The organism is Oscillospiraceae bacterium, assembly GCA_035353335.1.
Classification (GTDB): domain Bacteria; phylum Bacillota; class Clostridia; order Oscillospirales; family JAKOTC01; genus DAOPZJ01.
Genome location: DAOPZJ010000022.1, coordinates 1 through 40664, shown reverse-complemented (window position 1 = coordinate 40664; position 40664 = coordinate 1). Strand labels below are relative to the sequence as shown.

42 protein-coding genes and 1 pseudogene are annotated in these 40664 nt (G+C 51.5%); 32 read left to right on the top strand and 11 right to left on the bottom strand.

Annotation, left to right across the window (positions count from 1 at the left end; genetic code table 11):
* The 3 genes from PKH29_06385 to PKH29_06375 form a co-directional block, all read left to right on the top strand.
* On the top strand, nt 1-2120 hold a 2120-nt coding region (locus PKH29_06385; protein HNX14465.1), incomplete at its 5' end, for an RHS repeat-associated core domain-containing protein.
* Nucleotides 2117-2809, top strand: coding sequence for a hypothetical protein (locus PKH29_06380; GenBank protein HNX14464.1), 693 nt, complete (start codon nt 2117-2119; stop codon nt 2807-2809). The genes PKH29_06385 and PKH29_06380, both read left to right, overlap by 4 nt.
* 71 nt (nt 2810-2880) lie before the next feature.
* Entirely contained in the window at nt 2881-3072 is a 192-nt protein-coding gene (locus PKH29_06375) for a hypothetical protein (GenBank protein HNX14463.1), read from the top strand.
* Nucleotides 3073-3481: 409 nt separating this feature from the next.
* Here the strand turns inward: PKH29_06375 and PKH29_06370 are convergent, their stop codons facing one another.
* The 4 genes from PKH29_06370 to PKH29_06355 form a co-directional block, all read right to left on the bottom strand.
* Nucleotides 3482-3667: a hypothetical protein gene (locus PKH29_06370; GenBank protein ID HNX14462.1), complete on the bottom strand. Its 186-nt coding sequence runs from the start codon at nt 3665-3667 to the stop codon at nt 3482-3484.
* Nucleotides 3668-3910: 243 nt separating this feature from the next.
* Nucleotides 3911-4120, bottom strand: coding sequence for a copper chaperone CopZ (copZ, locus tag PKH29_06365; protein HNX14461.1), 210 nt, complete (start codon nt 4118-4120; stop codon nt 3911-3913).
* Between the two features lie 28 nt (nt 4121-4148).
* Entirely contained in the window at nt 4149-4871 is a 723-nt protein-coding gene (locus tag PKH29_06360) for a hypothetical protein (protein ID HNX14460.1), read from the bottom strand.
* Complete coding sequence (locus PKH29_06355; protein ID HNX14459.1) at nt 4868-7357, bottom strand: heavy metal translocating P-type ATPase; 2490 nt, start codon at nt 7355-7357, stop codon at nt 4868-4870. Before PKH29_06355 ends, PKH29_06360 begins: the two co-directional genes overlap by 4 nt.
* A gap of 253 nt (nt 7358-7610) precedes the next feature.
* Here PKH29_06355 and PKH29_06350 point away from each other — a divergent pair, with 253 nt between their 5' ends.
* Nucleotides 7611-7985, top strand: coding sequence for a helix-turn-helix domain-containing protein (locus tag PKH29_06350; GenBank protein ID HNX14458.1), 375 nt, complete (start codon nt 7611-7613; stop codon nt 7983-7985).
* Here PKH29_06350 and PKH29_06345 read toward each other — a convergent pair.
* Nucleotides 7979-8428, bottom strand: a complete 450-nt coding sequence (locus PKH29_06345) for a Fe-S-containing protein (protein ID HNX14457.1) — start codon at nt 8426-8428, stop codon at nt 7979-7981. The two genes, PKH29_06350 and PKH29_06345, sit on opposite strands and share 7 nt — an antisense overlap.
* 226 nt (nt 8429-8654) lie before the next feature.
* Between PKH29_06345 and PKH29_06340 the strand changes: the two are divergent.
* Nucleotides 8655-10967, top strand: a pseudogene (locus PKH29_06340) (glycoside hydrolase N-terminal domain-containing protein).
* Nucleotides 10968-11031: 64 nt separating this feature from the next.
* Complete coding sequence (locus PKH29_06335; GenBank protein HNX14456.1) at nt 11032-12180, top strand: uroporphyrinogen decarboxylase family protein; 1149 nt, start codon at nt 11032-11034, stop codon at nt 12178-12180.
* Between the two features lie 91 nt (nt 12181-12271).
* On the opposite strand, the gene PKH29_06330 is transcribed toward PKH29_06335, so the two are convergent.
* Nucleotides 12272-14260 carry a hypothetical protein gene (locus tag PKH29_06330; protein HNX14455.1) on the bottom strand — a complete coding sequence of 663 codons (1989 nt, stop codon included), beginning with the start codon at nt 14258-14260 and terminating at the stop codon, nt 12272-12274.
* Nucleotides 14261-14720: 460 nt separating this feature from the next.
* On the opposite strand from PKH29_06330, the gene PKH29_06325 reads away from it, so the two are divergent.
* The 19 genes from PKH29_06325 to PKH29_06235 all read left to right on the top strand — a co-directional run bounded on the left by PKH29_06325 (nt 14721) and on the right by PKH29_06235 (nt 32308).
* Nucleotides 14721-15071, top strand: coding sequence for a hydrogenase maturation nickel metallochaperone HypA (locus PKH29_06325; protein ID HNX14454.1), 351 nt, complete (start codon nt 14721-14723; stop codon nt 15069-15071).
* Between the two features lie 44 nt (nt 15072-15115).
* Nucleotides 15116-15784 (top strand): hydrogenase nickel incorporation protein HypB, encoded by a 669-nt coding sequence (hypB, locus tag PKH29_06320; GenBank protein HNX14453.1) that lies wholly within the window; start codon nt 15116-15118, stop codon nt 15782-15784.
* Nucleotides 15781-18021, top strand: coding sequence for a carbamoyltransferase HypF (gene hypF / locus PKH29_06315; GenBank protein ID HNX14452.1), 2241 nt, complete (start codon nt 15781-15783; stop codon nt 18019-18021). The genes hypB and hypF overlap by 4 nt, the downstream gene beginning before the upstream one ends.
* A 5-nt stretch (nt 18022-18026) precedes the next feature.
* A complete protein-coding gene (locus PKH29_06310) occupies nt 18027-18254 on the top strand; it encodes a HypC/HybG/HupF family hydrogenase formation chaperone (protein ID HNX14451.1) in 228 nt (75 codons plus the stop codon).
* A complete protein-coding gene (hypD, locus tag PKH29_06305) occupies nt 18251-19318 on the top strand; it encodes a hydrogenase formation protein HypD (protein ID HNX14450.1) in 1068 nt (355 codons plus the stop codon). Before PKH29_06310 ends, hypD begins: the two co-directional genes overlap by 4 nt.
* A gap of 2 nt (nt 19319-19320) precedes the next feature.
* Nucleotides 19321-20343 carry a hydrogenase expression/formation protein HypE gene (hypE, locus tag PKH29_06300; protein ID HNX14449.1) on the top strand — a complete coding sequence of 341 codons (1023 nt, stop codon included), beginning with the start codon at nt 19321-19323 and terminating at the stop codon, nt 20341-20343.
* Between the two features lie 139 nt (nt 20344-20482).
* The gene (locus PKH29_06295; GenBank protein ID HNX14448.1) at nt 20483-21892 is read left to right on the top strand and encodes an NADH-quinone oxidoreductase subunit L; all 1410 of its coding nucleotides are present in this window, start codon (nt 20483-20485) and stop codon (nt 21890-21892) included.
* A gap of 4 nt (nt 21893-21896) precedes the next feature.
* Complete coding sequence (locus PKH29_06290; GenBank protein ID HNX14447.1) at nt 21897-23762, top strand: proton-conducting transporter membrane subunit; 1866 nt, start codon at nt 21897-21899, stop codon at nt 23760-23762.
* Nucleotides 23763-23778: 16 nt separating this feature from the next.
* Nucleotides 23779-25242 (top strand): NADH-quinone oxidoreductase subunit M, encoded by a 1464-nt coding sequence (locus PKH29_06285; protein ID HNX14446.1) that lies wholly within the window; start codon nt 23779-23781, stop codon nt 25240-25242.
* A gap of 16 nt (nt 25243-25258) precedes the next feature.
* Entirely contained in the window at nt 25259-25747 is a 489-nt protein-coding gene (locus tag PKH29_06280) for a hypothetical protein (protein HNX14445.1), read from the top strand.
* 1 nt (nt 25748) lies between these two features.
* A complete protein-coding gene (locus tag PKH29_06275; GenBank protein ID HNX14444.1) occupies nt 25749-26063 on the top strand; it encodes an NADH-quinone oxidoreductase subunit K in 315 nt (104 codons plus the stop codon).
* A 6-nt stretch (nt 26064-26069) separates the two neighbouring features.
* Nucleotides 26070-26390, top strand: a complete 321-nt coding sequence (locus PKH29_06270) for a hypothetical protein (protein ID HNX14443.1) — start codon at nt 26070-26072, stop codon at nt 26388-26390.
* A gap of 4 nt (nt 26391-26394) precedes the next feature.
* Nucleotides 26395-26916 (top strand): NADH-quinone oxidoreductase subunit B family protein, encoded by a 522-nt coding sequence (locus PKH29_06265; protein HNX14442.1) that lies wholly within the window; start codon nt 26395-26397, stop codon nt 26914-26916.
* Between the two features lie 87 nt (nt 26917-27003).
* On the top strand, nt 27004-27528 hold the full coding sequence (locus PKH29_06260) for an NADH-quinone oxidoreductase subunit C (GenBank protein ID HNX14441.1): 525 nt from the start codon (nt 27004-27006) through the stop codon (nt 27526-27528).
* Nucleotides 27525-28751 carry a nickel-dependent hydrogenase large subunit gene (locus PKH29_06255; GenBank protein ID HNX14440.1) on the top strand — a complete coding sequence of 409 codons (1227 nt, stop codon included), beginning with the start codon at nt 27525-27527 and terminating at the stop codon, nt 28749-28751. The genes PKH29_06260 and PKH29_06255 overlap by 4 nt, the downstream gene beginning before the upstream one ends.
* Nucleotides 28752-28771: 20 nt before the next feature.
* Complete coding sequence (locus tag PKH29_06250) at nt 28772-29710, top strand: NADH-quinone oxidoreductase subunit H (GenBank protein ID HNX14439.1); 939 nt, start codon at nt 28772-28774, stop codon at nt 29708-29710.
* On the top strand, nt 29707-30069 hold the full coding sequence (locus tag PKH29_06245) for a 4Fe-4S dicluster domain-containing protein (protein ID HNX14438.1): 363 nt from the start codon (nt 29707-29709) through the stop codon (nt 30067-30069). The genes PKH29_06250 and PKH29_06245 overlap by 4 nt, the downstream gene beginning before the upstream one ends.
* A complete protein-coding gene (gene hycI / locus PKH29_06240) occupies nt 30069-30557 on the top strand; it encodes a hydrogenase maturation peptidase HycI (GenBank protein HNX14437.1) in 489 nt (162 codons plus the stop codon). The genes PKH29_06245 and hycI overlap by 1 nt, the downstream gene beginning before the upstream one ends.
* A gap of 185 nt (nt 30558-30742) precedes the next feature.
* The gene (locus PKH29_06235; GenBank protein HNX14436.1) at nt 30743-32308 is read left to right on the top strand and encodes an ABC transporter substrate-binding protein; all 1566 of its coding nucleotides are present in this window, start codon (nt 30743-30745) and stop codon (nt 32306-32308) included.
* A gap of 588 nt (nt 32309-32896) precedes the next feature.
* On the opposite strand, the gene PKH29_06230 is transcribed toward PKH29_06235, so the two are convergent.
* Entirely contained in the window at nt 32897-33355 is a 459-nt protein-coding gene (locus PKH29_06230; protein HNX14435.1) for a hypothetical protein, read from the bottom strand.
* A gap of 179 nt (nt 33356-33534) precedes the next feature.
* Here PKH29_06230 and PKH29_06225 point away from each other — a divergent pair, with 179 nt between their 5' ends.
* Entirely contained in the window at nt 33535-34089 is a 555-nt protein-coding gene (locus tag PKH29_06225) for a nitroreductase family protein (GenBank protein ID HNX14434.1), read from the top strand.
* 79 nt (nt 34090-34168) lie between these two features.
* Nucleotides 34169-34528, top strand: coding sequence for a VOC family protein (locus PKH29_06220; GenBank protein ID HNX14433.1), 360 nt, complete (start codon nt 34169-34171; stop codon nt 34526-34528).
* 107 nt (nt 34529-34635) lie between these two features.
* On the opposite strand, the gene PKH29_06215 is transcribed toward PKH29_06220, so the two are convergent.
* The 4 genes from PKH29_06215 to PKH29_06200 all read right to left on the bottom strand — a co-directional run bounded on the left by PKH29_06215 (nt 34636) and on the right by PKH29_06200 (nt 36594).
* The gene (locus PKH29_06215) at nt 34636-35058 is read right to left on the bottom strand and encodes a DUF3592 domain-containing protein (GenBank protein ID HNX14432.1); all 423 of its coding nucleotides are present in this window, start codon (nt 35056-35058) and stop codon (nt 34636-34638) included.
* A gap of 29 nt (nt 35059-35087) precedes the next feature.
* Nucleotides 35088-35543, bottom strand: a complete 456-nt coding sequence (locus PKH29_06210) for a hypothetical protein (protein ID HNX14431.1) — start codon at nt 35541-35543, stop codon at nt 35088-35090.
* 221 nt (nt 35544-35764) lie between these two features.
* The gene (locus tag PKH29_06205) at nt 35765-36301 is read right to left on the bottom strand and encodes a hypothetical protein (GenBank protein ID HNX14430.1); all 537 of its coding nucleotides are present in this window, start codon (nt 36299-36301) and stop codon (nt 35765-35767) included.
* A gap of 14 nt (nt 36302-36315) precedes the next feature.
* On the bottom strand, nt 36316-36594 hold the full coding sequence (locus PKH29_06200) for a hypothetical protein (protein ID HNX14429.1): 279 nt from the start codon (nt 36592-36594) through the stop codon (nt 36316-36318).
* A gap of 297 nt (nt 36595-36891) precedes the next feature.
* On the opposite strand from PKH29_06200, the gene PKH29_06195 reads away from it, so the two are divergent.
* The 5 genes from PKH29_06195 (at nt 36892) to PKH29_06175 (ending at nt 40591) form a co-directional block, all read left to right on the top strand.
* Nucleotides 36892-37584: a response regulator transcription factor gene (locus PKH29_06195; GenBank protein HNX14428.1), complete on the top strand. Its 693-nt coding sequence runs from the start codon at nt 36892-36894 to the stop codon at nt 37582-37584.
* Entirely contained in the window at nt 37581-38972 is a 1392-nt protein-coding gene (locus PKH29_06190; protein HNX14427.1) for a HAMP domain-containing sensor histidine kinase, read from the top strand. Before PKH29_06195 ends, PKH29_06190 begins: the two co-directional genes overlap by 4 nt.
* Before the next feature lie 264 nt (nt 38973-39236).
* Nucleotides 39237-39452 (top strand): hypothetical protein, encoded by a 216-nt coding sequence (locus PKH29_06185; GenBank protein HNX14426.1) that lies wholly within the window; start codon nt 39237-39239, stop codon nt 39450-39452.
* A gap of 23 nt (nt 39453-39475) precedes the next feature.
* Nucleotides 39476-39892, top strand: coding sequence for a zinc dependent phospholipase C family protein (locus PKH29_06180; GenBank protein ID HNX14425.1), 417 nt, complete (start codon nt 39476-39478; stop codon nt 39890-39892).
* A 252-nt stretch (nt 39893-40144) separates the two neighbouring features.
* On the top strand, nt 40145-40591 hold the full coding sequence (locus PKH29_06175; GenBank protein HNX14424.1) for an Lrp/AsnC family transcriptional regulator: 447 nt from the start codon (nt 40145-40147) through the stop codon (nt 40589-40591).
* Nucleotides 40592-40664: the final 73 nt, after the last annotated feature.

Below are 40664 nucleotides of genomic sequence, written 5' to 3'. Positions count from 1 at the left end.
CTCAAACCGAGAGCTATTCCTATACGCCGAATGGGTCGCTTACCTCAAAGACAGATCGGAACGGAACCGATTTCACTTACGGTGTAGATGGGCTTGGCAGGACCTTGACAATCAACGCGTCGAAGAGTGCGGCGACGCAAACACATACGACGGCATACAACTACGGCGGACAGGTTTCTAGCGTCAGCGCGGACGGCGTGACGACGAGCTATACCTATGACGGTTATGGTCGAGTGGTTTTAGAGCTGAACTTGGTTACGTTGGGCGCTTCCGGCATTCCTTCGCAAAAGGCATATACCTATGACCTTTCAGGGAGAATGCTCACTTCGGCAATCACCGTGAACGGGGTTACAAACACCACAAGCTACACCTATGACCGTTTGGGTCGGGTAGTCACAGTAAAAGAAAACGGGGAAACCGAAGCGACTTATACGTACGACGCAAACGGCAACCGGGCGACAATGACACTTGGTAACGGGGAAGTTACCACATATACCTATAACCTTGCGAACATGGTCAAGACACTGGTCAACAAAGATGAGAGTAATAACACTTTGTCGAGTTGTTCGTATCTGTACCGTCTGGACGGTAATCAAGTAGGTAAACAGGAAGGCACAAAGACCACACTGTATGCCTATGACGATCTGGGGCGGCTGACAGCGGAAGCTGTGACAGAGAATCAGACCACCGTCACAACCGGTTATTCTTTCGATGTTTATAATAACCGCGCGACAAAGACAATCGGCGGCGTGACTGTAACCACTTACACCTATGATTCCAATAACCGGCTGACGGGTGAAACAGGAGTTGCCGGAAATACGACATACACCTATGACGATAACGGAAGCCAGCTAATTGCAACCATCGGAACGAGTACTACGACAAATACCTACGACTTGTTCGGGCAGTTGAAGTCCTACACCGGCATGGACAGTGTTGTAACCAACTATACTTACGGGCCGGATGGATTGAGAGTAAGTAAAGCCAGTGGGAATACCTCTACGGCCTATGTCTGGGATGGCGGTAACATCACGAACGAATTCATCTCAACCACAGAAGGTGAAAATACCACCACTACCGAAAACCGGTATGTTTATGGCATCGGCAGAATCAAGGCGTTCCTCGACACGACAGAGGTGTATTATCTCTACAACGCGCATGGTGATGTGACCGGACTGACGGATTCTTCTTGTGACCTGACGAAATCATATATCTATGATGCGTTTGGGATTGAAGCTAATCCCGATCCGGCGGACGCGAACCCGTTTCGTTACTGCGGCGAGTACTTTGACAAGGAAACAGAGACTTATTACCTGAGGGCGAGGTATTACAAGCCGAGTACGGGAAGGTTCACGCAGCAGGATCCGGCAAATGACGGATTGAACTGGTATGTATATTGCAATAACAATTCGGTTTCGTTTGTCGATCCGAGTGGGTGTACTGCATTACCGAATCGTCTTCCCGAGGATGATATCGAATTTGATAAACTACTAATGGATTTACAAAATCAACAGATTAACCCAGCTCTCGACGCTGTAGTTTTTGGAAACGAGTTTTATAACAGTCCTTTGTTTGATACGATAGAAGAAGCAGCAATGTTTTTTGCTGAAAATGCAATGGCTTTATCATTATTTTTAATGATAGAATTTCACACGACAATTTACTCAATAATTGATGATGTATTAAAATATGGAATTATTGGATTCCAATTTGGTACTGCACACGCAATAGATGAAGTTTGGAAAGTGCCCACTGGAACCTCTATCGTTGCTTTCGCTCATACACATCCAAATGGCAAGGATTTTTCAACGCCTGATAGGGATTTTGCTGATCTAAATAGAAAGATATTGTTTGTAGCAACTCCAGAACTAAAATTACTTAAATATGATTTCGAGACAAAAGAAACCACTGAAGTTGATGATTTTATACCAAACAAGTTACCTATATTCGTTTCAAAAAAATCTTTTTATTTGCAATTTGAGGAATATTTTAGAGATCATATAAAAGATAAATTTTGCGAATACGGTTATGATTGTGTAAACATGGAATGGCCGAATTGGGCTGCGTATTATAAGTTTAGAAGACCCTATTATAGAATTCAAAGGGGGTATACAGCATGAAAAAGTTCGCTATTAGTATTTTGATTCTCTTCTTAATAAACGGATGTGCATATAATAACTCACTGGACAATAAATCGGAGTTGAATTCTATAAGGGAAGCTTCATCGCTCTCGGAATCATCCGAGAGAATTGTTGATGACCTTACTTGGGGTTTTTATATTATGTATAAAGATTTTTTAAATGATTTAAATTATGTGGACATAGAGGAATCTGTAGCAGAAACTCAAGCGAAATATGAATTTCGCATATTTGATACCCCCTATTATTCAAGATTATTTTATTATTACAATATTAAAATATTCGCTGACAACTCAATAGATGTGAAATGTTTAAAAATGCATTGGGCTGGCGATTTATTTGATGTTGATTGGAAAAACGAACCCGAAGTCGTATTTGAATACAACGGTCAGTTTTCGCAAGAAGATACACAAGATTTTTTATCTATTATTGAAGAAACGAACTTTTGGAAAATTCCCGATAAAGGCAAATCAAAAATGGTATCGAGAATCGGAAGAGAGCAGATTTGTATTGAAGGATATGGAGAAAATAAAAGAAATTGTGTGGTGCAAACATTAGAGTTTGTGGAAGGGGATAAAGATGAGAAAATACAAAAGATTCATATGACAATACGCGAAATGGTTATGAGCAGGATAGGTGCAGAAAATTTCGTCGATCCCTATGAAGGATAAATTTAAAATCCAACCTTTGTTGGAATATATATAATAACGGTGCAGGCAGCGTTCTCACACAGACTGACGGAATGCCTCTCGGAGGCAGGCATACCACAACGTACACATACGACCGGTATCAGAACGTCGCAACGATCGAGGACGCGTTAGAGCAGATCGAGAGTTATTCGTATACCCCGAACGGCTCGCTTGTGTCGAAGACAAACCAGAACGGCACCGGATTTGCCAATGTAGTAGACGGTCTGGGTAGAAATATGCAATAGGAACAAGTGGATAATCGGCGAATTCGGAACAGCACAAATGTAAAGAAGCGTATTCACAAGATGCGCTTCTTTTTTTGTTAGATTTATAAATCAATAAATTTAATAAAGGTAGTATACGCATGTATGGTGAAGTGTTATAATTAAACCGTGGGACGTTGGGCATGTGCATCTTTTAATTATTCTCTACACAATTTAATTATGGACGGGGTTATGTGCAATTTGGTATTAAAATTGGTCACTACTTTCAAAGAAAAACCCCGTAAACAAGCCGTTTGCGGGGTTTTTACGTCTTTTATAATGCCATTTGACCCTTCAATTTACCCTTTACAGATTAGAAAACATGATAACTGGGTATCATTTGACCCTTTAATTAAGAGAAGGGAGCGGCCCTAAGAACCGCTCCCCGCTGTCATTTCTCTCCGTAAAAGGCATTCTGCAATTTGTCGGCCTTTTCGCTGATGAGGTCGGAGAGCATATAGGTGATGCTGTCCTGTTCCTCTTGGCTTAACTCTTCCCGGTGGTTAGCAAACATCTGGCATAAAGCCGCGAGTCCCTTTTCCTCGAAGATAACGGTTTCTAAATCTACTGTTTTCATGTTGACATCCTCCTTGATTATATTGGAAGGGTGTGGTAGTATCTACTCACATCCGCTCCGACTGGTGTGCGATCTTTATATCACTTATTAATGGATTGTCAACCCTAAATCGGACAGAAATTATAAGGTACATGATCTCTTGAACTCCACCGGTGAAAGATATCCAAGCGCACTATGTAGCCGGAAGTTGTTGAACCAATGCATAAAAGGGTAACCGCACGGTTCGCGGTTACCCTTATCAAATTATGCGATTACATCATAGCCCTGATCATTGATTTCCGTTTTGATCTTTTCGAGAGGGGTTTTCGCCGGGTCGTAATCCACCGTCACCGTCTTACCCTTTAAATCCACAGTGACATTGCCGATTCCAGGCAGTGCTCCGACCGCTTTCGTAACGGCCTTAACGCAGTGCTCGCAGGACATTCCGTCCACCCGGATGATGCTTTTTTCCATAGTTATTTCTCCTTTTCGTAAATAAAGATTAGTCTAAATTAAATGGTTTTAAAAACTTATAGACCTGCGTGGGTTTCCCGTTGATATCCACAGTGACCTGTGCATATACCCATCCTTCCGCTTTTTCGGGATTGACACCTGCCGCGATCAGCGGCTCGGGATTGAGCACAAAGACAATGTCTTTATCCTGATTCTCTCCGGTTGTGCCATTCGTCTTCAGATCTTTTGCCCACTCGAACATATTGCCGCCGCCGACGCTGACGTTGTAATGGTCAAGCGCTGTATGATATCCGACAGAGCTGCGGTAATTTTGAACGATTTTTTCGTAAGCCGTAAGCGGAGTCGGTTGACCGTTATAATTGAAGGAGTCACTGCCCAATTTGGTTCCCACCATCAGCATGCCTTCGTAATAAGCATAGTTTTCCGGTAATTTGCCTGTATCCAGTCCCGCATCGATGAACGGTTTTGCGTCAAGCTCCAGCATCACATCATGCAGAGGGCTTTTGCTGTAGTCCTCGCTCCAGATAAAACGAACCGAACCGTCCGGCGCTTTCAGGGACCAGCCCGCATTCATTTCATCGGCGCTTACCTTGCCGGGAATTGTTTTTAAAATCTTGTTGAAAGAAGTCACGGATGATTTTCCGACCACATCGAGATTGCCGCCCGCCGTTCTCAGGATTACGAAGAGAAGCGTTGCTACCGCGACTGCCGCAATCCCGATGACAATCGTGAGTTTAACACTTTTTTTCATATTGTTTTCACCTGATCCTCTCTTGATGCTTTAAATCTTTTTAAACGAAGCGCGTTTGTCAAAACGGAAACCGAACTCAAACTCATCGCCGCCGCCGCGAAAATCGGATTGAGCAGGGGTCCCCCCAACAGATAGAGCACGCCTGCCGCGATCGGGATGCCGATTACGTTGTAACCGAATGCCCAGAACAGGTTTTGCTTGATATTGCGAATGGTTCTTTTGCTCAAATTGATCGCCGTCGGGACATCCATCAGATCGGAACGCATCAGAACAATGTCCGCGGATTCCATCGCAACGTCCGTGCCGGAGCCGATGGCGATGCCGATATCGGCTTGCGCCAGCGCGGGCGCGTCGTTGATGCCGTCCCCGACCATCGCGACTTTATGCCCCTCCGCCTGCAGCTTTTTGACCTCATTGGATTTGTCCTGCGGCAGAACCTCGGCTAAAACACGGTCGATGCCGACCTGACGGGCGATCGCCTCAGCGGTTTTGCGGTTGTCGCCGGTGATCATGGCCACTTTTATGCCCATTCTGTGTAAACTTTCAATTGCGGAGCGGCTGCTTTGTTTCACCACATCGGCTACCGCAACGATACCCGCGAGTTTGCCGTCGAGTGCGACATACATGGGCGTTTTTCCCTCACCGGCCAGTTTATCAGATGATTCTTCCAGCTCGCTCAACGAGATATTTCGCTCTTCCATCAATTTTCGGTTTCCGGCAAGGACGAGCTGCCCGTTGATTTTTGCTTCAATTCCCCGTCCCGTGAGGGATTCAAAGGTCTCTGCCGCTGAGATCTTTAATCCTTTTTCTTCGGCGCCGCGGACGATTGCCTGACCGAGCGGATGCTCGGAACCCTTTTCGGCAGATGCCGTCAACTGAAGAAGCTGCTGTTCAGGGAGGTCCCCCAGAGCGACGACGTCTGTAACGGTCGGTTTTCCCTCCGTGAGGGTGCCTGTCTTGTCAAACACGATGGTATTGATTTTATGCGCGGTTTCAAGCGCTTCTCCGCCTTTGATCAAAATGCCGTTTTCAGCGCCTTTGCCGGTCCCGACCATGATGGCGGTCGGAGTGGCGAGGCCCAGCGCACAGGGGCAGGCGATGACGAGCACCGAAATAAAGATGGTCAGGGCAAATTCAAGATTTCCGCCGGTTCCGAAGTACCAGGCAATCCCCGCGACAAGGGCAATCGCACAGACGATCGGGACAAAGTAACCCGAGACGATATCGGCCATTTGCGCGATCGGGGCTTTGGAGCCCTGCGCGTCTTCGACCAGTTTGATGATTTGCGCGAGTGCGGTGTCGCTGCCGATTTTCTCCGCCTTGAATTGGATTGTGCCTGTGGTGTTCAATGATGCGGCGTAAACGGGATCTCCCGGTTTCTTGTCCACCGGCATACTTTCGCCGGTCAGCATGGATTCGTCGATTGACGTGCGGCCGTCGGTGACTGAGCCATCCACCGGAATTTTAGCGCCCGGTTTGACAACGATGACGTCACCGATTTCGACTTCATCGATCGGAATTTCTTTTTCCGCACCGCCCTGGAGAATAATCGCGGTTTTCGGCGCAAGACCCATGAGCTTTTTGATGGCTTCGCCGGTACGTCCCTTTGATACCGCCTCCAATGATTTGCCGAGCAAGATCAGCGTGATGATGATGCCCGCGGTCTCAAAATACAGATGCTCAACCGCTTTAAAGTTGCCGAGTGCAATCTGCCAGGTGTTATAGATGCTGTATAGGATTGCCGCGGTGGTTCCGATGGCGATCAAAGAATCCATGTTCGGGCTCAGCCGAACCAAGTTTTTAAATCCGATCGTATAAAACTTATATCCCACACCGACAACAGGAATCACCAACAACAGTTCAATTAAAGCGTATATCAGCGGATACTGCATGGGATCAAGCCCGGCGGGGAACGGAAGCTTTATAAATTTGATCATCGGAACCATTGCGATATAGAGCAGCGGAACCGAGAATATCGCGGAAACGATGAATTTTATCCACAAAGTCCGGATTTCCTTTTGTTTGCGTTTCCGGTCTTCATCGGCAGCGTCTGTTTTATTGATCTCCAGCGCTTTGTATCCGGCTTTTTCGATGGACTCGCGAATGGCCGAAAGCCGGATCTTTTGCGGGTCGTATTGAACCGTCGCTTTTTCGGTGGCGAGATTTACCGAAGCGCCTGCAACACCCTCGAGTTTTTTAATGGACTTCTCCACCCGCTGAGCGCAGGCCGCGCAGGTCATGCCGCCGATGGGGATCGCCACATGGCTGCTATCGCTTTTTTCAACAACTTCATAACCGATTTTTGCAACGGCATCTTTGACGGTATCGAGTGTTAACTTGTCCGGGTCATATTCTACGAACAATTTTTCACTCGCAAGATTCACGGTTGCCTGTTCGATGCCGGAGAGTTTTCGAATGGTCTTTTCTATACGTTGCGCACAAGCCGCACAGGTCATACCCCGTATGCTGAGTACTTGTGTATTCATTCAGTTTCACCTCACCGGTTTTTGCCGGGCGCCCTCGGGCTTTATATCTCCGTCGGCTCCCATACTTATATTTTAACAGTTGATTTTAATTTGGCAAGTACGCACTTTATTGTGCGATAATACCCTAAATGATACTATTGCGGTTTTATGACGTTTTGACATTCATTTGCCCGTGTGATATCATCAAGCGTGTATTGCCGGGAAAGCATATACACTGATATGCTGTCGGATACGATACTGAGGAGGGTTCGGAATGAAATGTGATTGCAGCGGCTTAAACTGCCCTGTGGATACCACCATCGAAATGATCGGCGGAAAATACAAGTCTCTGATCTTATGGCATCTGATTGACAATACCCTGCGTTTCGGCGAAGTGCGAAAATTGATACCGCAGGCAACGCCCAAAATGCTGACCCAGCAGCTGCGTGAATTGGAAGACGATAATCTGATCATCCGAACGGTCTATCCGGTCGTACCCCCGAAAGTTGAATATAAGCTCTCCGAATTGGGGAGAAGCATCAAATCCATCCTCGAAGCCATGTATCGCTGGGGAGCGGACTACTTAGCACAAAACGGTTTAAAAGTAGGGTGCTCCATGACAGCTCACATGTTGAAAAAGGATCAATAGGATGTTTTCCAATTGGCAAATATCTGCCTGGCTTCATTGAGGAAGTTATAGGAGATCGTGATGGTTTCGTCCGTCACGGTCTTATTTTTTGCAAAAATCGGCCGGGGATTACATCCGCCGGATTTCACTTCCATGCGATCCATGGTAAATTTATTCCCGCAATTCTGGCAGACCAATTGCTGTAAAATCACATACAAGGCGATGATAATGATTAAGATTCCGATGATGCGTCCTGTTTTGGGCACTTCTTTTTCATTGCCGGTGAGCACTCTGTAGCCAAGCTTTTCAATCACAGCAGAGAGTTCTTTTAAAGAAATGATGTCGGCATCATAAGTGATATCCGCAGTTCCCGCACTGTAATTCACTTTTGCATTTTTAACCCCGGCTGTATTTCGGAGCTTTTTTTCGATTTTATTTTGGCAGCTCACGCCATAACAGAACACCTCCTATGATACCTTCGTATCAAAGCGGGTGTTCATTTATTGAAGGAACAGGCTCTTTGAAAGATTATAAAACGGCTCCGGAAAAACATTTTTTGGGTTGCAAAATAAGAATCGTTTGCTATAATAAATTTAAACAACCGAGACATCCGCAAAGAAACAATTACCGCGAACATGCCCTGCATGCAGTACGCCGGCAGCCGGAAAAATATTTCAAAGGAGTCATTGAATGGGCGCTTATGATATTACTGCCGAAGACCGCTCAAACGAAGACGAGCGCATATCTCCGGATCACGCGCCTTTCCGCTGGCTCGACGGGCTGCCGGTCGGAAACGGCCGGCTCGCTGCGATGGTATGCGGGGGCCCGGGGTGTTCCCGCCTCGCGCTCAATCACGAATGACTGCGCAGGGGTACGACGCGCCTGCGGGACAATATCCCCGCCGCCGAACATCTTTCCGAAGTGCGCGAGCTGCTGCTCTCCGGGGATTTCGCGCGGGGGACCGAACTGGCCAACCGTTATTTCGCGGGGCCCGGAGGGATGAGCGGAACGCCGAATCGCATCGATCCGTTTCAACCCGCCGGCGACCTGATTTTCACGATTGCATCGGTGGGCGAAGATGCGCCCGTATCCGGTTACCGCCGGACCCTCGGCATGTCGGACGCCGTTGTCACCGAAACCCGGAATACGGGTAAAGCCCGGATTACGATTCAAACAATTGCGTCGCTGGATGCGCCGTACGTCATCGTCCGCGCGGTGTGTTCGTCAGGGCGCATCGGCGGACGTTTTTCGCTCAGAAGAGCCGAAGACGCCGGCTGCGCACTGCGGTTTGACCGCTCTGCCGAAATGCTGCGCATGCGCGGAAGCTTTTCCGGGGGCATCGATTTTGAAGTGCGCGCGATGATCCGCGCTCAGGGCGGAAAGGTCAGTTTTGCCGAAGACGGAGGCCTTGAGGCGGAAGACGCCGAAGAGATACTGGTCTTCCTCGACATCGGCACATCGGCCGGGGGAGACGCTCCGGAAAAAGAGATCTCTTCGCACCGTGTACCCGATCTGCCGTGGGAAGAACCCCTGCGCCGCCATACGGCCCGATTCCGCCATTTTTACGACAGGGTGCTGCTTCGCCTGGGAAAAGAAAACGGCGTATCCACCGGGCTTATAACGCGAGCTTTCAACCTGGCGCGTTATCTGCTCATCTGCTGCAATACCGGCGAACTGCCGGCTCATCTGCAGGGCAAGTGGGACGAAGACCTCAATCCGATGTTCGGAGCGGATTACCACAATGACATCAACATCCAGATGTGCCACTGGCTGACGGAGTGCTGCGGGATGCCGGAATTGGCGGAGCCGCTCTTTTCTTACATGGAAAAACTGGTGCCGCACGGGCGGAAGGCGGCACAGGACCTTTACGGCTGCCGCGGGGTCTATGTGCCGATCACCACGGACTCGTGGTTTCGCGCCACGCCGGAGTCGTACGGCTGGGCGGTATGGACCGGAGGGGCAGCCTGGCTTTCCCGCCACCTGTGGGAACATTGGCTCTTCGACCAAAATGAAGATTTTTTGCGGTACCGCGCGTACCCGTACTTCCGTGAGGCCGCGCGTTTTTATGAGGACTATCTCACGGAGGGCAAAAACGGCGAAATTCAAATCGTCCCATCTCAATCCCCGGAAAACCGGTTTAGAGGGAGCGGTGATTTGCCGGTATCCATCTGCGTATCGTCAGCGGCCGACGTGACACTGTGCCGCGACGCCCTGACATTCGCCGTCGAGTCGGCCCGGATACTCCATGCCGATCGGGATGAAGCCGGGCGCTGGCAAAATCTTATAGACCGTCTTCCTCCGCTGCGCATCGGCGCCGACGGCCGTATTCTCGAATGGGGCGAAGAACATGAGGAGTGCTATCCGGGACACCGTCATATCATGCCGGTATACGGCCTGTTTCCCGGCGATTCCATTACGGAGAAAACACCGGAATTGCTCGCGGCTGTTGCGAAAACCATCGCTCATAGGGTGGAACACGGCTTCGCGCCCGATACCCGCGATAATTTCTCCGACATCGGGTGGACACTCGTCTGGCTTGCGTGCTGTTATGCGCGCCTGCGGGACGGCGGCGCCGCGCTCAGAATGCTGGAGAGATTCCTTGAAAATGCGACGAGCGAATCGATGCTTTCCGTTCTGTACGGACGCCTTTTCCAAATCGAGGCGAACCTGGGCGTCGGAGCGGCTGTGGCCGAAATGCTGCTGCAGAGCCATCAGGGTTATCTCGACTTGCTGCCCGCGCTGCCGGACGCGTGGCCCGAGGGGAGCGTCACCGGTCTGCGCGCAAGGGGCGGATATACCGTTTCTATGGGTTGGCGCGGCAAAGAACCGGAAAGCGCGACTGTTACTGCATCCGCAGACGGGGTGTGCCGAATCCGGTGCGCAGTTCCGCTCAAGGCAAAAGACAGCGAAGGCAACGGTTTGCAATGCGAAAACGACGCCGAAGGCCGAATTGTATTCCACGCCGAAAAAGGAAAGACATATATATTACTGCATAAAACTTAGACAGAGCACCGATTTCCGTTTATATTATTTTATAATCCCGTCTGACGGGAAAAGAGGAGCGATTATGACAAGCAAGGAACGGCTGGCGCGCGCGATGCGGGGACAGGAAATCGACCGGATACCGGTATCTCCCCGAGACGGTTTTTACCTAAGCTGGAAATACGGGGGAAACGCCTATCTCAAAACCGCATTGGAAGCGCAGAAAGAATGGGGGCACGACATCACCGTCACGGCCGGTTCGGGCATGCCGAATCCGTTCGACAGCGTGTTTTTTGACGCGTCCTATTCGGACGACATCAAACTTGAGACAACGGTGCGCGACGATCACGATACCAAGATCATCCGGCGTGTCATCCATACGCCCGCGGGCAAGCTGGAGGATCTCATACGAGTGGCGCCCGCCGGCCGTGAGTACGGCTTGAGCCCGAATCCCGTGAAACTGGAGTTTCTGATCAAAGACCGCTCGGACCTCGAGCGCATCCGCTATATGATGCCCGATCCGAAGAAGTGCGTCAATTTGAAACAATACCGAAATGACTGCGAAGCGCTCGGCGAAAACGGCATCGTGCAGACCTTTATTCGCAGCCCTTTGGATCATAATGCCGGCGATTCGCGCGGCGTCGAGAACCTGATGACGGACTATTACGAAGACCCCGGTCTTTTCCGCGATATCCTGGATCTTTTTTTCGGCCATATCACGGAGGAAACACGGCAGTGCCTTGAACAGGGAGCGGAGCACATTTTCTGTTCCTGGTATTATTCGTCGCTGTCGACGGGATGGTCGCCGGAAATCATTCGCGAGGTTTTCGTGCCGTATATGAAAAAGCACGTCGAGCTCGTACACAGTTACGGGGCGACTTATGATCTGTATGACGACGGGAAGATGATGAAGACGCTGCCGTACTACCTGGAAACCGGGACCGACGTCGCGGAGACGCTGACGCCGCCGCCCGTCGGCGACGTGGATCTGGGTCCGGCGCGGGCCATCGCCGGGGACCAGATGACCCTCAAGGGCTATGTCGACCTGCTGTATGTCGTCCAGCGCGGCACGGCCGCGCAGGTGCGCGCGGCGGTCATCGAGGCATTGGAGAAGGGCTCGCCCGGGGGACGGTTCATCCTCGGCAGTTCCGACTCATTCCGCGAAAACACGCCGGACGAAAACATCGCCGCCTATTTCAAGACAGCGCGCGAATTCGGTTCGAAATGGATCTGATTCGGAACGGGAGGGAAGATTGCAGCGATGACGTCGAAAGAAAGGGTCATTAGGACCATGAACCATACGGAGCCGGACCGCGTGCCCGCAATCAGATTTCCGAGATTACGAATTTGATCGTGTATTCCATCAGCATCAGCGCCATTCCGCTCGTCATGCCGGTGTCCAATTGACCCGCCTTGTCCGGCCCCCAATACAGGCAGTTGCTCTGATCGATCGCGTGAACCAGCCCGTTATCAAAGGGCTTGCCCGGAGCCGAGAAAAAGTATTTCGATACGCAAGTCAGCAGTTCGGCTGCCATCCGGTGATAAAACGCATCGCCGGTGGCTTTGGAAAGCCGGACAAGCGGCACATAGCCAAATGACCCGGCGCCCAGATAAAGCAGCGGGTAATCCGGCATTCTGCAGACGGTTCCGCCGCGCGTAACGCCGTTGTGCCCCGTATCAATATTATAAAAATACATCCAGCTGATGAGATATGCCGCACATTTTTTGCAAAGAGAGAGGTTTTCTTCATCTTTCGTTTCAAGATACAATTCGGTTAATCCCTGAAGCGCATAGGCGGAATTTTCGCCGTCATAAATCTCGATCGGCGAAGGCGGGTTTGAAGAATGCCCGAACGCGTCGATCATCTGATTGAAAAATTCGTATTGGTCGATTTCCGGTTTCACGGCGAGCGCCAACCGCCGGGCGGCATTCAGATACTTTTGATCTTTGGTAAATCGATACAGGTGCACCCATAGCCCGCAAAAAACAGCTCTCGCGGGAATCCGGTGCGGTTTCGGATTGGCCTCGCGATTATCAGCCTCGAATCCGTCGTTGATGTCTCCGCCGGCTTTTTGCTTTGTAATCATGAAATCGGCGATGTCTTTTGCGGTATTGAACCAAATGGTGCGAACGTCTTCCCGATAATCGGGCACATCATGGTATAATTGGATCAGCTGCAGCCCGATTTCGCCCAAAGAGTGAGTCCAGATGCGTTTGTCGACTGTGAAATCGCAGAACTCTTTCGTCTTTTCGAAATAGCGGTCGTAATAGGCGCCGGGCACTTTTTGTTCGCGCAGGAAAAACCGGATCCCCCGGCTCATTTGGTCAATCTGCTTTGAAAAATCATCCCCGGTTCTGTCCATATACCGCGCAAGAGCGGAGATTGTGGCGGCGCCGTATCCTTCGCCCCAGCCCAAGTCATAATAGGGGTCTTTTTTGGGCGTCCCGAACGCCGTATAGATCCACATATTGCGAAACCACCCGCAGCCCTCGCCGAATACGTCCTCTTCCCAAAGGCCGCAGTTTTTGAAATATCCGGCCAGTTTTTGCGATACGCTGTGATAGTCAATCGGTGCGGGGGGCTCTTTCAGCAGAATTTGAGCCGCCATTTTTTCGGCTTCCAAAAGCGGTTCGTCTTCTCTCTTTTTTGTCATGACAAATTCGGACAGGATGACGGTTTGGCCTTTTGAAAAATCGGCGTCGCCGAGAGGCCGCGAACCCGTATAAAACGCAAACCCCTCGGCCTGCCCGGTTCTGTCGGGATAACGGACGCCAATCGAAAGCGTTTCGGCGTCTTCCGTTTGAAAGGCGTCCGGTGACCCTCTGCCTTCGTTTTGATTGACCCCGTAAACGATGACGTTTTCATCGGTGTGCCAGACATGCGCCGGAAGAGGGACTGCCCAGGAGATATCCTGCCTGAGCGGCGGCACTTGTGATATCGGCGCCTCGTACACATGAATCGGATAGGTATAGCGGATATCGCTTCCCTTGATCGTAAAACGGGGCAGAAAATGCCCGTGAAAATCCTTCATGATCCGGTAGGTCTGTTTGCGTTCGATGTGCGAATCGCCGATAGAAATGGTTTCATCAGCATGAAAGTATTCTGTTTTCGCAGACAGAGAGACGACGATTCGTTCAGGGGTTTGCTCTAAAACCGTCAGTTCCTCCGCATTGCAGTGACACACAGAGCTGTTAAATTCATGAAACGGGATGCCGCGCAGAATTTCCGCGTCATCGTATTCGATTTTTTCAATCGTATATCCGTTTTCGCCATTGATCGATATCTTCAGGTTATGAACAGCCAATTCCGTCATGAAAATTCATCCTCTCTGAATGTCGGACTCGCTTGTCCCTATCATAACATATTAAATAACCCCAAGCAAATCTCTCAGGGTTTCAAACGGGTATCCAAAACAACCCCTGATACAGATACAGATACAGATATAGATATAGATAAAGATATAGATAAAGATAAAGATATAGATATAGATATAGACATGATATGAATATCGACCCGGGCTTACGGAGATCGCGGCGGGCTGTGTACCGAATTTAAGCCGCACAAAATGCAAAATCGGATAGCAATCCGGACTGCGGATGTGATATCATATCAAGAGAGGAAGGAAAGCGAAAATCCGATGAAAGGCCCCGGGTTCGGCAAGGCCTCACGGCGGCGCGCCGTCATTGATTTTCAGCCGATTCGTAGTATAATAATCAGTTGCGGAGACGGGCAATCCCGGCCTTTCTCCGATTCGGGCGAAAGGGGCAAACGGCATGCATGAGACGGCGCTGATGCAAAATTTGATGGATGCGGCGGCGCGCGCGCTCGAAGGGCGCAGCGTGACCCGGGTCAACCGGGTGACCGTCTCAATCGGGCGGTTTGCCAACGTCCTGCCGGACGCGTTTTTATTTGCCTTTGAAGCGATGACGCGGGACGGGGTTTTCAAAGGCGCGAAACTGGAGACGGAACAGCTGCCCGCGAAAATTCACTGCCCGGACTGCGGGCATGAATACGAGGCCGACGGGTTTCCGATCGTCTGCCCAAATTGCAAAAGCAGGAATTTTACGATTATCAGCGGCGAAGAGGTTTATTTAAAGTGTCTGGAATGTGAGGAAGAAGGTTGAAAAATTCATTTTTCAACCCAATCTGCTTAAGGATGGCCCTTATTATGATTAAAGAAATTGAAATCGACGAAGAATTGTATGAATATAATAATAAAATCGCGGCGGTGAATCGGGAGAAATTCAAGGCGAAGGGCGTTTATGTGCTGAACGTCATGGGGTCGCCGGGTTCGGGCAAGACGACGCTGCTTGAGAACATCCTGCCGAAACTGCAAAAACAATTGCGAATTGCGGTGATCGAGGGCGATATCGCCACGCAAAATGACGCGCTGCGCATTCAAAAAACCGGCGTTGCCGCTGTTCAGATCAACACCGACGGCGGCTGCCATCTCGACGCGAAGATGATTGAAAATCAACTTGAAAAGCTTGACCTCGATTCGCTTGACCTGCTCATCATCGAAAATGTGGGAAATCTCGTCTGCCCGGCGGAATTCGATTTGGGCGAAGACCTTTTAATGGTGGTTTTGAGCGTCGCCGAGGGCGAGGACAAGCCGTTGAAATACCCGCTCGCGTTTTTGAACGCCGGCGCCGCCGTGCTGACCAAAACCGACCTGCTGCCCTATGTGGACGCAAACATCGATACGATGAAACAGTACATCACCGGCATCCATCCCCAAATCGAGATTTTTGAGACGGGGAAAAAAGACGGCGTTTATCACGCGGATGAGTTGATCCGATTCATCATCGCGCAGGCCGATTTGAAAAAAATCCGATGATCCGTTATTCGATTGTCGTCAGGGGCATAGTGCAGGGCGTCGGGTTTCGTCCGTTTGTGTTTAGGCTGGCGAAGTCCCTGTCGCTTGCGGGATTTGTGCAGAACACCCCCGAGGGCGTCTACGCCGAGATCGAGGGGGAGGAGCGCGCCTGTGAGGAGTTTCTCGCGGCGCTTCAAAAACGTCCGCCGGTGTTGGCCCGGATCGACCGTGTCGACGCGAAAAAAATGCTTTTGCGCGGCAATCGGGATTTCGTGATCCGAGCAAGCGGCACGGGCGCGAAAGACGCGCTGATCTCGCCCGACATCGGGATCTGCGCGGCCTGCGCGGCGGACATCGCGGACAAAAACAACCGGCGGTACCGGTACGCTTTCACCAACTGCACCGACTGCGGGCCGCGTTTTTCGATCATCCGCGACGTCCCGTATGACCGAAAAAACACGACGATGGCAGGATTTTTGCAGTGCAAGGACTGCAAAGAGGAATATGAAAATCCCTTTGACAGGCGGTTTCACGCGCAGCCGAACGCCTGCCCGGCCTGCGGGCCGCATCTCGGTTTTTATAAAAACGGAGTTTTGCAGCAGGGCGACCCGATTTCATTATTCGGCGAGTGTGTTAAAAACGGCGGCATCGTCGCTTTAAAAGGGCTCGGTGGGTATCACCTCGCCTGTGACGCGGCGAATGAGGCGGCGGTTGCGCGGCTGCGCCGAAACAAGATTCGTTTTGACAAGCCCTTTGCGCTGATGCTGCGCGATATCGGGACCGTAAGGCGGTTTTTCGATATCGATGAGACCGAAGAAGCATTGCTCCTCTCCGAGAAAAAGCCGATCGTGCTGTTACAAAAGACCGATAGGTGCGCGTTCGCAGAAAGCATCGCGCCGGAAAACGGGCGGCTCGGCGTGATGCTGCCCTATACGCCGTTACACGGTCTGATCATGCAAAATCACGAGGCGCTGGTGATGACGAGCGCGAACCTCTCCGACAGCCCGATGATTTTCGATGACGAAATAGCAATAAACCGTCTTTTTACAATGGCGGACGCGATGCTTTCCCACAACCGGCCGATTTTCCGAAGGGTAGACGACAGCGTCTGCATGGCGGCGGCGGGTGCGCCCCGGTTGATCCGACGGGCGCGCGGGTATGTGCCGGAGCCCGTAAAGCTGAACGGCAACCGCAAAGTGATTTTATCACTCGGCGCGCAGCAGAAAAATACTTTTTGTCTCGCAAAGGGTGAAAACGCCTTTTTGAGCGGGCACATCGGCGACCTCGACGACATGGACGCGGCCGCGTTTTACGAATCGGAAATCGAGTCGTTTCAGCGGCTGTTCGAGGCAAAACCGGAAGCGATCGCCTGCGACATACATCCGGATTACGTCTCGACGAGGTACGCGGAACGTTATAAAGGGACGCTGCCCGTTCTCGAGATTCAGCACCACCACGCGCATTTCGCCTCCGTTTTGGCGGAACACCATCTTGAAAACGCGGTCGGACTGATTTTCGACGGGACGGGGTACGGGACCGACGGCGCGGTCTGGGGCGGAGAAGCCCTGTTCGGCGGCATCGGAAAAAGCGAGCGGATCGGGCATCTGCTGTACGCGCCGCTGTTCGGCGGGGAGGCCGCCATCCGCGAACCGTGGCGCATGGCGCTTGCGATGCTCGACATCGCCTGCGGCAGAGATGCCGCGTTAGACTTTTATCCGCGATACGCCGACGAGGCAAGTTTGTTATTAAAACGCGGGGATCAGGACGGATGGCCGCTGACTTCGGGGGCAGGACGGTTGTTTGACGCAGCCGCGGCGCTCGCCGGAATCAAAACGCATGTGTCCTTTGAGGGGCAGGCCGCCGTCGCGCTCGAGGGGGTTTTGGACGATTCCGAAAACGGCAGTTACGGTTTAGAGATCGGAGTTCAAAGCGGTATGATGATCTTCGACTGGCGGCAGATGATTCGCGACATCGTGGACGACGTCAAAGCGGGCTGCGGAAAGGGTGTCATCTCCGCGAAATTTCACCGCGCCATGGCGCGTCTGCTCGTTGATTCCGCCGTCCTCATGAAAAAAAAGACCGGATGCAATACGGTCGCGCTGTCGGGCGGGGTGTTTCAAAACGCGTTTTTGCTCGGGAACGGGATCGAAAATTTACAAAAGCGCGGGTTTCAAGTTTATTCGAATGAGAAAGTGCCCGCGAATGACGGCGGGATCTCTTTCGGGCAGGCCGCCGCGGCGGCGAAAAGGATGGGGTGAACAATATGTGCCTTGCGATACCGGGGAAAATCATCGAAATCAAAGACGGAACCGCGCAGATCGATTACGGCGGCGTGACCAAAAGCGCGAGCTTACGGCTTTTTCCGAACGCCAGGCCGGGTGAATACGCCCTGGTGCATGCGGGGTTTGTCATTCAGATTCTCGATAAAGATGAGGGCGGGGAACTCGACGCGCTGATCGACGAAGTGATGGGGCATAATTTACAACCATGAAGCACGACATCATCGAATTAAAAAACGGCATTGAAAAGCTGGCGGCGGATTTGGGGCCGATTCAAATCATGGAGGTCTGCGGCACGCACACGTTTGCCGTCCGCAGATACGGCATCGGCCAGCTGCTGCCGAAAAATATCCGGCTGGTGTCAGGCCCGGGCTGTCCCGTGTGCGTCACGGCGCAAAAAGATATCGCGGCAGCGCTTTCCATTGCGAATGAAGACGATGCGATTTTCACTTGCTTCGGGGACATGCTGCGGGTGCCCTGCGGCGACAAAAGTTTATATTCCCTCTATGAGAGCGGAAAAGACGTCCGGATGGTGACCTCACCCATGGACGCTTTGGCGATCGCGCAAAGAAACCCCGAAAAAAGGGTGGTCTATTTCGGGATCGGCTTTGAGACCACAGCGCCCCTTACCGCCGCGCTGATCGAGGCCGCGGACAACCTGAAGATCGACAATCTGAGTGTTTTGAGTGCCCACAAGACCATGCCGACGGCCATCCGGCAATTATTGAAAGGCGGGAGCAAAATTGACGCATTGCTCTGCCCGGGGCATGTGGCGGCGATCACGGGCGCGGACGTTTTTTCCTTTGTCGCGGACGAGCTCGGGCTGCCCGCCGCCGTCTCGGGATTTGAACCGCGGGAGATCATGACGGCGTTATTTTGTATCGTGAGTATGCTGCGAAACGGAGAAAAGAACTGCGTCAATGCCTATCCGGGAGCGGTTACGGCGGGGGGGAACAAGAACGCGCTTTCGCTTCTTGATAAAGTGTTCGAGCCCTGTGACGCGCTTTGGCGCGGTCTCGGTGAGATAAAAGGCAGCGGGCTGAAAATCAGAGCGCGTTATCAAAAATTCGACGCGGCGCGGCAGTTCGAAATCCGAAGGGAAGAGATTCCGGAGGCAAAGGGCTGCATCTGCGCCCGCGTGCTCTGCGGGAAGAACGTGCCGACCGATTGTGCGAATTTCGGGAAGACATGTACGCCGGAAAAGCCGCTCGGCGCGTGTATGGTGTCGTCTGAAGGCGCATGTGCGGCTTATTACAGATACGGAGGAGATGAATAAAGATGCAGGACAAGATCACGCTTGCCCACGGGTCGGGCGGACAGGCCTGCCGCGAACTGGTCGAAGAAATATTTCTGCCGGCTTTTTCAAACAATATGCTCAATCCCCTGACCGATTCGGCGGTCTGCGAGGCGGGCGAAAAAATCGCGTTCACCACCGACAGTTTTGTGATCAAACCGCTGTTTTTCCCCGGCGGCGACATCGGGCGGCTCAGTATCTGCGGCACGGTCAACGATCTTGCGGTCAGCGGCGCGGTACCCAAATATATCTCGGTCGGAATGATCCTCGAAGCGGGCTTTGAGACGGATGTGTTACGCCGCATTATCGCCTCGATGGCCGAGACCGCAAAAGAAGCGGGCGTTTCGATAGTGACCGGAGACACCAAAGTGGTCGAGGGCGGCAGCGCAGACGGGATTTTCATCAACACGGCCGGGGTCGGCATATTTTCAAAAAACAGGCCTCCGCTTGCGCAAAAAGCGATGCCGGGCGATAAAATTCTCATCAGCGGGAACATGGCTTCGCACGGCATGGCGGTCATGGCCGCGCGCGAAAAGATGGAATTTTCTCCGCCGATTCTAAGCGACGCCGCCCCTCTTGCGGCACTCGCGGACGGCGTTTTGCAAAAAGGATTTGAGATCCACGCGATGCGCGACCCGACGCGCGGCGGCGTCGCGGCGACTCTTTGCGAATGGGTTTATGACGGGATTGATATTGCGATATACGATGAATGCCTGCCGGTGCGCAGCGACGTCTCGGCGGCCTGCCGGATGCTCGGGCTGGAGCCGTTGTTGATCGCGAACGAGGGGATTATGCTGCTGTCCGTGCCCGAACGATTTGCCCTTCAAACGCTTACAGCGCTGCGTTCAACTAAAATCGGAAAAGACGCTGCAATCATCGGAGAAGTCAAAGAAGTCAAAGAAGTCAAAGAAGGCAAAAAAGGGGGAAATGTCTATGCGGTCACACCCTGGGGGACAAGCCGGAAAATCATTTTGCCGAGAGGCGGACTGCTCCCCAGAATTTGCTGAAAAATACCGTTTGACTTTATATGCAAACAGGCATACAATTAACTATTGCTCATGGACCTTATTGTCAAAAGCTGCCTCAGAACAGCTTAATTGCAACAAGGCCATTTATTCTTTGAACGGAGAATCAAGGGACATCGAAATGGAACAGATTTTTCTCCTCTTAAGTATCTTCATACCGTTAGCCGGCGCCTGTTTTCTCCCGCTTTTGGGGAAGATCGGCCCGAAACTGCGCAACGGCGCCGCGCTTGCCTTTGTCGCCGCGGCTTTCGCCTGCGCGGCTCTCACCCTGCCGGGTCTGCTTTCCGGTTCTCCGGTCTCTCTGCACGCTGACCTGCCGCTCGGGATGAGTTTCGGTTTTTACGCGGACGCGCTTGCGGTCTTTATGGCAATGACATCCTCTGCCGTCGCTTTTATCATCGTGCTTTATTCCTTCGGATATATCAAGCATGATGAAAATCAAAACGAATATTATTTCATGGTGACCCTTTTTATCGGGGCGATGATGGGTCTCGTCTTTTCGACGAACTTGATTTTCATTTATATCTTCTGGGAGATCGCCGCGATCTGCTGCTGGCGGCTGATCGGCTTTTACCGGGGCGAGACCGAAATCCGCAGCGCCAACAAGGCGTTTCTGATCACCGTCGGCGGCGCTTTGGTCATGCTCATCGGGTTTGTCGGAATCTACGGGCAGACGGGTACTTTTGACCTTGCCGCGATGAAGGGCGTTTCGGTCCCATCGTGGGCGGTCGTGCTGATTCTGTTCGGAATTTTGTCCAAGTCGGCGACCTTCCCGCTGCACAGCTGGCTGCCGGACGCGGGCGTCGCGCCCTCTCCGGTCACTTCGCTGCTGCATGCCGCGGTGCTCGTCAAAATCGGCGTATACGCCTACGCGAGATTGTTCGTTGTGACGTTTGACATCGACAAGGCGTTTACCGTCGCGGTGCCGGTCATCGCCGCGGTCAGCGCGCTCATCAGCGCCGGAGTCGCGATGCGCGAAAACAACATCAAGCGCGTCATCGCCTATTCCACCATCAGCCAGCTCGCGTTCATCCTCGCCGGACTGTCTGCCGGAAACGAAACCGGCCTCATCGGCGGGATGCTGTATATTTTGATGCACAGCGTCGCCAAAGGCGGGCTTTTCCTCTGCGCGGGTATTGTGGAACACACGACGCATACGAAAGACATCACCAAAATGGGCGGGCTTTATAAACGCATGCCGCTCACGGCGCTCGCGTTCCTCTTCTGTGCCTTTTCGGTCATGGGAATTCCACCGTTCGGCGGGTTCTTCGCGAAATACCTCGTGATCGGCGGCATCGTCTCTTCGGGAAACATCGCGCTTGCGATCGCCTTCATCCTCGGCGCGGTGATGACCGTGATGTATCTGATGCGGCTCTTTTTCAAGGTCTTTTTGGGACCGCAGACCTTCCCGGAAGTCAAAGAGGGGTCTCCGGTCATGGTGACGTCGGTCGTGATTCTGGCTTCTCTTTCGCTCTTGCTCGGAATCTTCATCGGCATCCCCTCCGGGCTTGCTGCCTTGATCGGGAGGTAAAGATATGTTTGATTTAATCAGTTCTTTTTTGAAAAACGGAGCGAATCTCCTTTGGGGTATGGTCGCATTACCGGCAGTTTTCGCGATTCTTATCCGGCTGGCGAAGAAAGATCACATACTCCGGCTTATTTTGACGCTTGCGGTTTGCGCAGCGAATCTGCTTTTTGCCGCTGCCCTTTACCGCTCCGGCGGATTTTCCGTGAGATTTCCCTTCGCGGGGCCCGGATTCGACATGGCCCTCCGCGTCAGCCGGTTCCCGGCGCTGTTTTTACTGCTGACCGCCGCCGTGATTTGCGTCGTCGGCGTTTACAGCGCGGTGTTTTTAAAAGAAAAGGCCTATGCGGGGCGCTTTCTGTTTTATCTGTTCGTCAGCCTCGCGATGCTGAACGGCGCTTTCCTCTCCGACCATCTCGGAGTCATGCTCTTTTTCTGGGAAGGGCTTCTGTGCACCCTGCTCGGCATCTTATTGATCAACAATAAAAACAATCCGAAGACCGCGGTGAAGGCGCTGGTGTTGTCGGGCACGGCCGATCTGCTGCTGATGCTCGGCATCGCCGTCACCGTGTACGCGGCAAAGACCCCTTATCTCAGCGAAATTCAAAAACTGCCGGTCACGGGACTGAACGCGGTCGGGTTTGGCTGCATGATGCTCGGCGCGCTCGGCAAAGCGGGGGCAATGCCGTTTCACAGCTGGATCCCGGATGCGGCGGCAGACGCGCCGACTCCGTTTCTGGCGGCGTTTCCGGGGTCTCTCGAAAAACTGGCGGGCATTTATCTCGCGGCGCGGCTCGTCACCGATCTCTATGACTTAAAACCCGGAAGCGGCATGAGTGTCGCGGTCATGACCCTCGGCACGCTGACAATCGTTTTCGCTGTCTCGATGGCGTTAGTTCAAAAAGATATGAAGCGGCTGCTCTCCTACCACGCGATCAGCCAGGTCGGGTATATGGTGCTCGGCCTCGGCACCGGGCTTCCGATCGGCATTGCCGGAGGGCTTGCCCATATGATCAACCACGTGATCTATAAGAGCGGACTGTTCATGGCCGCGGGCGCAGTCGAAAAACAGACCGGCACGACCGACCTGCGCGAAATCGGCGGGCTCGGCAAAAAGATGCCGGTCACGATGGTCTGTTTCACGGTCTGCGGCCTCGCCATTTCCGGTGTGCCGCCCTTGAACGGCTTTTTCTCCAAGGAACTCATTTTCGACGCGGCTCTCGAAAGCAATGCCGTCTTTTATGTCGGCGCGCTGCTCGGCGCGTTTTTGACGGCGGTCTCCTTTTTGAAGATGGGGCGCGCGGCCTTTTCGGGAACGCTCAGGCTGCCCGGGAAAAAGAGCGTCAGAGAAGCGGGCGCGGGGCTTTTGATCCCGATGGGGATCATGGCCGTCTTCTGTGTCTTGTTCGGCGTCTTCAACGCCTGGCCGATTGACCGCCTGTTCGGCTCGGCTCTCGGATATACGGAATCGTTCGCCGGATGGCCGAAATCCGTCCTTCTTGTCGTGATTTCGATGGCCGCGCTGCTTCTTGCGCTCGGCGATCACCTGTACGGGTGCAAAAAAGCGGGGAGCCCGATCAACGCCGCGGACCACATCCACGACGCTCCGGTGCTGAAAAACATCTATCACGCCGCGGAAAAACAGCGGTTTGACCCCTACGTTTGGCTGACGAACGCGGTAAACGGATTTTCATGGCTCTGTTCGCGCATTGAGCGGGGCGTAAGTTGGGTTTACGACACGGGAATCGTCCGGCTCACCGAAGGCGCCGGAAACATGCTGCGCCGCGCGAGCAACGGCAGTCTGGCGCGGTATCTCTTCTTCGCGATTACGGGCGTCGCTCTCATAACGGCGGTCTTTCTCGCCATTCTGTTATAAAGGAGGAACACAAGGTATGCCGGCGTTATCGTATATTGCGGTCTCATTTCTTGTTGTTCCGCTTGCGGTCGTTGTCCTCCTCAATCTGTTCCCGAAAAAATCGGCCGACAGGATCGCCCTGTATTTTGCTTACTTCGGCGCCGCCGCCCAAATCGCGTCCTCGGCCGCCGGCTTCTTTCTGCTTGGGGCGGCAAACACGCACGAGTATGATTTTTCGTTGTTTTGGAATATCGCAAAAGCCGGCTCCGAGCGTTTCGAGGTGACCTCGCTTTCGCTGGTCATTTTGTTCTGCATCGGTTTCGTCTCGTTCGTATCGGTTTTGGTCGCCAATGAAACGGTGAAAACCAAAAAGGGCGCTTTTGTGAGTTTGCTGATGACGCTGATGCTCGGCATGAACGGGATGGTCATCGTCACGGACCTCTTCTCGCTGTATGTGTTCCTCGAAATCGTCGGCATTTCGAGTTTTGTTTTGATTGCGATGTTTAAAACCGAAGAGGGGCTTGAGGGCGCGTTCAAATATCTGGTGATGTCCTCGCTTGCCAGCATCTTCATTCTCACGGGCCTCGCGTTTTTGTTTATGCAGACGGGCAGTCTTCAGTATTCCGAACTCGGAATGAACGCCCTGAGCATGGGCACCCGGTCTGAGGGGATCCTTGTCTATGTCGCTTTTGTCCTGATGATCGCGGGCTTTGCCATCAAAACGGGCGCGGTCCCGTTCCACAGCTGGCTTCCGGACGCGCATCAAAGCGCCAATACGGCGGTCTCGGTGCTGTTGAGCGGAATCGTCATCAAGGTCGCGGGCATTTACGGCCTGATCGTTCTGACAAAACTGTTCCCGCAGTCCGCGGCAATCAAAATGACCCTTGCGCTCATCGGCGTGATTTCCATCATCGCCGGGGCGCTGTTCGCGCTTCGGCAGAACCACTTCAAGCGCATTGTCGCCTATTCGAGCGTCAGTCAGATGGGCTATATTCTGCTCGGCATCAGCACCGGAAGCGTGCTTGGCCTGCTCGGCGCCGTGATTCACATCTTCAACCACGCCACGATGAAATGCACGCTGTTTTCAAACGCCGCCGCGCTGCACGAACAGACGGGAACGCTCGACATCAATGAAATGGGCGGGCTGCAGGCAAAGATGCCTTTAACGGGCTTTTCCTCCTTATCGGCGTTTTTATCCGCCGCGGGGATTCCGCCGTTCGCGGGATTTTGGAGCAAGCTGTTGATTATCATGGCGCTCTGGACGGGCGGTTCGAAAGTGTTCGCGGCAATCGCGTTATTTTCGAGCATTCTGACGGCCGCGTATTTTCTGAGGCTGCAGAAGAAGGTGTTTTTCGGAAAACCTTCCGAAAAATTCAAAGACCTCAAAGAGATCAAAGGCAGCGTCGGATTTGCGCAGATCCTGCTGACGGCGGTGACCGTCGGGACCGGACTGGCATTTCCGCTGGTGCTGCTTTATCTGAAATCCAGGGGAATACTGTAACAGGGGAGGGGATTTTGTGGAAGTGATCGTGTATATCAGCCTCGGGCTGATGCTTGTCTTTGCCGTGATGGCGGTGATGCTCCACAGCATCACAAAATCCGCGATCGCCCTCGCCGCCGCGAGTGTCGCGTTAGGCATCGTCCTTTATGAGCTCGGCAGCGTCTGGGCCGCGCTCTTTGAAATTTCGGTCTGTTCGGGACTCGTCACCGTCGTCATGATCAGTGCCGTCAGTTTGTCGCACGAGCGCAAAACCGAACTGCAAAAGGTCTATAACGACAAAAAGAGAATGTCTTTCCTTCCGGTGATTTTAATCGTCGGCGGCTTAGTGCTCGCCGGTGTCGCGATTTGGTCGAAATTTACGCTTCCGGGCGCGGGAGAAACCGCCGCCGGAAGCAGTTTCCGCGAAATCCTATGGAATCAGCGGCAGGCCGATATCTGGGGCCAGATGATTGTGATCGTCGCCGGCTCGGCAGCCGTATCGATCATGTTTAAGGAGCGTGATTAGCATGGGCGTTTTCGGATTCGAAAATATTTTGCTGCTGGTCGGATTTCTTTCGATTCTGGCCGGTTGTTACTGTCTGATACGCACTTTTCATATCCTCAAAATCGCCATCGGAATCGAGGTCGCGATGAAAGCCGTAACCTTATTTTTGGCGCTTGCCGGCTACGTCAACGGCAAGATCGACCTGACCCAGACGTTCATCATCACTTCCATCGTGATCGAAGTCGTGGTCACGGTCGTCTCGGCCGGGATCGCCATCAATCTCTACCACAAATACGGGAGCATGGATATCCGCAATCTGAGAAAGCTGAAAGGATAAAAAGAAATGGAACTTTTGACGTTTGCCCCTCCGATTACGTTTCTGCTCTTTATTCTGATCTTTTTCCTCGGCTCGAAAAGCGTCGACAAGTACGCCCGCCGCGGTGTGAAAACGGAGCGCGAGACCGATTCTTACGCCTGCGGGCAGCGGGACGTCGAGAACTACGTCAACCCCGATTACAGCCAGTTTTTCCGGTACGCTTTTTTCTTCACCATCATGCACGTTTTGGTGCTCGTGATCGCAACCGCGCCTTATGACGCGATGCTGCTGCCGATCCTGTACATTGCCTGCGGAGTCCTCTCCATGGCAATCTTATTCAGGAGGTGATACCTTGGGCCTGTTAAAAAAAGCGATTGACTGGGGGACGAGAAAGTCGCCCTGGATCATCCATTTCAACGCGGGCGCCTGCAACGGCTGCGACATCGAGACCATCGACGCGCTGACCCCGCGGTTTGATTTGGAGCGCCTCGGAATTCTGCAGCAGGGCAGCCCGCGCCACGCGGATATCCTCGTCTGCACCGGCGCCGTCACGCTTCAGACGCGGGATCGGCTCAAACAGATCTATGAACAGATGGCAGAACCGAAATTCGTCATCGCCATCGGCGCGTGCGCCTGCTCGGGCGGCATCTTCGACGGCTGTTACTGCGTGACCGGCGGCATTGACACCGCAGTCCCCGTGGACGTCTATATCCCGGGCTGCGCGGTACGCCCCGAGGCGATCATCAGCGCCGTCGACAAACTTCTCGGCACCCTGAAAGAAGAGAAAAAAGAGAAAAAGAATAAAAAGAAAGATAAAAAGGAAGAAAATAAAGAGAAGGAAAACAAAACGGAAGCGGGAGAGTGCGAAGTTTGAAAAACGAATTTTTCAAACCCGGAGTTTGGTCCTTTTGGCTGAACCAAAATGGCCAAACATCCCCAAATCTGCGAAAGGACGGCTTTAATGATGCAGAATGAACAGGCGATTGCCGATCGGCTTTCCGAAAAATTCGAATTTTTAAAAGACCATATTACCGTGCAGAGAGAAAAACGGATCTTCACCGGTTTTCTCGGCCGGGAGGATTTTGAAGCCGTTATCAGCTATCTGCACGGCGAGATGGGTTTTTCAAGGGCCCATCATGTGGTCGGAACCGATGAGGGCGAGGATCTCGGGTTTATTTTCCTGCTCTCCAACGCAGACGGGATCATTCTCGCGCTCAAGGAAAAAGCGCCGAAGTCGAACCCGAAAATCAAATCCATGACGGCTCTTTATCCGTGCCTCGAACTGCACGAGCGGGAACTTGTGGATTTATTCGGCGCACAAGTGGAAGGGCTGCCCGAAGGCCCGACCTATCCGCTGCCCGACGGCTGGCCGAAAGGCAGTTATCCGATGCGCAAGGACTGGAATCCGAAGTATTTCGACAAAGAGACCATGACCTATAATCCCCCGTCCGAAAATTCCGAAAAGGAGACGGTGAGCAAACAATGAATGAGAAAAACCGCGTCGTCATCCCGATCGGCCCGCAGCACCCTTCTTTGAAGGAACCCGCGAGCTTTTTGATCACGCTGGAGGGCGAGAAGGTCGTGAACGCCGTCGTCGGCGTCGGATATAATCACAGAGGACTTGAAAAGGCCTGCGAAAGCAGAACCTATATTCAGGACCTCTATATCATCGAGCGGGTCTGCGGCATCTGCTCCCATACCCACAGCACCGCGTTCTGCCAGGGTATCGAGGAACTTGCCGGTCTGAAGATTCCGAAGCGGGCGGCCTATATTCGCGTCATCGTCGCAGAGCTGGAACGGCTGCACAGCCATCTGCTCTGGCTCGGCGTCGCCGGCCACGAGATCGGATTCGACACGCTGTTTATGTATTCGTGGAGGGACCGCGAGCGGGTTCTGGATATGTTGGCCGCGATGTGCGGCAACCGTGTGAATTACGGCATCAACACCATCGGCGGTGTTCGGAGAGACTTCGACGCGGCGATGCTGCGGGATGTTTTGAAAATGGCGGACGTTTTGCAGGAGCAGCTGAAGTATTATCTCGATCTGGCTTCCACCGAAGCGACGCTGATTGCCCGGCTCTCGGGGGTCGGAAAGCTCTCGAAAGAAGATGTGCTTCGGTTCGGCTCGGTCGGACCCGTCGCGCGGGCTGCCGACGTCGGAGACGACACCCGGGTCAAAGAGCCCTATGCCGCTTACGGGGAGATCCCGGTCAAAGTGATTACGGACACCCATGCGGACGTCTTCGGGCGGACGCTTGTGCGCATCAAAGAGATGATTGAGAGCCTGGAGATCATCCGTTTCTGCGTCAAAAACCTGCCTGACGGCGACATCGCGGTCAAAGCGCCGCGAAAAATCCCGGCCGGTGAGATGATCAGCAGAACGGAAGCGCCGCGCGGCGAGGACATCCATTTTATCCGGTCCGACGGCTCCGACATCCCCGAAAGAATCCGGGTTCGCGCCCCGACGGAGGTCAACTGGCACGGTATGAGATATATGCTCGAAGGCCAGTATCTCGCCGACGTGCCCATCACCATCGCGGCAATCGACCCCTGCTATTCCTGCACCGACCGCGCGATCGTCATCCGTTCGGATGATCAGACCGATGTGACGGATTGGCAGGGACTGCGGCAATACAGCATCGACTGGTATCAAAAACGGGGCGTCAATGTGCCGTCGGTGAAGATGCCGGAATCAAAGAAATATTTTTAAACGCTTAAGAAGGACTGTGTATGCTTTCAGCGCTGTTTAAAATCCTCATATTCCCCGGGTTTTTATTTCTGTCGGTCTACGGGCTCTGCCTGGAAAGCCTCGACAGAAAAATTTACGCGCGCCTTCAAAACCGCATCGGGCCGCCCTGGTATCAGCCGCTCGCGGATGTATTGAAGCTGCTCGGCAAAGGGACCATCATCCCGGCGGACGCGAATCCGGGGATGTTCAATTTCCTGCCCATCGTCTCGTTAGCCGCGGTGGCGTCGGCCTTTATCTATGTGCCGGTCTGGGGGAATACCGCAAGCCATTCGTTTGACGGAGACCTCGTCATTGTGCTGTATCTGCTGACGATTCCGACCATCGCGGCGTTTTTGGCGGGCTGGTATTCGAGGAGTGTTTACGCGACCCTCGGCTCCATCCGGACGCTGACGCAGATGTTCGCCTACGAGGTGCCGATGTTTATGGCCTTGCTGTCGCCCGCGCTGATCGCCGGAACCTGGTCCGTCACCGGCATGGCGGCTTTCTATTCGAAACATCCGCTCTACATTCTCTTTAACATTCCCGCCCTGTTTGTGGCGCTCGTCTCCGCGCAGGGAAAACTCGAACGGGCGCCTTTTGACGCCCCCGAAGCCGAGACCGAGATCGTCTCCGGCGCGTTTGTGGAATACAGCGGGAAACTGCTGGCGATCTTCAAAATGTCAATGGACTGCGAGCTCGTTTTAATCGCGTCTTTGATCTCGGCGATCTTTCTGCCGTTTACCACAGGCATCGCGGTCGTCGATCTGCTGCTTTACTTTGTCAAAACCATTGTGGTGCTGCTGTTTTTATCGCTGATGCGCTCCGCGATGGCTCGTCTGCGGATGGACCAGCTGCTCAATTTCTTCTGGAAGCAGCTGTCGCTCATCGCGATTGCGCAGATCATTCTGAATCTGATAATAAGGAGTCGGCTGGCGTTATGAAAAGAAGGATTCCCGGCAAAATCTCGCAAATGGCGATTTCTCAATTGTTTCAAAAGCCCGCCACGATCGCCTATCCCAAGGGTGAGATGGACATTGTGAAAAACTACCGCGGCATGCTTGTCTATGACCCAAAGGACTGCATCAACTGCAGAATGTGCGAACGCGACTGCCCGACCGGAGCCATCAAAATCACCAACGAGGGGACCAAAGAGGAACGGAAAATGAGCGCCGTTCTGGATATTTCACACTGCGTTTTTTGCTGCCAGTGCGTGGATATCTGCCCGAAAAAGAGCCTTTCCTTCAGTCAGAACATCGATCTCTCGAATCTGAGCAGTAAAGATTTCAAGGTGAAACTCTGATGGACGTCCGCGGTTTTTTAAAAACCCGCATCAAACCGGGGCAGAAATATGCCGTCCTTGGCATCGGCTCGACGCTTCGCTCCGACGACGCCGCGGGCATGTATTTCACAGAACTCCTCGGAAATCTGCCGAAACGCGAAGATCTGCTGTTGATCGCGGGCTCCAACGCGCCCGAGAATTTCACCGGAGTCATCAAAGAATTTAAACCCGACAAGCTTTTTGTCGTGGACGCCGCCCATCTGGGCTTACAGCCGGGGCAGATCAAAGTCGTGCCGGACGGCGAAATCGGCGGCGTCTCTTTTTCCACGCACATGCTGCCGCTGCCTGTGATGATGAAATATCTCGCGTCCGAAGTGGGCTGCGAAGTCATTTTTATCGGGATTCAGCCGAAATGCACGGACCACGGGTTTGACCTGTGCAATGAAGTGAAAGACGGCGTTGAAAAACTCGCGGACGATTTTTGCCGCGCCTTTGAAGAAGCCGAATAAAAGCACCCGAGAGGATGTTTTTTTATTTTGCATTTTACAGGATTTCCGGTTTGCGGTGACACAATATCATCATATAAAAATACGGAAACATTAACCAATTGTGCATTAATTCCCCATATTATGGTTTTATGATTGATTAAAATCCAGGACCGGCAATCAATTTAATATAAAAAGGGGAACAAAGCATGAAAAACATATTCAAATTCACCGTTTCGTTACTGGTCTGCGAGATTCTTTTATCCGGCTGCGGAACGCCTTCCACCTCGCTGCCGGGCGAACTTGTCGGGAAATCAAAAAATTATTCACAGACTCTCAACATCATCGATCCTTCCTTTTTTTACAGCGCAAGCGATGATAATGCCGAAAACGCCAAACAGCAATGGCTGGATGAAATGTCGGCTCGTTACGGCGTTAAAATCAACGTCACTTCAGGTGTCTATAATAACCCAACACTTGGCGCTTCAATAGAAAAACGATGGGAGAATATATTATATGGGAAAGAAAGTTTTCCGGGATTAGTGAATATAGATTCCATCGATATACTGAAGACGATAGTCGATGACAGTAGGGCGCTGCCATTGGATGATTATCTCGCCGATAATCCGATTTGGAATGCTTTGCCCGAAGAAATCAAATCGACTTTTAAAATTGACGGACACATCTATGCCATTCCCACGAGCTTGTCTTATTCATTCAATTCACGATTCATCAGTGACGACGCAATTGAACTGACGGGGATTACTGTTAATGATTTGGATACTTTAAAGGAATTTTCCAATACTTATACGCAGGCAACAGGAAATTATGCGATGAAATCTTTTGGTATAAATCAATTAAGAGACATTTTCAGCGCTTTTGGATTATATTACAACACAAGCACCAGACCTTTCGGATATGATCCTACCGAGGACTGCATGGTTGACTTTTTAACAAAAGATGCTGCTATCGATGCGTTGAAATATCTGCGGGAGCTTTATACGGCAGGTGCTCTTTACAGCGATTTTGATACAAAAACAGATGATACGACATATGATGATATAAGCAGCGGAAAAATCGCTTCTATATTCGATCCATTAAAAAAACCGGATAATTGTACCGAATTGATCACTTTAAATCAACAATATCCGCAGATTCTGGAAAATAACGTAAGCGGATTCTTTTTAACAAATGATGTCCCCCAGCCCCAAGAAGCGGTTAATCTCTTTATTGATATGATATTCGGCTCCGAACAAAGCTATCTGGACTGCTGGCTGGGTTCCTCCGATCGATATATTATAAACAGCGATGGTACGATTACGATGAACATAGTTCAAAATTCCGATGGAAGTTATGCAGTTCCGGCAATGCCAAACCTGACCGGTGGGCTTACAGATGTCTTTCCTTATTCAAAAACGGATATTTTATATAATCAGAACGGCGTTGTCACCAATGATTTGAAGACCGAAGCAGGTCAAAAAAACAAAGAATATGAAATGATTAAGGACGCACTTGCAAAAGGAATGGTAGTAAAAGTTCCGACGGCTTATGATTTCATTAATACATCATCTTATAATACGACTTATGATTCAAACAATAGTAAAATTTATCTTCTTTACAGGCAATGTATCACTGATGCGATAACGAATAACCAAACAACAGTGGAGCAAGCTGTGAAGGATTACCGCAAAGCCATATTCAATATGGGCGGCAACGCCATGCTCGATGAGATGAATGCCGCCATCGGCAAGAAAACCGTGTATTATTACGATTAACTTGCCTTCCTTGTTAAAGGGAATGGGAGAAGGATTGCATAGCAATCATTTTCCGCCTGCAGCGGTGGGGGGATTCCGATTTAGTAATAATATGTACCCACGACAACAGACACTTAAAGTTCAAAAACCACAAATTGTTAAAATATTAGTTCAGCGAAATCATTTTCGGGAGAGACGACAAAAGAAGGATGGTGCCGTCGGCACCATCCTTCCGTAACTTTCGACTGACCTTTTCCGATAACGGAAACCGATCATTTTTTCCCGGCGACGGTATCTGCTGCAGCAACAATTTCTAAAAACTTTTTTTCATTGACATAGTATTCGTCCTCATACACAACGATGAAATCTTTATCGTAAGTAAGTGTACCGAATATAAATTATCATTGATATCCATAAAATAAAATTCTTTTTCAAAAGATGAATATGTCAGACCGTTTTTTTGTTTTTTCATTGCTTCATCAAGTTTAATAAAACCATCCGGTATATTTTCAACGATACGCACAGAAGTAACCATATCAATAAGCTCCGTATATTTTCCGTCATTGATGTTTGATTGGGATGAGACGACCGTCTTTATTAAAAATTCGACTAAATGTTATTATGAATATAGAATAAAGTGTGGGTTTCTGTATCGTAATAGTAAACCGAGTAATCATCGTACATTCCGTAAGCACTGTCTCCGACGGGGGTTCCCTCTTTTGTTTGAATATCATAATAATCACCGGCCGAAATAAGGGAAGGGTCGAAATCATATTTTCCCTGCAAATGCTCCGCGGCTTTGGCCCATCCGGCAAAGTTGTCAAAATATCCGGCGATTCGCGAAACGTCCTCCTGACTCATCTCTCGGTACAGCGTTGATTTTTTGAAAGTATCATCGGCATCTTCTTGATAGATATATTTGCAATAATCCGTAAAATCCTGAATGCCGTCAGGGTCAAAATATTCATATTTTTCTATGTATCCCTTTGCGATTGCTTTATCGGTTGTACATCCGGATAATATGGATAAAAATAAAAACAGTGCAACAATGCTCAATAAGCGTTTCATGTTTTCCTTTCCTCTCAGCGGTTATAGGCAGATTATATCATAAAACTTACGGCTAAACAACCTTCGGCGGTTTATAAGAGCTGATGAATGGATATCTCGGCGGCAGTCCCTTGTATTGGAAAAATAAAAGGGTATAATTAAGGTATTGTGATTTTTCGGAGAGGAGATATAGCGAAGAAATGAACGAGACATTACGGGTGATTGCCGGGCGGTATTCGTGCCGGAATTATGACGGCAGGATGCCCGAGCGGGAAAAGCTGGAGGCGATTGCGCTCGCCGCGGTTCAGTCGCCGAGCGGGATGAACCGCCAGCCGTGGCGGATCATCGTCGTTAACAATAAGGCGCCGGTGGACGAACTCGACGCCGAGGGCATGGACGTCTTAAAAAGCGGCGGGGACAGCGCTTATTATGATTTGATCTTGAAACGGGGCGGAAAACTGTTTTACAACGCCCCCTGCATGTTTTTGATTTTAAAACAGCCCGAAAATAACAGGGAGACCGACATCGGGATCGTCAGCGAAAACATCGCGCTGGCCGCCGCGTCTTTGGGGCTCGGCAGCGTCATCGCAGCCTCGCCGTCCATCCCCCTGAAAGGCCCGAACGGAGAGCGCTTCAGGCAGAAATTGAAGTTTCCGGACGGATTCGAATTCGGGCTTTCGGTTTTGGCCGGGTACGCGGTCAAGGAAGGAAAGCCCCATCAGCCCGATCTGTCCAAAATTCAATTTATCGAATAAAAGGAGCATTTGAACGAAAGCGAAAAAAGCGTATAATATTCTTTATAATATTGTTTTAACGGAAGGGTGTAAATTTTTCATGAAATTGGATTGGGTCACGATCAGAGTAAAAGATTTGGAGAAGAGCGTGAAGTTTTACACCGAAGAGCTCGGGATGGAAATCGCTGCGCGGTTCGGCAGCCCGGACCATCAGATCGTCATGCTCGGAGAAAAAGATCAGCCGAAAATCGAATTGATTTACGAGCCCGGCAAGATATATGAAAATCCGGGCGCAGGCGTCTCGATCGGGTTGGAGATCGACGGGTTGGATCAACTGGTCGGCGCTTTGAAAGAAAAAGGACATCCGGTGGCCGGGCCGATGGCTCCGAACCCGAGAGTTCGGTTCTTTTTCGTCCCCGACCCCGACGGATATTCCATCCAGCTTGTGGAGCAGAAATAACTTATGGTTCGCTCAGGGGCGAGCTTTGATCGCCTTCGTTCCAAATGATAAACAACGCGCCTCTTCAACCGGAAAGAGGCGCGTTTATCTTGCTTTTGTTTATCATTTTACATAGATGAAAAAAACATACAGCCGCCGATAACGGTCATCAGTGCGCCGACAATGATCATACCGATCATGACGGCGTTTCGGGAGCGGTCCCCTTTGACGACAAACAGAGCGGGGTTTTCGCGGCTGTATCGGATCCGTATCTTCCGGCCCTCGGGATATTTTTTCACGTTCGAGCCTTTTTGCTCGGAGGCTTCAATCCATGTGCCGTCCGGCAGGCGGTAACGAACGGCCATAGTGTACATGCTCAGGCGCCGCGCGGCTTCGTCAACGGCGGTTTTATCCTGATATTCGTGATAAGCCGTCACCGCAGCGGTCGTTTCGACGGAGTCTTTGAACAGGCGTTTCTCTCTTTTAAAGAGCAGGATGCCCAAAACCATTACAGTCAGACCGACGAGAGCGAAGATGACAGCGTCATTCATAGTTCACTTTTTATATAACCGGAACGGAATCAGCCGCCCAACGTCATTTGTTCCAGGGTGCCGGTATCGGAATTCAGCAAAAAGATGGCGCCGGTGCTTTTTTGGACATAGTATCTGTCGATGGTGCCCTCAGCATCCGCGTCGGCGTCGCCGGCCGCGTCGGTATAAAGCCGAAGGGCATAAAAGGCCTCGTCGGTGTCTTCGGCGTCTTCGTTTACATTGATATAATAGGTGCCGTCCGCGCTCACTTTCAGCAGGTCTTCTCCGATGTATTCACAGCGGTAACCCGATGAGGAAAACATATTTTCAAGGAATGCGATTGCGTCAAGAACCGTTTGGGGAATTTCGGTTTCATCCTGACCGGGTAAGTATTCGCTGACATCGGTTTCCCCTTCATCCGCGATATCAGGCCCGCCGAACAGACCGCACCCCGCAAACAGGGCCAGCGTTAAAACGCAGAGCAAACAGGCGATGATCTTTTTCATGATTTTTTCTCCTTTAAATTTTAAGAATGGAGCATAAAACTGAGGCAGTACATTGATCAGGAAATCGCAATAAAACTATAACATATTCATCAATCAGTTTCAAACACTTTTTCTTTTGGACATAAAAAAACGGATGCGCAAATAAAAAGTAAAAAAAACAACCTCCCGCCCATCTTTTCAACTGCGGGAGGTTGTTAAAAAACAGCGCTAAGAGTTGCTTTTTAGCCTTTCAGAAGGTCGATCATCTGCTGCGTGACTGCATTGATTTGGGTGCATACGGCGATGCGGTTTTGCTGCACGGTGAGAATTTGATTCAGAACTGCGATGACGGCGGCGTAATCTCTGTTTTTACGCAATTGCTTATAGGAGGCCATCAGCGTATGGATTTCGCCGACCGAGGTCTTAAGCTGCTCGCGTGTGGACGCAAGCTCGGTTTTAAGGGCTTTGAGTGCCGCCAAATCCTCCGGGCTCAATGTTTTGCCGCTTGCTTTGAAATCTTTGAGCAGGATTTTGAGCTCGCCGGCCAAATTGATGTTTTGAGCTTTGAGCGTAAAAAGCGACGCCTGGTTTTTCAGAATCTCGCCGTTGAGCCGGATAATCTCGGCCCACTGCGCCGGGGTGAAAAACCGTGACGGGGCGGAGGCGGTCTGACTGCTCGTCGGTGCGGAGGAGGCGAGCACGGGCATCCCGAATGCGGAGAATGACAGTCCCAATGCCAGTGAGGCGATCAGGACAATGGTGAAAATGCGTTTTTTCATGGGGTTATCTCCTTTCAATTATTAAAATCCGACTCGGAGACGCCGTCCATCTGCGTATAAAGGGAATCAAGACCCGTGAGTTCGCTCAAAATTTCGTCAAGCGTCTCATTGACCTCTTTCGGATCAACCGATTGGGTTTGAGGCGAAGTCACGGTTTGACTGACGGCGGCTGATGACGTTGTGTCGGTTTCGTTCTGTGGTGTTGTTGAAGCCGCGGAAACTCCCGAACGCCGGGAAGAAGCCGGCGTCGATATTGAATCATCGGTTTGGGTTTGCTGTGTTTCGGGGGCCATTACAATTCCCGTTGGCCGGGAGGAATCGGTCCGTCCGAATCTGCGGCATCCGGTAAGCAGAAGCAGCAGTATGATGAATACGGCAAAAATCGCTTTTTTCGGTCTCAATCAACCACCGCCGTTCAAATTTTCTTTCAGGAGAACCCGGAACCGGATTTTCGGCTTCCGTGCTTTTATTTTAGACCGAAAAGCAAGGAAAAACAACCGCAAAACTGAGGCAAAACTGCGGCAATTGTTTCATTGTTTATAGAATTATGTTAATATGAGGGCAACCGGGCAGAGCGGAGGGAAGGTTACATGTCAAAGCTGATTTATATCGCGGACGACGATCAAAACATCAGGGACCTGATCGCCGGATTTTTGAAAAACGACGGTTTTGAAACCGAAGTGTTCGAAAACGGGGATGCGCTTTTGCAAGCGTTTTTAAAAAAACCCGCCGATATGCTGATTCTCGACATCATGATGCCGGGAACCGACGGCCTTGCCGTCTGCGGCAAAATCCGCGCCGAAAACAATGTGCCGATCATCATTGTCTCGGCCCGCGACAGCGAGGTCGACCGGATCACGGGCATCACGATCGGCAGCGACGATTATCTCGTGAAACCGTTTTCGCCGGTCGAACTGGTCGCGCGGGCCCATGCGATCTTCCGCAGGACGCAGAGCGGCAAAGAGCCGGCCGGGGAACCCGTGTTAAAATACGGGGATATCAGCGTCAATCAAAACGAGCGCACGGCGTCGGTCAACGGGGTTAAACTCGAACTGACGCCGACGGAATATCTGTTAATCGGTTATTTGATTCAAAACAGCGGGCGGGCGGTGCCCAGAGAGGAACTGCTCAAAAACGTCTGGCGGTTCGAGACCGAAGTCGATACGCGGGCGACCGACGATGTGATCAAGCGGCTGCGCAAAAAGCTGAAAGACAGCAGGGTGCGCATCACCTCTGTCTGGGGTTATGGGTTCAAGCTGGAACTTGAAGAGGGTGAAAAATGAAGACGATCCGCTCAAAGCTGATCTCGGCTTATATGGTCCCCGCCGCGATCGGGCTCGCGGTGATCCTGGTGTTATTCAACGTCGTCATGCGGTTTTATTTTGTCAAAACCTCGAGGGACGAATTGAAAAGCACCTATTCCACGATGAATGTTTTGGTGGAAAAACAACTGATGAATTATGTGGTCGGGCAGAGCGGCACGGCCGCGCTCTCCGGACTCAGCGCGGCCTTGACCGCGGCGCGGCTTTCCGGCAGCACCGAATTTTATATTTTGGACGATGCTTATCAAATCATCTTTCCGGCAGATGCGAAAAGCGCTTTTGAAGGAGCGCTCGGGAAAGCCGTTCAAAAGTATGATTTTTCGAACAATCCCGGCGGGATTAAACGGATTATCACCAAAAACGGCCCGCTGTTTATCGCGGGCAAGACCTTTGATATTCCGGTGGGTGAGCTTCGCGTCGTCTTTGTCACGGAGATGACCGGCGGCAACCGGGTGACGGGGGCCATCAATCTCATCCTGGCCGCAATCATGCTGGTCACGCTTGCGGCGGAGTTTTTGTTTTCGGCAAAATCGGCACGCGATCTCAGCCGGCCGATTCAAAAGACGGCGGCAGCCGTCAAAGAAATCGGAAACGGGAATTTCGTCACGGCGCCCGAGGATCACACTTCGGTTGAGACACGGGCGCTGACCGTCGGGATCAACGAGATGTCCGCGCGGCTCAAAGCCGCCGATGAGGCCCAGAAACTGTTTCTGCAAAACGCCTCGCACGAGCTTCGGACGCCGCTGATGTCGATTCAGGGCTACTCCGAAGCGATTGAAAAGGGCATTGTGAGTGATCCCGTTCAGGCCGCCGCGATCATTAAAACCGAGAGTATCCGTCTGACGGCGTTGGTCGAAGAATTGATCACGCTTTCGAAAATCGACAACAACCTCTACGACAAAGCGTTTCTCAAAATCGATCTCGGTGAGGCGCTCTCGGAGTGCGTCTACCGGCTGAACGGACTTGCGCTGAAAGAACAGAAGGAGATTTCGCTGAAAGCGATCCCGGGCGTCGCTGCGTTTGCCGACGAAAACCTGTTCGCGAAAGCGATCGACAATGTTTTGTCCAACTGTCTGCGATACGCAAAAAAGACCGTGGCGATCGGGCTTTCCTGTCAGGACGGCACCGCAACGATTCGGATCTCGGATGACGGGGAGGGCATTGCGCCCGCCGACCTGCCGCATATCTTCGATCGGTTTTACAAGGGCAAGGGCGGTAAATTCGGCCTCGGGCTCGCCATCGCCAAAAAAGCGCTCGAACTCATGGGCGGGAGCATCACGGCGCAGAACGAAACAAACGGCGCGGTATTTGCAATGCGCCTGCCGGCTGAATTACAAAAAGAGGAATGAGCAGCCGGATAGAATAAAAATCATAAAATTGCCCGCCGAAGCGCGGGCTTTTTCTTTGTAAATCTGAACCTGTAATTGGGCAAATATCTCAAAAATGGAATAAAAAAAAACCGGATTTTACTGGCTTTTGTGGCAATTCGGCTTGTTTTCGTTTTGAAAGTCCTTATTTTTATGATATAGTATACCGGCGTCCGACAGAGCGCGCTCCGGGGGTGAAACCGATCAGAGCTATGCCCGGGCAATTTACATAAAGGAGATAAACGAATGTTTAAAGAGAGTCATATCCTTTTGGGGGAATATTTGCTCAGCCGTTGTGACAACAGCCCGAAGCGGCGGCATCAAAAACTGTTTTTATGGGGCTGCATCGAACCGGATCTGAATTGTCTGACCTACCTGAAGGGCTCGCTGAAAGTCCGGCCGTTTCGGGGCCATCACTATCCGAACGGCCGGGGCGGATCCTGCGCCTGGTCAGGCGTCTGAAACGAAGCCATCGCCGGAACATATTGAATTTTTATCGCCTCGGAAAACTGATGCACTACGTCTCGGACGCATTCACTTATTCGCATAATCCCGGATTCGGCGGGCAAATCAAAGGCCACCACTATTATGAAAAAAACCTCGCAGACTGTTTTCGCAGTCAACCCTTCCGGGATGCGGCACTGCCGAAAGGAAAATCCGATTCGGCCGAAAGAATTTTTCTCGATGCGCACCGGCAGTATACCGAGACCGCAGCGGGGCTCTCCACCGATTTGGACTATATCCTGAAAGTCACCGGCTCGGTGTTCCGGCTGCTCGTCCCCGAGACCAAAACCGTCAAGTCCCGCAAATTGCTTTTGAGCGGTTTATATGGGATCTTGCGCAGCAATGACCGCGAAAGGGACGACATTCCCGCGTATTCGCAGAGCCCGATGGCCGGTTAAAAAACCATAAATGGGAAACACTTCCGGAGTCCGTTCCGACGGGCGCCTTTGCCCGCTTCGGCGGGCGTTTTTCATTTCATTTTTTTATTTTAAAAATCCGAAAAAATTATCGGGCGGCGGCGCATCAGAGAAGAAAACCGAAAAATATATTTCAATGAAAGCCATAAACCGCAAAAAATATCGAACATGCCTTTACATATTGAAAATATTATTGTAAAATCATAAAATGAAATTGAATTCCGGAGGATTTTTATGGATGGCATTGACATCGCAATCCTGAGGGTTCTGCGCAAACAGGCGCGCGCGTCTCTTTCCGAGATCGGGCAAAAAGTGAACCTCTCGGTTTCTGCTGTGGGGGAACGCATCAAAAAATTGGAAGCGTCCGGCGTCATCAGCCGATACGTCGCGATCATCGACGGAGGGCACTTTCACAAAGAACTGACTGCATTCATGTTCGTGAGCTTGGAGAATCCGAGTTTTATCGAGAGCTTTCTCAAGTTCATCGAGGTTGAAAACGACATCCTGGAATGCCACTATATCGCGGGCAACTATGATTACGTGCTGAAGATCGTGACCGACAATCCCTCGACGCTCGAAAAACTGCTCAATAAAATCAAAAGCGTCGCAGGCGTCGGAAAGACCTATACCAACGTCGTGCTTGCCACCTGTAAAAACAACGAATCCGTCTACCCGGAATAACCTGTGTAAAAGAAGGACTACCCATGGTTATCGGCGTAATCAAAGAAATTAAAAACAACGAGTTCAGAGTCGG

Excerpts from the sequence above, each read along its gene's own strand:
- hypD (HNX14450.1), top strand. The coding sequence starts at position 18,251 with ATGAAGCACGACATCATCGAATTAAAAAACGGCATTGAAAAGCTGGCG.
- PKH29_06310 (HNX14451.1), top strand. The coding sequence starts at position 18,027 with ATGTGCCTTGCGATACCGGGGAAAATCATCGAAATCAAAGACGGAACC.
- PKH29_06285 (HNX14446.1), top strand. The coding sequence starts at position 23,779 with ATGCCGGCGTTATCGTATATTGCGGTCTCATTTCTTGTTGTTCCGCTT.
- hycI (HNX14437.1), top strand. The coding sequence starts at position 30,069 with ATGGACGTCCGCGGTTTTTTAAAAACCCGCATCAAACCGGGGCAGAAA.
- PKH29_06195 (HNX14428.1), top strand. The coding sequence starts at position 36,892 with ATGTCAAAGCTGATTTATATCGCGGACGACGATCAAAACATCAGGGAC.
- PKH29_06260 (HNX14441.1), top strand. The coding sequence starts at position 27,004 with ATGATGCAGAATGAACAGGCGATTGCCGATCGGCTTTCCGAAAAATTC.
- PKH29_06225 (HNX14434.1), top strand. The coding sequence starts at position 33,535 with ATGAACGAGACATTACGGGTGATTGCCGGGCGGTATTCGTGCCGGAAT.
- hypB (HNX14453.1), top strand. The coding sequence starts at position 15,116 with ATGATTAAAGAAATTGAAATCGACGAAGAATTGTATGAATATAATAAT.
- PKH29_06235 (HNX14436.1), top strand. The coding sequence starts at position 30,743 with ATGAAAAACATATTCAAATTCACCGTTTCGTTACTGGTCTGCGAGATT.
- PKH29_06245 (HNX14438.1), top strand. The coding sequence starts at position 29,707 with ATGAAAAGAAGGATTCCCGGCAAAATCTCGCAAATGGCGATTTCTCAA.
- hypF (HNX14452.1), top strand. The coding sequence starts at position 15,781 with ATGATCCGTTATTCGATTGTCGTCAGGGGCATAGTGCAGGGCGTCGGG.
- PKH29_06360 (HNX14460.1), bottom strand. The coding sequence starts at position 4,871 with ATGAAAAAAAGTGTTAAACTCACGATTGTCATCGGGATTGCGGCAGTC.
- PKH29_06270 (HNX14443.1), top strand. The coding sequence starts at position 26,070 with ATGGAACTTTTGACGTTTGCCCCTCCGATTACGTTTCTGCTCTTTATT.
- PKH29_06175 (HNX14424.1), top strand. The coding sequence starts at position 40,145 with ATGGATGGCATTGACATCGCAATCCTGAGGGTTCTGCGCAAACAGGCG.
- PKH29_06290 (HNX14447.1), top strand. The coding sequence starts at position 21,897 with ATGTTTGATTTAATCAGTTCTTTTTTGAAAAACGGAGCGAATCTCCTT.
- PKH29_06370 (HNX14462.1), bottom strand. The coding sequence starts at position 3,667 with ATGAAAACAGTAGATTTAGAAACCGTTATCTTCGAGGAAAAGGGACTC.
- PKH29_06275 (HNX14444.1), top strand. The coding sequence starts at position 25,749 with ATGGGCGTTTTCGGATTCGAAAATATTTTGCTGCTGGTCGGATTTCTT.
- PKH29_06220 (HNX14433.1), top strand. The coding sequence starts at position 34,169 with ATGAAATTGGATTGGGTCACGATCAGAGTAAAAGATTTGGAGAAGAGC.
- hypE (HNX14449.1), top strand. The coding sequence starts at position 19,321 with ATGCAGGACAAGATCACGCTTGCCCACGGGTCGGGCGGACAGGCCTGC.
- PKH29_06255 (HNX14440.1), top strand. The coding sequence starts at position 27,525 with ATGAATGAGAAAAACCGCGTCGTCATCCCGATCGGCCCGCAGCACCCT.
- PKH29_06205 (HNX14430.1), bottom strand. The coding sequence starts at position 36,301 with ATGAAAAAACGCATTTTCACCATTGTCCTGATCGCCTCACTGGCATTG.
- copZ (HNX14461.1), bottom strand. The coding sequence starts at position 4,120 with ATGGAAAAAAGCATCATCCGGGTGGACGGAATGTCCTGCGAGCACTGC.
- PKH29_06210 (HNX14431.1), bottom strand. The coding sequence starts at position 35,543 with ATGAAAAAGATCATCGCCTGTTTGCTCTGCGTTTTAACGCTGGCCCTG.
- PKH29_06350 (HNX14458.1), top strand. The coding sequence starts at position 7,611 with ATGAAATGTGATTGCAGCGGCTTAAACTGCCCTGTGGATACCACCATC.
- PKH29_06325 (HNX14454.1), top strand. The coding sequence starts at position 14,721 with ATGCATGAGACGGCGCTGATGCAAAATTTGATGGATGCGGCGGCGCGC.
- PKH29_06335 (HNX14456.1), top strand. The coding sequence starts at position 11,032 with ATGACAAGCAAGGAACGGCTGGCGCGCGCGATGCGGGGACAGGAAATC.
- PKH29_06355 (HNX14459.1), bottom strand. The coding sequence starts at position 7,357 with ATGAATACACAAGTACTCAGCATACGGGGTATGACCTGTGCGGCTTGT.
- PKH29_06330 (HNX14455.1), bottom strand. The coding sequence starts at position 14,260 with ATGACGGAATTGGCTGTTCATAACCTGAAGATATCGATCAATGGCGAA.
- PKH29_06295 (HNX14448.1), top strand. The coding sequence starts at position 20,483 with ATGGAACAGATTTTTCTCCTCTTAAGTATCTTCATACCGTTAGCCGGC.
- PKH29_06185 (HNX14426.1), top strand. The coding sequence starts at position 39,237 with ATGTTTAAAGAGAGTCATATCCTTTTGGGGGAATATTTGCTCAGCCGT.
- PKH29_06190 (HNX14427.1), top strand. The coding sequence starts at position 37,581 with ATGAAGACGATCCGCTCAAAGCTGATCTCGGCTTATATGGTCCCCGCC.
- PKH29_06200 (HNX14429.1), bottom strand. The coding sequence starts at position 36,594 with ATGGCCCCCGAAACACAGCAAACCCAAACCGATGATTCAATATCGACG.
- PKH29_06375 (HNX14463.1), top strand. The coding sequence starts at position 2,881 with ATGCCTCTCGGAGGCAGGCATACCACAACGTACACATACGACCGGTAT.
- PKH29_06380 (HNX14464.1), top strand. The coding sequence starts at position 2,117 with ATGAAAAAGTTCGCTATTAGTATTTTGATTCTCTTCTTAATAAACGGA.
- PKH29_06215 (HNX14432.1), bottom strand. The coding sequence starts at position 35,058 with ATGAATGACGCTGTCATCTTCGCTCTCGTCGGTCTGACTGTAATGGTT.
- PKH29_06250 (HNX14439.1), top strand. The coding sequence starts at position 28,772 with ATGCTTTCAGCGCTGTTTAAAATCCTCATATTCCCCGGGTTTTTATTT.
- PKH29_06230 (HNX14435.1), bottom strand. The coding sequence starts at position 33,355 with ATGAAACGCTTATTGAGCATTGTTGCACTGTTTTTATTTTTATCCATA.